Origin of the sequence: Paraburkholderia podalyriae, from assembly GCF_014397785.1 — a bacterium.
GTDB classification, from domain to species: Bacteria; Pseudomonadota; Gammaproteobacteria; order Burkholderiales; family Burkholderiaceae; genus Paraburkholderia; species Paraburkholderia podalyriae.
Genome location: NZ_VZQQ01000004.1, coordinates 113,427 through 171,097 on the forward strand (window position 1 = coordinate 113,427; position 57,671 = coordinate 171,097).

A 57,671-nucleotide genomic window follows, 5' to 3' on the forward strand; every position below is an offset into this window, starting at 1 on the left:
GCCGATCCATCTGACGCATATCCAGTTTCACAGCTATGGCACCGACGGTTCACGCAAGTTTTCGTCGGGCGCGCGGCAGATTGCCGAGGCCGTAAACGCGCGGCCGAACGTGTCGATCGACGTCGGCCAGATCATCTTCGGACAGACCGTCACGGCCTCCGGTGACACGATGATGCAATTCCGCAACGCGCCGCTCGCGCGGCCGCACAAGTGGGTCGTGGGCGATATCGAGTGCGACGCGGGCTGCGGCGTGCTGCCGTTCCGTTATCGCGAACAGAGCTATGTGAACGCGCTGCAATGGATCATCGGCCTCGAGATTTTTCTGCTCGTCGACGACCCGTGGCGCGTCGCGATGACCACCGACCATCCGAACGGCGGCCCGTTTACCAGCTACCCGCATCTGATTCGCCTGCTGATGGACAAGCCGTTTCGCGATGAGCAGTTGGCGAAGCTGCATCCCGAAGCGCAGGTCGCCAGTGCGCTGCCGGAGCTCAAGCGCGAATTCTCGCTGTACGAGATCGCGATCATCACGCGCGCCGGTCCCGCGCGGCTGCTCGGCCTACGCGATCGCGGCCATCTCGGCGCGGGCGCGGCGGCGGATATCGCCGTCTATCGCGACGAGCCGGACCGCGAGCGGATGTTCACGTCGCCGGCCTATGTGTTCAAGGACGGCCAGCTGGTCGCGCGTGACGGCACGCTGGTCGCGACGCCGACGGGCGGCATCCATTTCGTCGCGCCGCAGTACGATCGCGGCATCGAGAAGACGCTGCGCGCGTATAGCGACGCGCATCTCGCGAGCAACTTCGCCCACGCCGCGATCAGCGACGACGAAGCCTGCCGCTGCTGCCGCGGCGGACGGCTATTGCCCGTCGAATGTCTAACCTGACGCGTCCACGATGAACGCTCCCGCCCCGCTCGACATCAACGGCACCGCGATCGACGCGACCTTCGCCGAAGCCTTTCCGATGAAGGCGACCCGGCTCGTCATCACCGCGCACACGCCGACATGGGCGATGCACGCGGCGAACTCGCTGGCGGGCTTCGCGACCTCGGTGATCGGCTGCGGCTGCGAGGCGGGCATCGAGCGTGCGCTCGCGCCCGATGCAACGCCCGACGGCCGGCCCGGCGTCGCGGTGCTGTTGTTCGCGGTGTCGTCGAAGGAGCTCGCGAAGCAGATCGGGCGGCGCGTCGGCCAATGCGTGCTCACCTGCCCAAGCACGGCCGTCTACGGCGGCATCGATCCGGCCACGAGCCGCGCGCCGCTGTCCGACCCGGCGCCGCTCGGCAGCGGACTGCGCTTTTTCGGCGACGGCTGGCAGATCGCGAAGATGATCGACGCAGGGAACGGACCCACGCGTTACTGGCGTGTGCCGGTGATGGACGGCGAGTTCGTCTGCGAAGACACGGCGGCGACGGTCAAGGCCGTCGGCGGCGGCAACCTGCTGCTGCTCGGGCGCGACCTGGGCGCCGCGCTCGCCGCCGCCGAAGCCGCGGTCGCGGCGATGCGCCGGTTGCCGAACGTGATCATGCCGTTTCCCGGCGGCATCGTCCGGTCGGGCTCGAAGATCGGCTCGAAGTACGCGGGCGCGACCGCGTCGACCAACGACGCGTTCTGCCCGAGCCTGATCGGCCTCGCGCGGCGCAGCGAGTTGAGCGCGGAGGTGGGCTGCGTGCTGGAGATCGTCATCGACGGTCTGACCGACGCCGACGTCGGCGCGGCGATGACGGCCGGGATCGGCGCGGCCGCCGGGCTCGGCCGCGCGGCCGGCGTACTGCGCATTTCGGCGGGCAACTACGGCGGCAAGCTCGGGCCGTACCACTTTCATTTGCACGAACTGGCGGCGGGCCTCGACGGGAGCCGCGCATGAGCACGACCACGTTGCGCGTGAAGACACCGCCCGGCTTTCGCGTCGATGCCGCTGCGCTGTCACCCGCGGCGCTGGCCAGCATCAGCGTGGCCGAAATCGAGCGCATCGTGCTGCCGGGCGGCAACGAGCGCTGTGTGGTCGGCGACGTATTCGAGGTTTCGCGCGATGACGCGCCCGGGTCCGGTGACGAGATGACCACGCTGCTGATCGACGGCGCCGCGCGCTGGCTCGACCGGCTCGGCGCGCGAATGGACGGCGGACGGCTCGTCGCGCGCGGCTCCGTGGGCGATTACAGCGGCTTCAGCCTGAGCGGCGGCTTACTCGAAATCGAAGGCGACGCGGGGCACTTCACCGGCTGCGAAATGCGCGGCGGGCGTCTCACGGTGCACGGCGACTGCGGCGACTTCGCCGCCGGCGCGCTGACGGGCGATATGGAAGGCATGAGCGGCGGCACGCTGACGATCCACGGCAACGCGGGCGCGCGGCTCGCCGACCGGATGCGCCGCGGCCTCGTGCTGGTCGGCGGCAACGCGAGCGACTTCGCGGCGGCGCGACTGGTGGCGGGGACCGTCGGCGTGGCGGGAAAAGTGGGCGCGCATTACGCCTATGCAATGAGGCGTGGCACCCTGCTGCTCGCGCAACGGCCCGAGCCACTGCCGCCCCCTACTTTCACCGGCGGCGGACACGGTTTCGACGTATTCTGGTCATTGCTCATACGCAGTCTCGCCGCCGAAATCGCGCCGTTTTCGCTGTGGCGCGCGGACCGTCTGCCGGTCCGCTTCACGGGCGACCTCGCGGTCGACGGCCGCGGCGAAATACTGATCGTCGGCTGACTCAGCGCTATGTCAGCCAGGACTGAAACGATGTTCGGCCATCAACAGACATCCCGCAACGATGTTGCATGGAGACAGGGGCATGACGACAGCGGATTCTGCCAACGCGAAGCCTGATATCGACGCCGACGCAGCCGCCAGTGCGGGCGGCCCGCGCTATGCCGGGCTGCTGATCGCGTTGCATTGGCTGATCGCGCTCGGCATCGTCGGGCTGCTCGCGCTCGGGCTTTATATGGTCGGATTGCCGAAGGGCTTGCCTGTCAAGGCGACGCTGATCAATCTGCACAAGTCGCTCGGACTGACGGTTTTCCTGCTGGTGCTTTTGCGCATCGTCGCGCGGCTGGTCCTTCACCGGCCTCCGCTGCCGCCGATGCCACCGTGGCAACGCGCCGCCGCGCGCACTACGCAGGGTCTTTTATATGTCGGCATGGTGGCGATGCCGCTTGCCGGGTATCTCGGCTCGTCGTTCAACACCTACGGCACGCGCTTCTGGGGCATCCTGCTGCCGAAGTGGGGCTGGGACGACGCGCATCTGCGCGCGCTGTTCTTCGGCCTTCACCACGCCATCGGCTTCGCGCTGATCGCGCTGATCGTGCTGCACGTGGCGGGCGCGTTCAAGCATCAGTGGATCGATCGCGACAACCTGCTTGCGAGGATGCTGCCATGACGACACGCAGCGCATTGCACCGCATGCAAGCAGCCACTGCGCTCGAAGCGCATACACTGCGCACGCGCGACGGTCATCGCGTGTGGTATGCACTCGCCGGCGCGCGCGACGGCGTGCCGGTCGCGGTGCTGCACGGCGGCCCGGGCAGCGGTAGTCAGCCCGGCGTGCTGCGGCTCTTCGATCTGCAGCGCTTTCGCGTCGTGCTGATCGACCAGCGCGGCACCGGTGCATCGACGCCGCACGGCAGCGTGCGCCACAACCGCACCGACTATCTGATCGCCGATCTCGAAGCGATTCGCGCGCGGCTCGGCTTCGCGCGCTGGGGCGTGCTCGGCGGATCGTGGGGCGCGGCGCTCGCGCTCGCGTATGCGGGCCAGTGTCCGCAGTCGGTGGCGGGCGTCGTGCTGCGCGGCCTGTTTCTGACGTCCGCGCGCGAAGTACGCGGTTTGTTCATCACTTCGCGCAAGCGTGCGCCGCGCGCATGGTCGAGACTGCGTGCCGCTGCCTGCTGTGAGCAACCCGCGACGCTGGCCGCGCGTTGCGCCACCCACTTGCAATATGGCGCGAACGAAGCGCGGCAACGCGCGCTCGCGCTAGCCTGGCGCGGCTATGAAAACGCGGTGCTCGCGAGCGCATCGCCGGGTGGCGCCGCACAACAACGTGCGAACCCGCGAAACACGCGCGACTCGCACCGCCACGCCCGCAAGCTGATCGGCAAATACCGGATTCAGGCGCACTACTTCGCGCATCGCTGCTGGCTCGGCGAAACGCGTTTGCTGTCGTTCGCGCGCCGCGCGGCCGCGGCCGGCGTGCCGATCGCGGCCGTGCATGGCTCGCGCGATCCGGTGTGTCCGCGCGGCAATCCGCGGCGCCTGTCGCGCGCGGTTCCGTCCACGCGCGTCGAGTATGTGAGCGAGGCGGGTCATCTGGCGAGCGACCCCGCGCTGCACGCGCGCGTCGCGCACGTGCTCGCAGCGATGTTCATTCCCACCGTCGATGAGGGGCGCAGCAGCCTGCGTCGCGCGGCATGAAGATCAAGGTGCTCGGCTCGTCGGCGGGTGGCGGCTTTCCGCAGTGGAACTGCAATTGCGGCAATTGCGACGGCGTGCGTCGCGGCACGGTGAAGGCGACGCGCCGCACGCAATCGTCGATCGCGCTCAGCGCGAACGGCGAGGACTGGCTGCTCGTCAACGCGTCGCCCGATCTGCTCGCGCAGATTGCCGCGCTTGCCGAGCTGCAGCCGGCTCGGCGCGCGCGCGACAGCGGGATTGCCGCGGTGCTCGTGATCGACGCGCAGATCGACCATGTGACCGGCCTCTTGATGCTGCGCGAACGCGACACGCCGCTGCCGCTGTATGCGACCGATGCGGTCTGGCAAGACCTGCGCTCCGGCTTTCCGGTCGCGCCGATCCTGTCGCACTACTGCGGTGTCGAGCATCGCCGTATCGCGCTCGACGGCGCGCCGCTCGCGCTCGACGCGCTGCCCGGCATCCGCATCGACGCGTTGCCGCTATCGAGCAAGGCGCCGCCGTACTCGCCGCATCGCGACGCGCCGCAGCGCGGCGACAACATCGGGCTCACGCTGACGAACCTGCAATCGGGCCGGCGCGTGTTCTACGCGCCGGGGCTCGGCGCGATCGAGCCGCACGTGCTGGCGGCGATGCGCGAGGCCGATCTGCTGCTCGTCGACGGCACGCTATGGACTGACGACGAAATGATCCGCCTCGGCCTGTCGAAGAAGACGGCGGCGGATATGGGCCATCTACCGCAGAGCGGCGCGGGCGGCATGATCGAAACACTCGATTCGCTCGGCGCGAAGCGCAAGGTGCTGATCCATATCAACAACACGAATCCGATCCTGATCGAAGACGGCCCCGAGCGGCGCATGCTAGGCGAGCACGGTATCGAGGTCGCGTACGACGGAATGAGCTTCGAGCTTTGAAGTGCGCGGTGAAGAGTACAGAGACAGATGCGGTAACGAGGCGCGGCTGTGAACGACGACAAAACCGGAGACGGCATGAACGCGAAAGACCTTCAGCACACGATACCGACACGCGACGCGACTACACCCCAAACGCAAGGCACCGACCTGCCTGCCTGGAGCCGTGAAGAATTCGAGGCGCAGTTGCGCGCGAAGGGTACCGCCTATCACATCCACCACCCGTTCAACGTGAAGATGAATAGCGGCGGCTGCTCGCGCGAGCAGATTCGCGGCTGGGTCGCGAACCGCTTCTACTATCAGATCAACATTCCGCTGAAGGATGCGGCCGTGCTGTCGAACTGCCCGGACCGCGAGACGCGCCGGCGCTGGGTGCTGCGCATTCTCGATCACGACGGCTACGACGGCGCGGAAGGCGGCATCGAAACCTGGGCACGTCTCGCGGACGCGGTCGGCTTGACGCGCGACGAACTGTGGTCGCTCGAACACGTGACGCCGGGCGTGCGCTTCGCCGTCGACGCGTATGTGAATTTCGCGCGTCGCGCGCCGTGGCAGGAAGCGGTGTGCTCGTCGCTGACCGAGATGTTCGCGCCGCAGGTGCATCGCGACCGGCTCGCGAGCTGGCCCGAGCACTATCCGTGGATCGAACCCGAGGGCCTCGCGTATTTCCGTTCGCGCATCTCACTCGCGCAGCGCGATGTGCAGCACGGACTCGAGGTCACGCTTGCCCATTTCACGCGACGCGATCAGCAGGAACGGGCGCTCGACATCCTGCAGTTCAAGCTCGACATTCTGTGGACCATGCTCGACGCGATCGAGAAGGCGTTTCCGCAATGAACGACTCGACACGCGCCGACCCCGCCACGCCGCTCGCGATTGCGAAGCCATTCCGCCTGCAATGGGAGCCCGCGCAGAACGCGCACGTGCTGCTGTACCCCGAGGGCATGGTGAAGCTCAATCAAAGCGCTGGGGAAATCCTCAAGCGCTGCGACGGCACACGCGACATCGATACGCTGATCGCCGAACTCGAACGCGCGTTCAACACGACCGGCATCGGCAGCGAGGTGCGGGCCTTCATCGCCGACGCGCATGGGCGCGGCTGGCTGGAGTAGCGCGATGACCGATCTCTCCCAACCAGGTTCCCAACCAGGCTCGCAAGCCGGCGCGCAGCCGCAGACCAGCGTGGCGAGCGCGGTGCCGCCGCCGCTGTGGCTGCTCGCGGAGCTGACCTATCGCTGTCCGCTGCACTGCGCGTTCTGCTACAACCCGCTCGACTACACCGACCACAGCCGCGAACTGACCACCCGGCAATGGCTCGACGTGCTGCGCGAGGCGCGCGCGCTCGGCGCGGTGCAGCTCGGCTTTTCGGGCGGCGAGCCGCTGGTGCGCGACGACGTCGAAGTGCTCGTCGAAGAAGCGCACAGACTCGGCTTCTACACGAACCTGATCACGTCGGGCGTCGGTCTCACCGATCAGCGCCTCGGCGATCTGAAGGCCGCCGGGCTCGATCACATCCAGCTATCGTTCCAGGATTCGACGCAGCAGTTGAACGACTTCCTGAGCAGCACGCGCACGTTCGAACTGAAACAACGCGTCGCCGTCGCGCTCAAACAGCACGGCTTTCCGATGGTGATGAACTGCGTGCTGCATCGCTACAACCTGCCGCACGTCGACAAGATCATCGACATGGCACTGGCTCTCGGCGCCGAATATCTGGAGCTTGCGAACACGCAATACTACGGCTGGGCGCGCGCGAACCAGGCGCAACTGATGCCGACGCGCGAGCAGCTCGAAGAAGCCGAGGCGGTGGTCGCGCGCTATCGCCGCACGCATGGCGAGCGCTGCAAGATCTTCTTCGTCGTGCCCGACTACTTCGAGCGGCGTCCGAAGCGCTGCATGAACGGCTGGGGCGCGGTGTTTCTCGGCGTCGCGCCCGACGGCGCCGCGCTGCCGTGCCACGCGGCGCGCGGCCTGCCCGGCCTGACGCTGCCGAACGTGAAGGACATGCCGTTGCGCGACATCTGGTACGACAGCGACGCGTTCAACCGCTTTCGCGGCTTGCACTGGATGAAGGAGCCGTGCCGCAGCTGCGACGAAAAGGAACGCGACCTCGGCGGCTGCCGCTGCCAGGCCTTCCTGCTCACCGGCGACGCGGCCAACGCCGACCCCGTCTGCGACAAATCGCCGTTTCACGAAAGCGTGATCAAGATCGTTCAGCGCGCGGCATCGGCATCGGAAACCGAGGCGAGCGCAGCGGCCCGCGAACAGACGATCCTGTTCCGCAATGACGCGAACTCGCGCAAGTTCGCGGCGGCGGCCCGCGAGCCTGACCCCTGCGGCGATGACCGGGCCTCACCCGGAACCCCATCATGAGTGCCGACACCATCTCCGTTCTACTCGTCGACGACCATGCGGTCGTGCGCGAAGGCTACCGGCGTCTGCTCGAACTGAACGCCGACGTCGAGGTATGCGGCGAAGCGGGCGACGCCGCGCAGGCCTACCAGCGTTTTTGCGCGCTGCGGCCCGACGCGGTCGTGATGGACGTATCGCTGCCGGGCGCAAGCGGCATCGAGGCGATGCGGCGGATGCTCGCGCGCGAGCCGGACGCGCGCGTGCTGATCTTCAGCGCGCATGAGGAATCGATCTTCGTGCGGCGCGCGCTCGATGCCGGCGCGCTCGGCTACGTGACCAAGGCGAGCGCGCCCGACGTGCTGGTCGAAGCGGTGCGCTCGATTGCGCGGCGCGCCGGCTATCTGAGCCCGGACATCTCGCAGGCGCTCGCGCTTCGCACCGCGTTCAACGAAGGGCCGCCGGGGCGTCAGTTGTCGGCGCGCGAGTTCGAGGTGCTGCGGCTGCTGGTGCAAGGCTATACGCTGCCGAGCATCGCCGAAAAGCTGGGCCTGAGTCAGAAGACGGTGGCCAACCACCAGTCGGTGATCCGGCAGAAGTTCGGCGCCGACAACGGCGTGCAGCTCGCACAGATGGCAAGCCGCCTCGGACTTCAGTTCACGGGCTCGGCCAGTCCCGCGTGAGCGGGCACCCGCGCGCAGAACAGAAACCCGCCTTGCGGCTCGCTCGCGACGTGAAACTCGCCGCCGAGCGCCTCGACGCGTTCACGCATGCCGATCAGCCCGAGCCCGCTGCGCGGCTTCGTCAGATCGGTGCCGGGGCCGTCGTCGGCCATCGTCACGACGATCTCGTCGATCTGCGTGCCGTTGTGTTCGCGTGGTGCGCGCACCATGAACAGTTCGACGCGCGCGCGGCGCGCGAACTTCGACACGTTCGTCAGTCCTTCCTGCACCAGCCGATACAGCGTGATCGTCAGCGCATCGCTGAGGCCGCTGAAATCGCCTTCGACCGTCACCGAGAACGACGCGTCGGGCAAGCGCTCGCGCCAGCCGTCGACGCAATGTTCGAGTGCGCTCGGCAGGCCGAATTCGTCGAGACCGATCGGCCGCAGCCGGCGGATCATGCCGCCGATCTCGCGATACACATGCGTCGCGCTCTGCATCAGCCCAAGCGCGATGCGATGAATCTCCGGCTCGCGCTCGCCCGATAGATCGCGGATGCGCGCCGCGTCGAGCGAGATCGCGTTCAGGTATTGGCCCAGCTCGTCGTGCAGCTCGCGCGCCATATGGCGGCGCTCCTGTTCCTGCGCCTGCAGCGCCTGACTAGCGAGGCGCCGGTTGTCGGCGAGCAGCCGTTCGGCCTGTTCCTCCAGCATGCGGCGCTGGCGCACTTCGCGGCGCGCATCGCGATAGCGGCGCCGCGCGAACCACGCCAGCGCGATCGACAGCACGAATAGCGTGCCCGGCAACTCGTCGAGCTGGAAGCGCTCCATGCCGCGCGTGAACCGGTAGGCTTTCTCGCTGACATCGAACGCGGCGCCGAGTACCGCCGCGAGCACGGTCACGCCGACGACCCAGCCGACATCGCGCCAGATCGGCGACGGCGGCGGGCGGCCAGCGGAAGAGGAATGGATCGGTTCGCTTGACATGACGCTTGCATTCTACTCAGCGCCGGCACGCGCAGCGGGTTTTGCGCGGGTTTTGGGAACGCTTCCCTGGCAGATCGGGAAAAGCTCCCGCGCGGCTTACAGACGCGTATGCGAAGCTTTGCAGCAACCTCAAACAATTAGCGACACGCGCACCGATCAAGCCGGCGGGAGACAACAACGATGAGCATGCGATCACAAGCACGCCGCAAACGCCGGCTTCAGCGGCGCGTCGGCATTACGTTTTGCGTCGGCATTACGTTTTGCGTCGGCGGTGCGCTCGCGGGTCTGTCCACGAGCGTATGGGCGCAGACCGAGCCGCCGGTCGCGGCGTCGGCGCCAGGCTCCGCGTCTTCCGCCGCAGCAGGGAACGACGCCAACAGCAACACGACACCCGCCACGACGCTCGCGCCGATCGTCGTCGTAGGCACCACGCCGCTGCTCGGCATCGGCACGCCGCTCACGCAGGTGCCGGCCAACGTGCAGACGGTCCACGCGGCCGATATCGAACGGCAGCACCGCCAGACGCTCAGCGATTTCCTCGCGGCGAATCTGCCGAGCGTCACCCTCTCCGATGCGCAGGGCAACCCGTATCAGATGAACCTGTTCTATCGCGGCTTTACCGCGTCGCCGCTGCTGGGCACACCGCAGGGCTTGTCGGTTTTCGTCGACGGCGTGCGCGTGAACGAGCCGTTCGGCGACGTCGTGAACTGGGATCTGCTGCCGCAACAGGCGATCGACACGATGCAGCTGATTCCCGGCTCGAACCCGGCTTTCGGCTTCAACACGCTCGGCGGCGCGCTGTCGATCACGACGAAAAACGGCAAGGACAACCCGGTCGGCGAGGCCGAAATCCAGGGCGGCTCGTGGGGACGCAAGGCCGCACAGATCGAACAAGGCGGCACGATCGGCCAGAACCTCGACTACTACTTCACCGCCAACGCCGCGAACGACAACGGCTGGGCCGAGCAGAACGAGAGCCGCATTCGCCAGGTGTTCGGCAAGCTGCGCTATACCGATGCCGACACGACACTGTCGTTGTCGGCCGGCGGCGCGGACAACGATCTGCACGGCGCGCAAACCATTCCGCGCTCGTTCCTCAATAACCCGAGGCAACCGTACACGTATCCGGACCAGAATCAGAACAGCGCCGGCTACCTGACGCTGTCGGGCGATCATGACTTCAACGACAACGTCGAGCTGAGCGGTAACGCGTACTACCGGCACTTTCGCAATGCCAACACCAGCAGCAACGTCAACAACGACTACGGCAAGATCAACGCAGACGGCAGCGTCGACACGTTGCAGGCGACCAACCTGCAGTCCACCGTGACGACCGACAGCTACGGCGCGAGTCTGCAACTGACGCTGCTCGGCAAGCTCGGCGGCATGCAGAACCAGTTCATCGCGGGCATGGCCGTCGATGCCGCCGATTCGCGCTTCACGCAGTCGTCGCAGGACGCGGCGTTCACCGATTCGCGCGCGACGGTCGGCATCGGCAATTTCGCGCAGCAAACCGACGCGAACACGCACAACACGAACTACGGCATCTACCTGACGGACACGCTGTCGCTGACACCGCAGTGGTCGCTGACGCTGTCGGGCCGCTACAACTGGGCCGATGCGACGATCGGCGACGAAACCGGCACGCAGCCGCAGCTCGACGGCCACCATACGTTCTCGCGCTTCAATCCGGCGGTCGGCATCAACTGGAATCCGACGCCGGCGCTCACCGCGTACGCGACCTACAACGAGGGCATGCGCTCGCCGACCGCGATCGAACTGGCCTGCGCCGATCCGAACGCACCGTGTTCGCTGCCGAACAACTTCATCTCCGATCCGTCGTTGCAGCCGGTCATTTCGAAGACTTATGAAGTCGGCGCGCGCGGCAGGATCGGCGGCAACACGACATGGAGCGCGGCTGCCTACAGCACGACGCTCGACAACGACATCGAGTTCATCAGCAGCAACGGCGCGGGCAGTTCGCGGGGCTTTTTCCAGAACGTCCGGCGCACGCGCCGGCAAGGCGTCGAACTGGCTGCGCAGACCCGGTATGGTCCATTCACCGTGACCGGCAGCTATAGCTATGTCGACGCGACTTATCAGTCGACGTGGCTCGAGAGCAGCCCCAGCAACTCGAGCGCCGACGCGAACGGCAACATCACCGTGCGGCCCGGCGATCACATTCCCGGCATTCCGGCGACGACCGTCAAGCTGCGGCTCGATTACGCGGCCACCGCGAAATGGCGAATCGGCACGAACCTGACGTGGCGCGGCAGCATCTACGCGCAGGGCGACGAGAACAACCAGGACGTGAACGGCAAGATCTCCGGCTATCTGCTGATCGATATGGACACCACGTACCAGCTGACGAAACAGTTGCAGGTGTTCGCATCGGTGTCGAACCTGCTCGACAAGCGCTACGCGAGCTTCGGCGCGCTCGGGGAGAACTTCTTTACCGGGCCCGGCAATACGTTCAACGGCGGCACGGCGGTCAACGAGCAGTTCGTCGGGCCGGGGGCGCCGAGGGGGTTTTGGGTGGGGATGAGGTATGCGTGGAAGTAGTGGCGCTTGGCGGGGCGGATCATATTGAAGCGCGGCGGCCGGGCGCCGCCCTGTTTCACTTCGTGGAAGCTGTCATGAGCACGCCGAACCGTCACGACATTATCCAGCCTGATTCGTTGGTCGAGACCATTGCGCGCATTCGTGTCAAGCGGGGTTGCGCCCGTTAGTGATTAGCACTCTATCGAGGCGGGCGAGAACGGTGATGCAACCCACACCCCGGTTTCATCCTGTTTCTGTTGTTCCATTTGACCGCTTCTGATTCTCCTGAAAACACCCGACGAATTAACCATCTGAAGGAGTCTCGGTCAACAGCTTTAATTTAAGATAGATCCGTTTTGACAAGCATTGACAATAAACGTTAAAAAAAGTGGCAGACTTGTAACTCCTGGCTTTACCACGACGAAACACTAACCGGTTCTGTCAGCATTCCAATGAAGGCGGCTTGATTGCCGCCTTTTTCAATTGCGCAGCGAGAAGCAGACGTTTATTCGTTTGCATATTGGGTCCGCACATATTGGCGCCTTGCGTCCATCAGACAATTCCTGTTTTTGATTTCTGTTGTTGCTTCGCACTGCATTGACAATTTTTAACTTACCCGAGCGGTGGAATGAGGTATTTTTCGGCAGGTTAAAAAAAATACGCTTCGCAGAATGAATAAGAACATGTTCAGGCTGGTTTTCAGCCGGTGCCGGAGTATGCTCGTCGCTGTTGCGGAAACCGCCATTGCCCACGGCAACGCAAGTCAGGGCGAGACCCATTCATCGGCCTCACGGCGCCCGATCACACTGTTCGCCATGCGTCACGCAGCTTTCACCGCGCTGGTGCTGTGCGGTCTCGCCCCTGTTCTCGCTGATGCGCAGATCGTGCCCTCGGGCGCGCACGCGCCGAATGTCATCCAGACGCGCAATGGCCTGCCGCAGGTCGATATCAACAAGGCGTCGAATGCGGGTGTTTCGGTTAATACGTATTCGCAGTTCGATGTGCAGAAAAACGGCGCGATCCTGAACAACTCGCCCGTTATCACGAACACGCAACTCGCGGGACAGGTGAGTGGTAACCCGAATCTTTCGCCAGGCCAGTCCGCGCGGATCATTCTCAACCAGGTCAACAGCAATTCGCCCAGCCAGTTGCGCGGCTATCTCGAAGTGGCGGGCAACAGGGCCGAAGTCGTCGTGGCAAACGGTTCCGGGATCGTGGTCGATGGCGGCGGCTTCATCAATACCACGCGCGGCATTCTCACCACCGGTACGCCGATGCTCGACGCGGGCGGCAACCTGAGCGGTTTTAACGTAACTGGCGGCATGATTACCGTCCAGGGCGCGGGCCTGGACGCGACCAATATTGATCAGGTCGACCTGATCTCCCGCGCGGTGGAGGCTAACGCGGCCATCCGTGCCAACGGCCTGAATGTTATCGCCGGCGCGAATCAGGTCAGTCACGATACGCTTGCGGCCACCCCTATTGCGGGCGATGGTCCCGCGCCGGGCGTGTCTATCGACGTGAGCCAGCTTGGCGGCATGTACGCCAACCGTATCCTGCTGGTGGGCACCGAGAACGGTGTCGGCGTATCGAATGCGGGCGTCATCGCCGCCCAGGCGGGCGACCTGACGCTCACGACGCAGGGCAGGCTGGTTCTCACCGGCAAGACAACCGCGAGCGGCAATCTTGCGGTGTCAGCGGCGGGCGATGTGGACAACAGCGGCTCAACCTACGCGCAGCAGAACCTGACCATCAGTGCGGGGAACGTCACGTCAACCGGCACCCTCGGTGCGGGCATCAATGCGGATGGCAGCGTTGGCCAGAGCGGCGATCTCAACCTGAGCGCGGCAGATACCCTTTCCGCGACCGGCCAGAACATCGCGGGTGGCAATGCCACGCTTAAGGGCAACAACGTAACGCTTACGGGCAGCCAGAGCGCTGCTAACGGCGCGCTCACTATTTCCGCCGCGCAGACGCTTGACACCAGTGCGGCGACGCTCAACGCGACGCAGCTATCGCTGGCGGCAGCGAACCTCACCAACCACGGCGGCACCCTCACGCAGACCGGCACCGGGCCGACAACCGTCAATGTGTCCGGTACGTTCGACAACACGAACGGATCGCTGGCGACAAACAGTTCCAGCCTCACGCTCACGCCCGCTGCGCTCATCAACGACGGCGGCAGGATCACGGATTCCGGGACCGGCACCCTGTACGTTGCCACCGGTTCGCTGTCGAACAACACGGGCACCATCGCCACGAATGGCTCACTGGACGTCCACGGGGGTGTGGTATCGAACCGGGGCGGGACGCTGGCGGGGCAATCGTCCGTGACGTTTCAGGTGGCCTCGCTCGATAACCGCGCAGGCGGCTATGTCGGCGCACGCGACGTATCGATAAGCGGCACGGGCACACTGAACAACGAGGGCGGCACGGTGCAGGCCGACGACGTGCTTGACGTGTCAGCGCAGAGCGTTGTGAACGATGGCGGCACGATTGCGAACGGCGGCACCGGGGCTACGACGGTGAGCGCGAGCGGTGCACTCACGAACACCGGCAACGGACTGATCGGCGGCAACGGTGACGTGTCCGTCGCGGGAGGCAGCGTCAACAATGCGGGCGGCACGCTCACCGCGTCCGGCGCGACAACTGTCCAGTCCGGCAGCACGCTCGACAATTCAGCGGGTCTGATCCAGGGCAACGGCAGTGTATCGGCCGCGGCATCCGGCGCGCTCGTCAATACCGGCGGCCAGATCGAATCGGACGGCGCGGGTACGACATTGCAGGTGTCGGGCGCATCGGTGGACAACACGAATGGCCGTATCGCAAATGTCGGCACAGGCGCGACGACCATTAGCGCGGCAACCATCACGAACGCCAACACGGGCGGCTTGAGCGGCGCTGGTACGATTGGCGGCAACGGTGACGTGACTGTGAACGCGCAGACGCTGTCGAACACGGACGGCGCACAAATTGTGTCAGGTCACGACCTGACGCTTGACGCGACGCAGTCGGTGAGTAACACGGGCGGCACACTCTCGGGTGCGAATAACCTCACGCTCGACCAGGCAGGCGCGACGGTCGTGAACCAGAATGGTTCGATCCACGCCAACGGTGCGCTCGGTCTGAACGTGGCGACGCTCGACAACACGTCGGGACGGATCGGCAATGACAACGGTAGCGGTGGCAGCGTTGCCATCACGGCTGGCACGCTGGCCAACAAGGGCGGCGCAATCGGTAGCGACCAAGACCTGAGCGTCGCGACGAATCAGCTGACCGGTGACGGCCGCATCGTGGCGGGCCGCGACGGCGCAGTAACCATCAATGGCGACTACACGTTCGACACCGCCAACCTGATCCAGGCGAATCACGATCTGAGCTTCACCACACCAGGCAGCTTCACGAACCAGGGGACGCTCGCCGCGGTCAACGCGCTGACGGTCAATGCGGCGAACGTGGACAACCAGGCGGGCGCGGACCTCAATTCGGCCAGCACCACCGTCAACGCGGCGAACGCGATCACCAATGAAGGCCGCATCGAAGGCGACACCGTTACGACGAATAGCGCCACTCTGGCCAACACCGCCACCATCATTGGCAATACCGTCACGGCGAACGCCAGCCAGTCCATTGTGAACACCGGCCCCGCCGCCATCATGGCCGCCGCTTCGCAACTGAACCTGTACTCGCCCGGCGATATCTCGAACACGCGCGGCGCGAACCTGTTCAGCCTGGACGATATCAACATCGCCGCCAACGCGACGCGCGACGGTAACGGTCTGCTCGCGAACCGTAGTGATTCAGTCACCAACGACCAGTCCACCATCGAGGCGCAAGGCAACATCGAAGTCGCGACGCAGACGCTGACGAACTCGCGGCCCGCGCCCACGGTTAAGACGGTGACAACCGATGTCGAGACTAAACACCAGACCAAGCGCGACAAGTACATCATCTGTCCGACCGGTGGTTCGATTCCGGCCTGCTCCAATCCCACCTGGAGCGATGACTACAAGAATCCGCTCGACGCAACGTTCAGCGCCTCGCAGATCGTGTCGCAGACCTCGGGGCCGAATGCGACCGACAACGTGCTGGTCGTCAACGTCAACGGCCAGCAACAGACGATCTGGTACAACACACTGACGAAGAACGCTGACGGTTCAGTCACCGTCAACTACTGGGACGACTACGACCCGAACATCAACTACCTGCCGTCGACCGAATACCCGACGTTCAGCGGTGGACATAATGGTTATCAGGTCGTCGAGGTCGCGAGAGACACGACGACCACCACGCAGCAGGACCAGGTAACCGGTCCGCAGGCCCAGCAGGCGCAACTGCTGGCGGGCGGCAACCTGACGCTGGCGAACGTCGGCACGCTCAACAACAGCTATAGTGCGATCGCAGCGGGCGGCTCGATCCAGGTCGGCGCCAGCCAGCAGGACGGCGAGATTGCCAACGGCAGCGGCAATTACGGCGGCACGCTGGTGAACAATACCGGACAGACGCTGTACCAGTACCAGCGCCAGGACATCGTTTCCACCTATGCGTGGAACGTGGACACCAGCCAGGACCGGCAGACGGTGACGGAACCGTCAATCGTCCTGACGCCTGTGGCGATCGGTGGCACGGGCGGCACGATCATCGCGAATAACGCGGTCCAGATCAGCGGCACCGACATCAACAATACGAATGTTGCAGCGGCGAATTCGGCCACGGGCGCGACAGGCGGCACGCTCGGCGCGAATCAGGCGCTGACGGGCCAGCAGGCCAAGGCCCCACAGACGGTCGCGAGCAGCACCGGCGCGCTGAACGTCACGTTGCCAAAGAGTGGTCTTTACACGTATCAGACCGCGCCCGGCGCATCGTATCTGGTGGTGACCGACCCTCGCCTGACCAGCTACACCAGCTTCATTTCCAGCGACTACATGCTGCAGCAGCTCGGCCTGAACCCGCAGACCGTGGAGAAGCGCCTGGGCGACGGCATGTACGAAGAGCAGCTTGTACGCGAGCAGATCACCCAACTGACGGGCCGCGTCTACCTTCAGGGCTACACGAACAACCTGGACGAATATCAGGCGCTGATGACGAACGGCGTGAACGTGGCGCAGCAGTTCGGGCTCGAACCGGGCATTGCGCTGACGGCTGCGCAGATGGACGCGCTGACGAGCGATATCGTGTGGCTGGTCAACCAGACCGTCACGCTGCCCAATGGCAGCACGCAGCAGGTACTCGCGCCCGTTGTCTACCTCGCGCAGACCCATGCGAACGACCTGCAACCGACCGGCGCGCTGATTTCCGCCGAAGACGTCGAGATTCATGCGACCGGCAGCGCCACGAACAGCGGCGTGATCAAAGGCGGTACGCAGACGGTCGTCAGCGCCACCGATATCCTGAACCGTGGCGGCACCATCGGCAGCAGCGGGACGAACGGCACCACGGTCGTGGCCGCGACGAACGATGTGGTCAATGCGTCCGGGATGATTAGCGGCAACCGCGTTGCGGTGCTGGCGGGCAACAACATCATCAATACGACGCTGGTCGACACGGTGGGCGCCAGCAACGCGACCAGCGACAGCAGGATGAACACCACGCTGCTTGGCGCACAAGGCACGATTGCCTCGACCGGCGACATGGTGATTGCAGCGGGCAATGACCTGACCATGCACGGCGCGAATATCACCGCAGGCGGTGACGCGCAGATCACGGCGGGACATGACATCACGGTTGACGCGGTGCAGTCCACAACGTCGCAGTCCGGGATGCAGAACCCGCAGCATCATTGGGATGCGAGCAGCACGGTCAACGAGACGGGGGCGATCACGGCAGGCGGCAGTCTTGCGATGCAGAGCGGCAACGACACGACGCTCAGGGGCGCGACCGTTGCGGCGGGCGCCGACATGGCGGTGGTCGCAGGCGGCAACCTGACGGCTACCACGGTCACGAACACTGCCACTTTCAACAACGTTGCAACGGACGGTCCCTCCCGCAAGGAGGTTGACCATACGTACGATCAGCAGGCGGTCGGCACGACGTTTACTGCAGGCGGCAATGCGACGCTTGGCGCGGTCAGCACGGACACCAGCAAGGGCAATGTGACGCTGACCGGATCGACACTCGCGGCGGGTACGGGGGCAGCGACGATTGCGGCAAGCGGCGACGTCACGCTGAACGAAGCCCGCGAGGAACATGACAGCTACGTGGCGACCGAATCGAAGCGCGGTAGCGCATTTCACGGCTCGACCACGGACACGACACAGAACACGCAGGCAAATATCGGCGTGGCAAGTATAGTGGCAGGCGATACCGTCAACATCAGCGCGGGCAAGGACCTGACCGTGAAAGGCTCGACGGTGGCAGGCACGAACGACGTGAATCTCGGAGCGGCTGGCAACGTCAACATTACGACCTCGCAGGATACGCAGACTACGTCCACGTACTACCAGAAACATGAGTCGGGATTCGGTACGAGCGGCGGCGTCGGTATCTCGGTCGGCAGCAAGACGCAGACCGATACCACCAACACGTCGCAGGTGACGAACACGGGCAGCACAGTTGGCTCGCTCGCGGGCAATCTGAGCATCGCCGCGGGCAATGATCTGCATGTGACAGGCAGTGATCTCATTGCTGCGAAGAACGTCACCGGTACGGGCGCGAACGTGATCATCGACGCCGCCACCGACACCACGCACTATGACGAGTCGCATGCGGTCAAACAGAGCGGGTTCACTCTTGCCGTGAAAGCGCCGGTAATCGATGCCATATCGAATGCGGTTGACCAGACACATGCCGCCAGCAACAGCAAGGATGATCGGGCGGCGGCATTGCACGGCATGGCGGCAGCGAGCGCGGCGCGGGACGCGAATATGGCCGCCGGCGGCCTGGCCAGCGATCTTGCGACGGGCACCACGCCTCAGATGAAGGTCGAACTCAGTTTCGGCTCCAGTAGCTCGACAAGCACCTACGCGGAGGACTCCACCACAACCGTAGGGTCGAACGTGACGGCTGGCGGAACAGCGGCGTTTGTCGCAACGGGTAACGCCACGCCCGGCAGCGGCAACGTGACCATCGCCGGTTCGAACGTGAATGCCAGCGACGTGATTCTCGCGGCGCAGAATCAGGTGAATCTCGTCAATACGACCGACACCGATTCGACGCGCAGCACGAACCAGTCGAGCAGCGGCAGCGTCGGCATATCCTATGGCAGCAGCGGTTTCGGCGTCGATGCCGCCATGTCGAAGGCGCACGGCGACGGCAATACCGATGCGGCCACGCAGAACAACACGCATGTGACGGCCGCTAATACGGCGACAATCATTTCGGGCGGCGATACGAACATCATCGGGTCCAACGTGAGCGGCCAGCAGGTGAATGCCAGCGTTGGCGGTAATCTCAATATCGCAAGCGTACAGGACACGATGACGAGCGCCGCGCATCAGGAAAGTACTGGCGGCGGATTCAGCATCAGCCAGGGCGGCGGGAGTGCGAGCTTCAGTCACACCGACGCGAACGCGAGCGGCAGCTATGCGGGTGTCAATGAACAGGCTGGAATCTCGGCCGGTGACGGCGGATTCAACATCAGTGTCGTGGGTAACACCGACCTCAAGGGCGGCCTGATCGCCAGCGAGGCCGATCCGTCGAAAAACACGCTTTCGACGGGTACGCTGACGTTCTCTGACGTTCAGAATTCATCCAGTTATGACGCACATTCCAGCGGAATCGGCGGGGGCATCACGGCGGGCGATGGTGGCGCGAACTACAGCACGCACGGCAGCACGTCAGGCATCAACGGGGGCGGCGTCGCGCCGATGCTAAGCCAGAACGACAGCGGCAGCGACAGCGCGACGACGAAAAGCGCGATCAGCGCGGGAACGATCATCACGACCGATGCGGCGAAGCAGACCCAGGACATTGCAGGTTTGAACCGGGACACATCGAACACGAACGGCACGGTAGCAAAGCTGCCGGACGTCAATGCTCTGCTTGACCGACAGTCCGACATGATGGCGGCGGCGAGCGCAGCGGGCGAAGCCGTTTCCCGGCGGATTGGCGACTATGCGAAAACGAAGTATGACGAGGCAGCCGCCGCAGGCGATCAGGCAAGCATGGACGCGTGGAAGGAAGGCGGCACAGATCGCGCGATGATGCAGGCGGCGGGCGCGGCCCTTGTGACCGGCCTGGCAGGTGGCAATGCCATCGGTGGCGCTGCCGGCGCTGCGATTGCGTCGATTGCGGCCGGACAGTTGAACAACCTGAGCGATGCAATTGCCGGTTCGAATCCGACTGGCAATGCCTCAATGAACATAGCCCTCGGGAACATCGTGGCCAATGCGATTGCCACGGGCGCAGGCGCGGCGGTGGGCGGCAACGCAGGTGCAGTCTCAGGGTACAACGTGGACCGGTTTAATCGGCAACTGCACCCTGAAGAAAAGACCCTCGCGAAGCAACTCGCGGATAAGAGCGGCGGCAAGTACACTGAAGCACAGATCGAAGACCAGATGCGAATCATGGGGGTGACGGCAAATGGTACCTACGAAACGGGCACAGCTACCACGTTAATAGGACAAGTCCCCACTGATTCGGGAGCTCAGTGGATCGGGGCTCCCGCAACGAGTGACGGACAGACGGTTCTCACGCAGAAGACTGCGCAAGCAGATTCGCAATTGCAGTCGTACATTCTTGCGAACTACAACTCTGCGTCGCCGGGTGGCGTGCCGAGTCAGTACACGTATGATCTTTCATCGGGCGGCGGCGCGTTGAACGTGACTGGACCTTTTACCAAATTCGATCAGAGCGATGTGGCGTTCATGCGTAACACGACGGCAGATGCGGCTGGAATGATCTCGACCAACGCGGGGCGCGTTGGGGCAGCAGCAGCGGCAGCGGGTGCGATTCCCTCACCTTACGCTCCTCTCTTTAATGCCGCAGCGTTTGGTTCAACGGTGACCGGTTGGCTCGCAGACGGGATTACACAAGTAGCGCGCCCCGACCCTGGCTCATACGTTACTGGGGGGATAGTTGATTTGACCTTGGGCGGAATATCGAACAAATATCCTTTGGCGGGTCCTGGCTTAACTGAGCTAGGAACTTGGTTAAAGGGGACTGGCGGTGTTACGGATGCCGCATCGAAACTGAACAGTGCCGTTGGGGCAAAAAAATGAAAATCATTGAAAACGGAAATTTCTCGTCGTGGTTCAGAATACTGTTATGGGCTGCTGGCATTACGATTAGCGTTGCGTCGTACAGACTTCTTTCTGGCATGTCCATGTTCGTCGGTGTGACGGTCGGAATGATTGTACTCGCGACCGGAACCTACGCAGAGAGAGCGAATTTATTGCGTTTGAAACCCTTTGACAACAGCTACAAGAAAGCACGCGATAGCTACAAGACGAAGGACGACAAACAGGACGAATGAATCGTTAAGGCAGCCGCCGCAGCCGATCAGGCTGGCATGGACGCGTGGAAGGAAGGCGGCACAGATCGCGCGATGATGCAGGCGGCGGGCGCGGCCCTTGTGACCGGCCTGGCAGGCGGCAATGCCACCGGTGGCGCTGCCGGCGCTGCGATTGCGTCGATTGCAGCCGGACAGTTGAACAACCTGAGCGATGCGATTGCCGGTTGGAATCCGACCAGCAATGCGGCAATGAATGAAGCCCTCGGGAACATCGTGGCCAATGCGATTGCCACGGGCGCAGGCGCAGCGGTGGGCGGAAATGCAGGTGCAGTCTCGGGGTACAACGTGGACCTTTTTAATCGGCAGTTGCATCCGGATGAGAAGAAGGCGATTGCGGATAAGGCCAACGGCGACGCGGCGGAAGAGAAAAAGCTGACGCAGGCGGCGTGCTACGTAGTGAAATGCTGAGCCGAGTATCCCCAGGGAAGCGACCAGTACAACGCGAATTACGTGAGTCAGCTTGAGGCGTCGCAGCTTGGGCCGGAGATTGATTGGGCGAATCGTCAGCAGGGGGCGCGATTGTTTGTCTACACGCCGACACAGAAAATTGGTGATGCGCTTCAGAGTGACCCGCTGGGCGTGACAAAGGATGCGGCCAAGATCGTAACGGGCGGTTTGTTTGACGGTCAAGACGGGTGCAGGTATTTGTGCGACGAAGGGCGTAGGGTGCGCAACAAGCGGAGGCTGGATGGTCGCGTTCGATTTGAGTGACATGGCCGAAGGAGTGGATGGTTTGTATAACCGCTATAACGGGATCAGTTCACCGGGTACAAATCCATTGCGGTATGGATTCAAGCTGGTGTCGCCGACGTGGGGAAATGTCGCATATGATGGCGCTAATTTTGTGTTCTCAATTGCCGCGCTGAATGCGCCCGTTCCGCTCAAGATGGGCATTGCTGATGGTCTGAACCGTCCGAGTTCGATGTTTGATGTGACGGTGCCGCAGATCTGTAACAATAAACTGATTCCATTTGTTAACCAGGCGCTTCCACATGGTACGAATCAGGGAATACTACTGTTTGGCGTAGGCACAAAGGGCGTGACGGTTATCAATGACATCCGGCATGCCGGAGACCAGAAATGCATTGGAGAAGACTCTACGCAACTATCCAAATTGCCGCTGTGGTTGGTGGAATTGCAATTGGGGGAGCTGGATGCTGGGCTTTTGTTATTGCTGGATTTTGCCGTATGGCCTTCCAGCTTGATGAAAACAAGGCCATGGCGTTAATTTGTCTCCCTCTCTTCATTGGGCTAATGATTTGGTTTATTCGGTTACTACCGAAGCATCTTCGCAAGGCCGGAATGTCGAGTGACGATCCCGAAACATTCGGTCCGTGGTTCAAGCGGGACGGTGAGGCCTGAGATATTGGGCGCGCATTCGTGGCGCGCTCAAAGAATAAGATTCGAAATAGCTATGAAAATCAGAAAGAGGCTGGCGCTTCTTCCGCTCACAGCCTTTGTCTGTCTCGCGACTCAGGCACAGCAGGTACCGACGCCAGCGGATACCACGGCAGCGGCACGCGCCAACGCAGAACAGAACCAGCAGGTGCACCTGTAGCGCGCGGTGCACAGGAACGCAAGACCAGGGTGTACGCGCGTCCGGCATGCGCTCAACTGCACCGCAGAATAGGACGGGTTGTTTGTGCAAAAGAATACCGATTTTCCGCTGATTGTAGACCTGGACGGAACGCTGACACTGACCGACACGCTGGCTGAGTCCGTCATCAAGGTCGTGAAGCAGAATCCATTGAATCTCATCCGTTTGCCAATATGGCTGTTGAAAGGACGTTTGGCATTCAAGCGAGAGATTGCCGCCCGCTCCACTATTGCAGCCGAGCACCTGCCGTATCGCAAAGCGTTAGTCGACTATCTGATTGCCGAAAAAAAGCGTGGCCGTAAGATCGTTCTCGCCACTGCCGCGCACAGTTCGATTGCGGAACGCGTGTCCGCGCATCTGGAACTCTTCGACGCGGTGCTGGCCACGGAGGGCGACACCAACCTGAGAGGACGGACGAAGCTTGAGAAAGCGCGCCTATGCGTCGGCGAGCGGTTCGTCTACGCCGGCGACAGTCGTGCTGACCTGCCGGTATGGCTCGGTTCCCAGGCGGCCGTTCTGGCTGGCGTTTCGCCACGTCTTGCCAATCTGGTTCGCACGAATGTCCCTGTTGAGCGGGAGTTCCCAAACAGCAAAGCCGACCTTTCGCTCTGGCTGAAGGCGCTGCGCGTTCACCAGTGGCTCAAGAACCTGTTGCTTTTTGTACCCTTGCTGACGGCATTTTCCTTCTTTGATACAGGCAAGCTGGTGACGCTCGCGCTAGCATTTGTCTCGATGTCGCTGGGCGCATCAGCGACCTACATCGCGAACGATCTCTGGGATCTGGATAGCGACCGACGGCATCCCCGCAAGCGGCAGCGGCCCTTCGCGAGCGGGGCATTATCGATATCGAGCGGCATCCTGTGTGCGGTTGCGCTACTCGTCACGTCGCTCGCGCTAGCGTTATCAACATCGGCAGCGTTTGCGGTGATGCTCTTGTTCTACCTGATCTTGACCACCGCCTACAGCCTGTTTCTAAAAACGCGCGTGATGATCGACGTCATCGCGCTCTCACTGCTGTATACGCTGCGAATCTTCGCGGGATCGGTGGCGGTAAACATCAGCACGAGTCACTGGCTACTCGCGTTTTCCGTCTTCACATTCCTGAGTCTCGCGCTCGTCAAGCGCTGCACCGAACTGGTGTCCCTGCGCATGAGCGCCGACGCCGTCACGGTGGGGCGCGACTATCGTGTTGCGGATCTTGAAGTGCTGTGGCCGCTGGGTATCGGCTCGTCCTTCTCGGCAGTGATTGTCTTCGGCCTTTTTATCAACGCGCCGGAGACGATCGACCGGTATGCGGTACCCGGACTGCTGTGGTTTGTCGCAATCGGCCTGATCGCCCTGTTCGCGCGCCTGTGGATCAAGACCGTGCGGGGCGTAATGGATGACGACCCGTTAGTCCATCTGATCAAAGATCACGGCAGCCTCTTTAACATTCTGATCATGGTCGCCACCATGATGACGGCCCACTTTGTGCAGCTTTGACAGGTCCCTGCAAAATGAATTTGAAAAACAGAAACAGGATGCTGGCGTTCTGCCGGTTCTCGATCGTATTCGTCCTGCTGCTCGTGTGCGCAGGAAACATCACGAACAGCGTATTGCTGAAGTTCGGATTTCGCGACGATCACAAGCTGGACGGCTATGCGCAAAGCCTCACGCTGGTCAGCATGGTCGAGGGGACGGCTCCGCGGCCGTACGTCTACCGCTCCACGTTTGCCAAAGCGGCGAAGTACATGGCCGGGCAATTGAACCCTGCGCTCCGGCAGAAACTGTTCAAGTCCATCAGTCGCTATGATTCGCTGCACCATAGCTACTTCAGCGGCGTCCCGGACACGTACTGGACGCCGATGGTCGCCATCACGTACCACATCGTCTATTTCTTCGTGGTGCTGTCGATGGCGCTTGCGCTATTACTGATCTACAAGCTGGCGCGGATGCGTGGCCTGTCGTTCGGGCAGGCACTCGGGTTTCTGGCTGGCTTCAGCTTCATCTACCCACTTACGTTCCAGGCGGGCGCGTACTACTACGACTTCATCGAAATACTGGGCGTGTTCAGCGCATGCTATTTCATGCTAAAGCGCTGGATGATCCCCTGCACGCTGGCGATTGCGTTTTTCTCGTTCAACAAGGAAACGTTCTTTCTTGTGCCACTTGCGTTGTTCTTCCTGCACCAGCGGGACGTCCCGATGCGCAGCCGGTTCAGCTGGCTGGCGCTCCAGTTGGTATGCTGTTTCGTCAGCCGGGATTTCCTCATGAACGGCTACGAAGCGAACAGCGGCGGTTTCATCGAGTTTCACGCGAAGGAAAACCTGCTGTTCTGGCTTAACCCGGCTTCATACGTTCGTTTCTATAACCTGGTTGCCAAGGGCATCCTGACCCCGAGCCTTCAGAATCCGCTGATCCTTGTGCCCACGATTGTGTTCTTTCGCCGTGCGTGGCAGGAGACCAGTATGAGCGACAGACGATACTTCCTTGCCGCGTTCCTGCCGCTCCTCGTTCTGTTCGTGCTCTTCGGCTATACCGACGAGATCCGCAACCTTTCCCTTGCTTTCCCCGCGATCGTGCTCCTCGCATTGAATGGCGCGAGCCGTTTCGGGCAGATCTTCTCGAACGCAGAAAGCGATCAGACGCACGTTGAGACGCGCGTGCGTTCCAACGTGGCAGGCTAGTCATGTCGTTGATCGCGTTGATTGCCAGCGGTATGTTGAGCGGACTGGCAAGTGTTCTGCTGCGGCTCGCCGCACTTCGGGCGGCGACACCGTCAGTAGGTGAATGGGTGCCGCTTCTGCTCCGCGTGGCCGCAATAGGTTCTTACGGAGTCGGATTTGTTCTCTATGCGCTTGCGCTTCGCAAGGCCAGTCTGGGCGTCGCCTATCCGTTGATGGTCGCTGTCTCGATCCTGGTCGTACTGGCGTTCACGGCGCTGCATGAGCAGATGTTAAAGCCGACTCAGCTGGTCGGCGCGGTAGTGATTCTTGGTGGTGTGTGGTTAGTTACAAGGCCGGCATGACAAAACAACAATCTCTGCAGGTCAGCAGGGCGGCGCTGTCTGTCCTTCCGTTGGCGGCAGCGCTCTTTGCGCTAGGTAGTTCGACTTCACTCGCGCAGCAGGCGCCGACTCCGGCAGATACAGCCGCAGCGGCACGCGCCAATGCCGAACAGAACCAGCAGCTCCAGCAGCAACGCGACGCGCAGCAGCGTGAGAAGACCGTCAACGCGCCTTCGGTACGCTCGAGCGCGCCGAAGGCCAGCGTCTGGCCGGAACTGCCTGCTGAAACGCCATGCTTTCGCATCGAATGGTTTTTGCTCGACGTACCTGCCACGTTACCTGATGCCGTGCGCAAACAGGGTGCATCCGCGTTGCCGCTCGACCGCTTCGCGTTCGCCCGCGAATGGCTCGACCATTACCGGGGGCAATGCGTCGGCAAGGCAGGACTCGACACGCTCACGAAAGGATTGCAGCAGGCTATCCTGAGTCGCGGCTACATCACGACACGCGTGCTGCTGCCCGAGCAGGACCTGTCAACCGGCACGCTGAAGTTTGCACTGGTGCCCGGTGTCGTGCGTGCAATCCGCTTCGCCGACCCCGCCACGCGCGGCACGTGGAAAACGGCTTTCCCGGCGCGCGGTGGCGATATGCTGAACCTGCGCGACCTCGAACAGGGACTCGAACAGATGAAGCGCGTCAGCAGCCAGGACGTGGACATGAAAATCGAACCCACTGACGTACCGGGCGAAAGCGATGTGGTCGTGACGGTAAAGCGCGCGAAGCCCTGGACGGTGGTCGCGTCGGTGGACAACTCTGGCAGCCGCGCCACCGGCAAGCTGCAAGGCAACCTGAGCCTTGGCATCGACAACCCGCTCGGGCTAAACGACATTTTCAACGTCGGTGTGAGTCAGGACCTCGAATTCGGTGACAAAGGTCTCGGTTCGCACGGCTGGAACGGCTTCTATTCGGTTCCGTGGGGCTACTGGACCGGCACGCTATCGGCCTACACGAACACGTACTACCAGCAGATTGCGGGCGCGAACCAGACATTCGTGTCGAGCGGCAACTCGCAGACCGTTGACTTCAAACTTCAGCGGGTATTGATGCGCAGCCAGAACAACGTACTTGGCGCGCAGTTCCGCCTGACAAAGCGCTTCGGTGAAAGCTTCATTGAAGACACCGATATCCCGCAGCAGCGGCGCAACAACACGTTCATCGAGGCGGGGCTTACCGATCGCCACTACTTCGGCGCGTCGCAGTTCGATGGCAGTCTCGCGTACCGTCAGGGCGTGGGCGGACTCGGGGCGACACCAGACTTCTACGAGAATGGCCCGACTTACCGCTTCCGCATGGCCATCCTCGACGCGAACCTGTCGGTGCCGTTCAGGATCGCAACCCAGCCGCTGCGCTACGTGACGAGCGTGCACGGCCAGTTCACGAACAACACGCTGAACTATATCGATGACCTGACCATCGGCAGCCGCTACACGGTGCGCGGCTTCGACGGCGAAACGATGCTCGCGGCCGAACGCGGTTTCTTCTGGCGCAACGAGTTGCAGCTACCGGTTGGATCGACCGGACAGTCACTTTACGCAGGCATCGACTACGGGCACGTGTTCGGCCCGAACGCCGCATATCTCGCCGGTACACAGCTGGCAGGTGCGGTGATCGGTGTGCGCGGTAGTGCATCAGCAAAGGCTGGCGCGCTCGCCTATGACCTGTTCGCCGGGACGCCGATCTACAAGCCGTCAGATTTTCCCACTGCGCGCGTGACGCTCGGTTTCCAGTTGACCGCTCAATTCTGATATTCACCCTGCCGACGCTATCCGGGTTTTCGGCGTTTCAACAAAGAGGAAAGCAAAATGAAGTTATCGAAAACGAATGGCCTTGGAGCCGTTGCTGTTGCCGTTGTGGTGGCGCTGGGCGGATGTGCAACCGAGTCGTCGCGCTCGCTGCCGGTGCCCCCCGTCGCCAGTGCGCAGAAGCCAGCAGTGGGCCAACCCATCGGCATTTCAGTCGGCAAGTTCGACAACCGGTCGAGCTATATGCGCGGCATCTTCTCGGACGGCGTTGACCGTCTCGGTGGGCAGTCCAAAACCATCCTGATCACGGCGCTCCAGCAGACTGGGCGCTTCAATGTGCTCGATCGCGACAACCTCGACGAAATCCGCCAGGAAGCAGGCTTCCTCAAAAAAGCACAATCGATCAAGGGGGCGCGCTTCGTCATCACCGGGGACGTAACGGAGTTCGGTCGCAAGGAGGTTGGCGACCGGCAGCTATTTGGCATCGTCGGCCGTGGCAAGAGTCAGGTGGCCTACGCAAAGGTCAGCCTGAACGTCGTCGACACGACGACATCGGAAGTCGTGGCGTCGAGCCAGGGGGCAGGTGAATTCAGCCTTTCGAACCGTGAAGTCATCGGCTTCGGTGGTACCGCCGGCTACGACTCGACACTGAACGGCAAGGTGCTCGATCTGGCGATCCAGGAGGCCGTCAATCACCTGGTCGAGCAGGTCGATGCAGGCACGCTCAAGGCCGCACAGTAAGTGCGCCGGGCCATTGCGGCCATCCACTTTCAACCGTAGCTGCAATAAACATAATGACGCGATTCACGATGAATCATAGCCGCATGATGCGGGGAATCTGTCTGCCAGTAATGGCAACAGCCATGCTCCTCACGGGATGCGCGGCGAACCGCCCCCAGCCGCTTTACCAGTGGACCGGCTACCAGCCAGCCGTGTACGACTATCTCAAGGGAGAAAAGGCTCCGCAGGAGCAGATCGATGCGCTGGAAAAGGCCCTCCAGGACATCAGCGGCAAGGGGCACATGCCGCCCCCGGGATTTCATGCGCAACTGGGCATGCTGTACGCGAGTGTCGGGAACGACACCCAGGCCATGCAGGAGTTCGAGTCCGAGAAGCAGCTGTTTCCGGAGTCCTCGACCTACATGGACTTCCTGATGAAGAAACCGAAACAGCCCTGAGCGAGCCGCCATGTCCAAGATCCTTTCCTTCAAACTCTGGTTTGCGCTATCGACTGTTGCACTGCTGTCCGCGTGCGCGCAACCTGTGAAGCACGCCGACTATACGGCATTCAAGAACAGCCGGCCGCGCTCGATCCTGGTGCTGCCGCCGACCAATGAAACGGCGGACGTTCAGGCGACCAACAGCATGCTCTCGCAGATGACGATGCCGCTCGCCGAATCCGGCTACTACGTGGTACCGGTAGCGGTGATGGACGAAACGTTCAAACAGAACGGCCTGACGATGGCGGCCGAGATCGAGGCGACCTCACCCGCGAAGCTGCGCGAAATCTTCGGTGCCGACACGGCCCTGTATTCAAAGATCACACAGTACGGCTCCGTGTACCACATCGTCGACAGTGCAACAGTCGTAACGGCGTCCGCCAGGCTGGTCGATCTCAAGACCGGTGACGTGCTATGGCAGGGCAGTGCGAGCGCCAACAGCAATGAGGGCAACAACAATGCTGGCGGTGGCCTGATCGGCATGCTGGTCATGGCAGCGATCAAGCAGATTGCGAATTCGCTGACGGACAGGGGGCACGATATTGCCGGAGTGACGAGCTATCGGCTTCTGCATGCCGGGCCGCCGAACGGGCTGCTTTACGGGCCACGGTCACCTCAATACGGCACTGATTGAACATTCCTCGATCAGCAGGGACTGGCTGTGGCGGCAGATGGCTCGTACGGTACTGGGTTGTCGACGGCACCGCATTTGTATTCCTGACGCAAAAGCCGCCGGTCCCTATGGAGGAGCTCTTCAATCGAGGGTTTTATGGTGCGTCTGGCTTACCCGGATCAGAAGGTTCGTCAGCGGGGACGAGGCGTTGCCGGGATGATTCCGTTCCGGGGCAGACCTCGCGCTTTCGCGAAGCGGAGACCGTGCTGGACAGCAGTATCTTCGCTGCCGCACAGGGGCATGGCTGGCAGGTGTCGGCGGAGCAAACCGTCACTGTCGGACAGGTCGCGTCGCGTTACGACGAGGTGCTTGGCAGTGTGCCGAAATATCGTTATAGCGAATCGGGGGACCAGCTGTGCCGGTTTCACCATTCGGCTGCGACATCGCCGTTGGCGGGTAGTCAGTTGATGCGTAGAAAGTAGGACTTGGTCGGACAGACGATGTCAGAGCGTCGGTCCCAATACGGCCAACGGCGGACCACACGACCTGATCTATGTCGGTGACCGCATGTGGTTAGCAGGGAGCGTAACGTCCTCCGTGGGCTCAAATAGCATGGTAGCGTTTGGTTGTTGCTGCGGAAGGAACCATTGAGGTTGAAGTGCCGGGAACGTCGTCGTTCTATTGGCCCACACCCTGATGTGCTGCCGCTATGGCAGCATCACGCTCTTTTTTGGCTGCTGCCTTTTTCTCATCGAAAACTTTTTGTGCAGCGGCTACGTGCTTGTTATAGACACGATTGGCTGCGGCCACCTGTTGGTGCATCCTCACGATTTCGTCGGGATGCCCTGCGGCCGCCGGCGCACTGGTTGCGGAATTGTCTTGAGCCCAAACGGACGCGTTTGAAAGCACTGCAACGAAAATGGCCGAAGTGGTAACCACAAGAAATTTCATGATGAACTCCCGGGGATATTGCGAATATGTCGCCGTCCAAACGTCGACGGATTTTTCAGTCTACTCGGCCAGGCGGGTGAGACCAATGGGACCAAAGTCCGATAGCCGCCCCGGAATTCCGTATTCCCACCGCGCTGGAGCCCGGCCCCATTGAAACCATATGCGCAGTGAGCGGCCGACAACGCTCACGTCAAAGGCTATGCGCAGCCCCTCTCGCGGCATGGTCCTTGCGCGGCTGTGCAAACGCCTGGTCGGAAGATTGAGGCGGGACTTGTCAGCCTGCGGACTGGCAGCGGCCTAACCTGCCATTAGCGACAGTTCCGAAGCCACAGACGTGGAATATCGGTGGCGGTGAAGGATGACGCAAAGGAGAAAAATCGGTGCCGGCAAGAACGATTAGCAAGGGCAAACACATCTACCGTATTGAACCGATCGGACTGGCTGAAGGCGGGTACACATTTGAGATCGTCCATATTGACCATACTGGAGACGCGATCAAAGAAGTGCGGCACGAACCGGGAATCGCTTACGCGACAGAAGAGGCCGCCATGGACAATGGACTTCATGTGGCGGCAGAAATGGCTGAACAGCAGGACGACTGAACGATCGCCTGGTTTCCAAACCCCCTCGCATTTGTTCTCGGCACAAAGGGATATGCACAGAGCAACCAGGCTCACATTGCTTCGCCCCTACTGCACCGCGGCTACCGCCGCCCGGAGCGCAAGCAGATAGCTTTGCGAACCAAAACCACTGATCTGGCCCGTCACAATATCCGCGAAAACCGACTTGTGCCGAAACGGCTCACGCGCGTGAATGTTCGACATATGCAGCTCGATCACGGGGCAAGTCAGAATGGCCAGCGCATCGCGAAGGCCATAGCTGTAATGCGTCCATGCACCGGCGTTGATCAGCACAGCATCGACACCGTCTTCGAAGGCGCGATGGACACGTTCACACATCGCCGCTTCGCTGTTGGTCTGAAATGACTCCACCCGCACCTTCAGTTCCACGGCGAGATCTTGAAGACGAGCATCGATCTGTTCGAGCGTAATGGTCCCGTACTGTTTGGGATCACGCTTGCCGAACATATTGTGATTAATGCCATGCAACATCAGGATATTCTTCATACGCTCTCCAGATCGCGCTTAATCGAGCGGAACCGTCAGCCGATCGATCACCGCTTGCGTTTCGGGCCGTACACCGCGCCACCATAGAAAGGCCTCCGCGGCCTGCTCCACCAGCATGCCAACGCCATCGGCCACACCGGCGACACCCGCATTGCGCGCCAGTCGCAAGAACGGCGTGAGATGCTTGCCATAAGCGAGTTCATAGGCAGTTCCACGCGGACTGAAAACACTGGGCGGCACAGGCGGTAAATCGCCCGTGAGGCTCGCGGAGGTCGCGTTGACCACCAGATCGAAGCGCCCCATCCGGTCGAGTTCGCCGTAAGCACACGCTGTTATCGGCCCATGCTGGGTCAATTGCGACGCCAGCGCTCGCGCCTTCGCGACATGGCGATTCGCCATCACCAGTTCAGCGGGACGCGCACCCAGAAACGGCAGCAACGCGCCGCGCGCCGCGCCACCCGCACCGAGCAGCAGCACACGCTTGCCCTCGAGCGGCGCGTGCAGGTTCACTTCGATATCGCGCAGCAGACCGATACCGTCGAAGTTCTCGGCGAAAACCCGGCCCCCTTCGAACTTGAATGCGTTCGCCGCGCCCGCGAGGGTTGCGCGCTCGCTGCGCTCATCGGCCATCGCGAATGCGGCAAGTTTGAACGGCGCGGTGATGTTCATACCCTTGCCGCCCGAAGTGATGAATTCGCGCACCGTTGCCGCGAATGCGTCATCAGGCTCGCGCGGCCCCTCGATCGCCGTGTAGTGCATCGCCTGCTGGGTGGCTTCGGCGAAAAGACCATGAATCAGCGGCGATTTCGTATGGCCGATAGGATGGCCGATCACTGCATAGGTATCGTTCATCGTTGCCTCATTTGTCGAACAGCACGCCGTCCGTTTGCATCGCATCGATCTCGGCCGACGTGAAACCGAGCGATTGCGCGACTTCGGCGTTGTGCTGGCCTAGATCGGGCGCGACCTCGCGTAGCGTGGTGTCGCACGCAGAAAACCGGAACGGCAGATTCGGCAGACGCAGCGTGCCGTAGCGCGGATGCTGCTGCTCAACGATCATGCCGCGCGCCCGAATCTGCGGATCGGCAATCACTTCGTCGATGCGTTGCACCTTCGCGCAAGGCACATCGATGCCATCGAGAAGTTCGAGAATCGGCGCCACGGAACGCACCGCGACCCACGGCTCCACCACGGCGAGAATCTCCAGCCGATGCGTGTTGCGTCCGACGCTGCTGTGGAAACGCGCGTCCACGCCGAAGCCGCGCGGGCCACCGTTCGCCTCGATCAGAGCGGCGAAGCGCTTCCAGGCGTCGTCAACCTGGGCCGCTATCACCAGATCGCCGTCGGTCGCGCGAAACACGCCGTAGAGCGTCGAGCCGGGCATGTCGTGTCCTGTTTGCTCAGGCAGCACATCTGCAAGCGTGTAGCTCTGGACCGCGTACTCGTGCATCGACACGAGCGTGTCGTAGAGCGCCATGTCGATGTGCTGCCCGCGCCCGCTCTTCACGCGGCCGAGCAGCGCTGCATTGATCGCCGCGACCGCGTGAATGCCCGTGTACATATCGCCGAGCGAAATGCGCAGAAGCGGCGGACGTTCGCCCGGCGTGCCGACCATTTGCATGATGCCGCTCTTCGCCTCCGCGATCAGGCCGAAACCCGCGCGATGCGCGTCCGGCCCCGTGTGCCCATACGCCGAAATCGAACAGTAGACCAGCCCCGAATTGCGCGCCGAAAGCGCTTCATAGCCCAGCCCGAGCTTGTCGAGCGCACCGGGACGATAGTTCTCCACGAACACGTCCGCCGAATCGCAGAGCCGCTCCATGAAGGCTTTGCCGCGCGGGTCCTTCGTGTTCACGCTGACGCCGCGCTTGCCCATGTTGAGCTGCAGAAAATAGCCGCTGGTGCGATCGTCGAGCACGGTCGCGTGCTGGCGTCCCGCGTCGCCGCTGCCGGGTCGCTCGACCTTGATCACTTCCGCGCCGAGCGCCGCGAGGCAACGCCCCACATACGGACCCGCCAGAAAATGACTGTAATCGACGACGCGAATGCCTTCGAGTGGACGAGGCTGCTTCATCGTGCGGCTCCCGGACGACGCGGCACCATCAGACGATGCTCGCCGCGCTGCACGACTTCGCCATGCTGATTGATGAGTTCCGAAGGCAGAATGACGATGCCCCAGTCGGGACGGCTCTTGCTATGTCGCATCGAACCAACGCGGAATTTCACACGCAACACATCGTCGACCTTGATCGGCAGGACGAAGTCCCAGCTCCAGCCCAGCGACATGCCCGGTAGAAAGCGATAATCGCTCTGCGTTTTCAGGCCATCCGCAATTGAGAGACCGAAGAGGCCATGCGCGACGAGGCAGCCGAAGTGGCTCGCGTTCGCATACTCATCATCGACATGCACAGGCGTGTGATCGCCGGTGAGATCGGCATACGCCAGAATGCGTTCTTTCGTGACGGTGTAGTGCGGGCTCACGCATTCGTCGCCTTCGCGCGCGTCGTCCCAGTATTTTTCAACGATCGTCATTTCACGCCTCCGAGCGCGGATCGATGGCGAGCGCCTGCGCAACGCAGCGCGCGGGTTTCGCCTGAATGAATTCGATGGCGAGGCCATCGGGCAAACGTAGCCAGTTCGTACCTTGCGGCATCGGCTGCACGTCGTAGCGACGAGCAGCGGCGAGCGCAACCTCGACGTCCTCACACATGATGCCGAGATGGCCGAGCCGCCCCTCTGGGCCCTCGAAATCCGGCACATGAATGAACTGCATGCCCCCGAGCGCCCAGTATTGGCGCGGCGCCTCAGGCGTGCCGTCAACCTCTCGCATCGTCATGCCGAACACGTCTTCGAAAAAGCGAATGTGCCAATGGATGTCACGCACGAAGATCGCGAGATGTTCGAGATAGGCTTTCGGCGCGCTCATGCTTGCGCCTCCGCCTTCTGGCGATCGGCCATCGCACGCTCGACGCCCTTGATGCATGCAACGAGCGTCGCGTTGACGGGCGTCGGCACGCCTTGGCGCGCGCCCCAACGCACGACCGAGCCGTTGATGAAGTCGATTTCAGTGACGGAGCCTTTTTCGAGGCTCTGCAGCATCGACGTCTTGAACGCAGCGGGCAAACCTTGGGCGGCAAGGGTCCACGCCCGCTCGGGATCGGTCATCGAAAGCGTCACGCCCGCGGCCTGAGCTGCCGCGATCGCTTCGGCGACGGCCGCCAGCGAAGTCGCCTTAAGCAAGGGTTCGTCGTAAAGCTGGCCATAGGTCAGTGACGTGATGCCGGTCAGCGCGCCCGTCGCGACGTTCACCAGCAGCTTGTCCCACATGGTGCCGACAATGTTGTCGCTGACCTGCGTCGCAAGGCCCGCGTTGTTGAATGCTTCGGCGATACGCTGAACGCGATCCGTCACGCCTCCGTCCAGCTCGCCGATGATGGTGTGCTTGCCCACGACGCCCGATTCGATATGCCCAGCGCCGCGCAGCACGCCGCCCACGTAGGTCTTGCCCGCCAGCACGCGTTCGCGGCCCACGGCGTCGGCAAGAATGTCCTCGTGACCGAGGCCGTTCTGCAGCGACAGCACCACCGTTTCCAGTCCCACGAGCGCCTGCGCACCGCGAATCGCTGCGTCGGTATGGAACGATTTGACGAGCACGATGACGACCTCGGCCGCCCCCACTTCGTCCGGCTCCGTGGTCGCGCGGACCTGCACCTGGCGCGACCCACGCGCGTCGTCGACGCGCAATCCGTGCGTTCGCATCGCATCGACGTGGGCGGGAGCGCGGTCGATCAGCCAGGTCTCGTGGCCGCCTTCGGTGAGCGTCGCGCCGATCGCGCAGCCCAGCGCGCCTGCCCCCAGAATTGCAATTTTCAAGAGCGTCTCCTTAACGTGTGACGTCACGATAAGAGCCACCGACCGATGTCGCAATGCAATGGCTACAATGGCGTCATTGCCTCACGCAATAATGGTGAATTACGATGACCTCGACCGATCTGCCCGACCTCAAGCTTCTCCAACTGTTCGACCTGCTCTACGACACGCGCAGCGTGACGCGCGTGGCAGAGCAACTCGGTCAAAGCCAGCCGACCATCAGCATCTGGCTCGCGCGGCTGCGCGAACATTTGCACGATCCGCTCTTTATTCGCACGCCGGGCGGCATGGCGCCCACGCCGCAAGCCGATGCGCTGATCGGTCCGTGCCGGGAAATCCTGGAATCGTTGCGGCGCTTCGCGGCTTGGGAAATCGCGTTCAATCCGGCCACGGCGCAGCGGCGGTTTCGCATCTGCATGACCGATGCGAGCCATGTGACGCTGCTGCCGCGCCTGCTCGCGCATGTCCGCGCGCAAGCGCCGGGCGTGCGTCTGGAGGCTGCGCGGATCGATGGCAATACGGAGCGGGCGCTCGAATCGGGTGAGGCCGATCTCGCGATTGGATACGTGCCTTGGCTGAGCGGGGGCATCTACCAGCAGCAGCTTTACGAGCAGGATTGGGTGTGCCTCGCGAATCGTCATCATCCGCGTATCCACAAGCGGCTCAGCATCAAGGCGTATCGGAGCGAGGCACACGTCGCGATTACGGCGGGAACAGGCACAGCGCTGCTCGAACAGGCGCTCGTGCGCGAGCGTATCGAACGGCAAGTCGCGCTCGAATTACCCGGCTTTCTGGGACTTGGCGCCATCGTGCAGACCACGGACCTGATCACGACGCTGCCGCGCCACATCGGTGAGACGCTGGCGCACGCCAGCGATCTCGCGGTCCATCTGTGCCCCATTCCCGTCGAGGGTTTCGCCGTGCGGCAGCACTGGCATGCGCGCTACCATCACGAGGCAGGCAATCGCTGGCTGCGTTCGGTAGTCGCCCGGCTGTTTGGCATTTCGGGTGTCAAAGTTGTCGGCTGACGATTTCGGATGTTGGCATCGATGTCGTCTAGTCCGCCATGAGCGGACAATCGCACGCAGACGCCCATCGTCCGCTTCGGGAGCAGCCGCCGGGGGATCGCACTTCGTACATTTGCCCGGCAGTGAAACGTCGCTTTGGTGCCCGCTTTTATCCTGCCCACGTCGCTTTCGCTAACGTTCGTATCGACTCCCATCTTCGTGAGGGCGTGCTTCTCGTGCGACGGGCCGTCGCGAGGCCCGATGTCCCTGCCGGGGCGCGGCGTGCCGGACTTGCGGGCAGTGGCACTCGCAACAGGTCGCCGGGCTATTGCCAAAATATGAACGCCGTTTATAATAGCGAATGGATGGCCGCAGTCTGGCGGCGATCTAACGCTAGTCATATGCGGGTGCTCTGTGATCTTGCAGGTATCCGGCTCGGCTTTAACCTTTACGCCGAAAGTTGTGTGTGGTTACCAGGTGTGGGCCACACTACAGGAGGAGCTCGCCGTGCCACGCGAAGCCGTCACCGCCTGCCGCATCTGCGCCGGCAACTGTTCACTGCGCTTGACCCTGGACGACGCCGGACGCGTCGTTGCTGCGCGCGGCGACCGCGACAATCCGCTCACGCGCGGCTACGCCTGTATCAAGGGCGCGTATCTGCATGAGGCGCATAACAGCGCGGAGCGGCTCTTGCACCCGCTGAAACGGCAACGCGATGGCAGTTTCGTGCAGATGCCGCTTGACGTGATGTTGGCCGAGATCGCGGCGCAACTCCAGACACTGATCGAGCGCCACGGCGCCGATGCGGTCGCAGCCTTTCGCGGCACCATGAACTACTCTAACCTCGCCGCCAATCATATGTTGCCCGCCTTCCTCGCGGCGCTGGGTTCGAATTCGTTTTTTTCTACAATGACCATCGACCAGTCGGCCAAATGGGTGGCATTTGAGCGACTGGGCGGCTGGGCGGCCGGCAAAGATCCGTATGCGCTCGCCGACACGCTATTGTTCGTCGGCACCAATCCGCTGGTGTCGCTATCCACGTTCAACTTTGCATTGCAGAATCCGGTCAAGCAGCTCCACGAAGCGAAGGAGCGCGGCCTGAAGCTGGTGGTGATCGATCCACGAGAGACAGAGACCGCCCGCCATGCCGATGTCTTCCTGCAGGTGCTGCCGGGCGAGGACCCGACCGTCCTGGCTGGCCTGCTGCGCATCATTCTGTGTCGCGGCTGGCACGACGCTGAATTCTGCGCGCGCTACGTCAAGGACCTGCGACGAATGGCGCGCGCGGTCGAGCCGTTCACGCCCGAATACGTCGCCCAGCGCGCCGGCGTAAGCGTCGAAGGGCTCGAAGCCGCCGCTGCGGCCTTCGCGGAACCCGTCCGGGAGGCAGGCGGCCTGCGCCGCAAGCGTGGCTCGGCCGCGTCGGGAACCGGGCCCAACATGGCGCCGCACTCCAATCTGGCCGAGCATCTGGTCGAATGCCTCAACGTCGTGTGTGGCCGCTTCGCTCGCCCCGGCGACCCTGTACCGAATCCCGGCGTGGTCGCCCCACGCTACCAGCGCCGCGCCGAAGTGATTCCGCCGCGCCGTTCCTGGGAGTCCGGCTGGAAGAGCCGTGTCGGCGGCTATGGCATGCTGTTCGGCCAGAAGATGAGCGGCACGCTGGCCCAGGAAATCACTACGCCTGGCGCCGGCCAGATCCGCGCGCTGTTGGTCGACGGCGGCAATCCAGTCGATGCCGTGCCCGATCAGCGCCGCATCGCCGATGCGCTGCGCCAACTGCAACTGCTGGTATGCATCGAGCCATTCATGACTAACACTGCGCGGCTCGCGCACTATGTGATTCCACCGAAGCTGATGTTCGAGCGCGCCGACCTGCATTCGCGCGACTACGAGTCCTACATCATGTTCCAGCCTTACGCACAATACTCGGCCGCCGTGGCGACGCCGCCGGAGGGATCCGAAGTCGTGGACGACTGGTTCGTATTCTGGGATCTGGCGCGGCGCCTGGGCAAGACCATCATATTCGACGACGTTCCGCTCGATATGCGCGCAGCTCCGACCACCGACGAGCTGCTTGCGACTCTGGTTCGCCACGGCTCGATCTCATTTGACGAACTGAAGCTGTACCCACAAGGGAAAGTCTACGAAATCGAACCGATGATCGTGCAGCCCGGCGAGCCAGCGAACACCGCGCGCTTCGATGTGATGCCGGACGACGTCGAGCGCGAACTGGCGGGCGTACTGAACGAAGCGGGGGCGCCGCCGGGGTTCACGCATCGCCTTGCGGTGCGGCGCGTGCGCGACGTGCAGAACACCATGTACCACCACCTGCCCGCGGTCCGCCGACGCATGCCGTTCAATCCGGCCTTTGTGCATCCCGATGACCTGGCTGCTCAAGGATTGACCGAAGGCCAGTGTGTGGCCATTGTTTCGCCGCACGGCCGCATCCGAGCTATCGTCAAAGCGGACCCCGCACTGCGCCGAGGCGTCGTGTCCATTCCGCACGGCTGGGGACCGATGCCCGACGAGGAACCCCAAACTTACGCCGGCGCCAATCCAAACCAGTTGCTCAGCACTACGGTTGGCCTTGATCCGATCAACGCCATGCCGGTAATGAGCGCGATGCCGGTACGCATCGAAGCTGTAGACTGAATCGCAAGAGAGAACCCCCCTTTTCGAATCGAACGGTTTGTTTTCGAGCACGAGGATGCAGCTACCCGGCCGTCCTGCCTTGCCCGAAATCTGGCGAGCGAGCGAACGAAAGACCCTTGGATTACGAAACACCGGCTGAACGAACCTTGCTGTCAAAAGAGTGAATCGGATAACCCACTTCTATCGGAATTACTCCACTGCTCTCGCTTGCCTGTACGCTTGCTTCCATCTTGCGTTCGAGTAACCCGCCTTGCGTGACGTACCGACGCACGGCACTAGCCCTTGTTGAACAGGCTCAGGACACCGGAGATAGATTTCGCTGCCAGAACGAGCAGAGCGCCGGAGACGTTGTAGTCGACGTTGTACATCAGGTCCGTCAAGTAGAACATAGGTAGCGCAATTAGCGGATGGCATATCGTGCGGCTTATCAGGAGTCTCATAGACATCTCACGCAATGTCGATTGCCCGAAGCGGTAGGTCACTGGACGCGAACCGATGGGTGCAAGTGGGATGGCGCAGCGGGCTTCGGATAGCCATGGAAGATTTCGCCACGAGAACGGCTGACGTTGATCCCGTCACGTTCCGTCCTGTACCAACTCTGCCTCTCGCAACCGCTTGCGGTCCTGCCCGCGCGTCGACGTTTTTTGTCCGATCGTCCACGTCTTGCCGATGGTGCGCGTAGCAATTGCCGGGCGTCCAGAAAGATTGCCCTGCACTCCTGCCAAATTGCTCGATGTGTCTGCACGAGACACGCCTCATGAAGCGCCTCAGCAGGCGGGGTGGAATCATCCGTAAGGGATTTGTCATCGATTAGCGCAACGGGTATAACATGTACCCCTCGGCCAAATGACGAATGACCGCCATCGCAGTTCCTTGCCTGGGAAATCGCATTTCACGCGAGCTATTCATGGATGCAGTTTCCGACGTTCTGCGCGCTGTGCGCCTAAGCGGCGCGGTGTTCCTGAACGGAATCTTCACGGCACCGTGGTCCTTGATAGGCCGCACCGATGCGGCGCTCTGTGCGGCCTACCTACCGCGTTCAGAGCGGGTAGTCTCCTATCATCTGATCATAGAAGGGAGTTGCTGGGCGAAGTTGGCAAACGACCCGCATTCAGCTATTCATCTCAATGCCGGAGAACTGCTGGTGATCCCGCAAGGTGAAGCGCATGTGATGGGCAGCGCCATGGATGTTCCGCCTACGCCGTCGGAGTCGCTATTAGCCGGTCTGATGGTGGAAACACCCGGTGAGGTAATGACGCTGTCCCACGGAGGCGGAGGAGCGACGACTCGCATCGTATGTGGCTTTCTAGCCAGCGACGATACGCTGAGCAACCCACTGCTCTCATCGCTGCCGCGACTCTTCAAGATTGATATGCGTCACGATCCGCGCGCGGCATGGCTTGAGTCCTCTCTGAAGTTTGCTGCCGCCGAGGCAGGGGATTCGCGTCCGGGCGGCACGATCGTGCTCGCCAGACTGTCCGAACTCCTGTTTGTCGAGGCGGTGCGTAGCTGTATTGAAGCGCTACCCGCGGACCAGACAGGATGGCTTGCCGGCGTGCGCGACCGCTATGTGGGGCGCGCGCTTTCCTTGCTCCATGCTCAATCGGTTCACCCCTGGACCGTCGATGAGCTTGCGCGCAAGGTGGGGTTATCGCGCTCGGCGTTGGCGCAACGGTTCACCAATCTTCTTGGACAACCGCCAATGCAGTACCTTGCGCGATGGCGCATGCAGATTGCGGCGCACGAACTGCTGATCGGCAGTAAGTCACTCGCGGCAATAGCGGAGCAGATCGGCTACGAGTCCGAGGCGGCATTCAGTCGAGCCTTCAGACGCGAATTTGGAATGCCGCCGGCAAGCTGGCGCCGGAGCAAAGGCAAGTTGGACGGCACTGCCGTATCCAGGCAGGCATCACTAAGCGCAAGTGGTATCGCACCGCCACCGGTTCAGTGACACCGTTCGCCAAGCCCAACGGTGCGTCGATAAACGTCAGCAAACGCCCGAACTGATCGGTGGCTCATTGCGCCAATTGGCCAGATCAATCGCCAGCGTGCCTCTGGCATGCCCGACGCAATGTACATTCACGCACGTCAATGCTGACGCGGCGTTTCAGTCATATCGTCCGGCGGCCCGATCATAGAGCTTCGCATATCCCCATCGTACATTGAGCGTACCGGAATGCCAGATCAGCTATCTGGTTCTGACCGGTTGATGAACACGCACAACTCGACCGCGTGGCGGTCTCTATTGGGAGCAAGGCTATGAAAGCAGTATCTCGACTTTCCGACCGCGATCGTTACGCCCGGTGCATTCGCGCCTCAAAGATGGTCAGTTGGGATATCGACCGTGACGTGATTGGAGGCCGCACTTTCGACACATCCCAGAAGTATCTGCCCGACGGGCTCTCACTGGCGCCGAATTTCTTCACCCTGTCTGGCAGTGAGAAACGGTTTGTCAGTCAGATTCAGGGCCGCACGTATGCAAACGTGTTCGGGCTGGTCGAACGCTTCATCAACGCAAAGGTGCTCGAAGTCGGCCGCGACTACTGGCTCGGCGACCAGGTGGCTCTTGAGGCGCTGGTTCGGTTCAGCGAGGAGGAGCTCAAGCATCAGGCGCTGTTTCGCCGGATCGACAAAATGATCGGTGAAACCCTGCCGGCCGGCTATCGCTTCGACGTCGACCCCGATGCCATTGCCGCTGTGATCCTCGGGAAGAGCACCTGGGCGGTACTGGCGCTGACGTTGCATATCGAGCTTTTCACACAGCTTCACTATCGTCAGAGCATCAATCCAGACGATCAGATATCCGAACTGTTCAAGAACGTATTTCTCTATCACTGGAAGGAGGAGAGCCAGCACGCCATCCTTGATGAACTCGAATGGCAGCGTCACGACGCCACTGTGACGGCCGATGAGCGCGACAAGGCTGTCGACGAACTCATCGAGCTGGTCGCCGCAGTCGACGGCATTCTGCAGGCGCAGGCCGCAGCCGATGCGCGTTATTTCGCGGCGAACTGCGGCCGCGCAGTCGACGAGGTTGAAACGCTGTCGATCGAAGCGAATTTTCTGGAGGCTTACCGGTGGCAATACATCCATTCGGGTGTACGCCATCCCCACTTCGGGGAGGTTCTTCATAGGCTCATCTCCGAAGACCAAGGCATGCGCATCCAGACTGCGCTTGCCACGCTGCAATGAGATTGACCGAAACGGAACAACCCGCGTAGGTAAAGGAGATGCGATATGAATGCGAATGCACCGACCCAGGAACCTATTGTCGTCAACGGCATCAACGTCGACGACCTGTTCGCGCTGATTGAAAGCGTCAGGCGCGATGCCTCGAAAGCCGCCACCAGTTGGCGCATTGCTACGACATGGCAAGGCCAGACCCGGACTCGCGCGGAGGTAGACGGCTTCTCGATCGGAGGACAGAACGTGTCGCGCCGGTTCACGATCGATATCGATGAGCCTTGCGAACTTGGCGGCTCTAATCAGTTTGCCAACCCTCAGGAGCATCTGATCGCGGCGCTGAACGCTTGCATCACGGTGGGTTACGCGGCGCAATGCGCCGTTCGCGGGATTACGCTCCAATCTCTCAAGGTTGAGACTGAGGGTGAAATCGATCTCAGAGGGTTTCTTGGGCTCGACTCCCAGGTGGCAAACGGCTACGAGAGCTTGCGTTTCACCGTTCGTATCAAGGGCAGCGGCACCAGGCAGCAATTCGCCGAGATCCACGACGCTGTGATGGCCACGTCTCCCAACGTCTACAACCTGGCGAATGCGGTCGCCTTGAAATCGACGTTTGTGGTCGAGTGACTTCGAGATGGGGCGCGGCGGTACCCGAATCGTTTCCGCGGCGCTTTTTTTTAACGGACGGACGCGAGAGCACGCACGCCCAACTTCTCAAACCAGGTATTCGCCAACAACGCCGCACGCCGACCGATCGCTTTGGGCAAGGATCGCAGGCCGATCTGAGTAGGCGAAAGGCCGTTGTACGTCGCAAGCAGTCGATTAGTTTTTGCCTGGTCGAAGGGCAGTAGTGGCCCGGCTGCTGCCTGTGGCGATCGGCAGCGTCCGACCGTTTATAGGACCCTGAAACAAGAAGAGGACACCGGCTCTGTCGACCGCTACGACGTACGCCTAAGCAAATCGGTGCAGGCGTTACAGAGATCGGTCTGGGTGAAGGATCAATATGGGATATGCATTCACACCTCAAACAATTTCGTCGGCATAGAATTGATCGATCCAACACCGAGACAAAGAGGTCACTGGCCATGCCTGATCAGCCGACAGCTAGCGCAAGCAATCGCGCGCCTTACCTTGCGCTAGTTGAGGAGCTCATTCGATACGACACGACCAGCAGCCGCTCCAATCTCGGCCTGATCGAAGCAATCCGGGATCGCCTTCGAGCCCGCGACGTCGAAGCGCTTCTCGTCTATGACCGGTCCCGGCAAAAGGCGAATCTGTTCGCGACGTTGCCAGCGATGCACGGCGAGACGAATGGCGGCGTCGTGCTGTCCGGACACACCGATGTCGTTCCCGTAACCGGCCAGAACTGGTCAAGTGATCCCTTCGATCCGGTCATCCGCGGCGATCGAATCTACGGCCGCGGCTCGTGCGACATGAAAGGGTTTATCGCCGTGACGCTCGGCTTGTTACCCGACATCCAGAAGCGCCGGCTGCGCGAGCCGATTCATCTCGCATTTTCTTTCGACGAGGAAGTCGGCTGTCTCGGCGCGCCGTTGCTGCTGGCGGAACTTGCGAAACGCGGCATTCGCCCGGCTGGGTGCATCGTCGGTGAACCGACAAGCATGCGGCCCGTCGTCGCGCACAAAGGCAACAATGCTTACCGATGCTGCGTGAAGGGTCTGGCCGGCCATTCGTCCCGCACGCCGAGCGGCGTCAACGCGATCGAATATGCGGCGCGGCTGATCTGCCGCATCCGCGAGGCCGCCGATCTACTTCGCCGCAACGGCCCGTTCGATCGCGCCTTCGACGTGCCATTTTCGACGGCGCAGACCGGCATGATCTCAGGCGGCATCGCGATCAACACGATTCCCGAGCAGTGCGAGTTCTTCTTTGAGTATCGCAACCTGCCTTCAGAAGATCCAGAACGCTTTTTCGAGCAGATCGCCCGCTATGCCCGCGAGCAACTGGAACCGGAGATGCGCGCGGTGGCCGACGTGGCGTCGATCTCGTTTGAAAAGGTCGGCACGACCCCGGCGCTCGACAGCGCGGAACAAGCCGCCGTCACGCGACTCGTGCGGAGCCTGTGCAACGACTTCGAGACACGCAAGGTGACCTACGGTACCGAGGCCGGCCTGTTCTCGCAGGCTGGAATTCCGACTGTCATCTGCGGTCCTGGCAGCATCGACGATGCCCACAAGGCGGACGAATCCGTCGAGTTGTGGCAACTCGCGGAATGCGACCATTTCCTGCGGCAGGTACTCGAAACGCTCACCGCGCCCTGAAGCACGCCGACGTCATTGGCCATCGAACAGGATCGCCTCCAGATCGTCGTGCTCTTCCTCGGGCTCATGCAACCGGAGCGTGGCTTCGATATGTTCGAGATGCTCGATCATCACTTTTTGCGCCAGCTTCAAGTTACCCGCTTCCAGCGCATCGATCAGGCGCGTATGTTCGTCATGCGGACACGCCTTCGCCGTCGGCGCGTTGTAGAGCAGGATGGTCAGGCAGGTGAGCATCTGCAGGCCGCGCATCGTACGCTCGACGAAGCGATTGCCCGACACCTGCGCGAGCATCACGTGGAATTCGCCTGAAAGTCGTACCGAGGTGCGCCGGTCATCACGCTTACGGGCCTCATCTTCCTGTGCCACATGCGCGCGCAAACGCGCCAGGTCTTTCTTCGTCGCGCAACGGCACACCTTTTCGATGATCGGCAATTCGATCTGACGCCGCGCCTCGAACAACTCGCGCGCCTCCTCCACCGTCGGGCTCGCAACAAACGCGCCGCGATTCGGCACGATCGTGACGACAAGTTCGTGCGCCAGTTGCTGCAACACTGTCCGCACGGTGGTTCGGCTGACGCCAAAAATAGTGGCGAGCCGGTCTTCGGCGAGCTTCGTGCCGGGCTGCAGCCGATGCTCCGAGATCGCATTCATCAAGCGCTCGTAAATCACGTGGCGATGCGCGCCGTCGAAGGAGCCGGCCACTTCGTTTTCGGCCGTCTTCGCCCTCTTCTTATCAGTCGGCATGAAAGGATCCTGGTAATGAGCTGAATCACGACAAGGGCAACGTGCGCGGCTGACTACACCAATTGCACTGCCTCGCCGCAGTGCAAATTATCGCTGATATTGCACACAAGTTATATGCCAGATCGCATTTTTGTTGCAAAAGCAAATTGTACGACTGTGTCCGTCATTCCTTGTTAGATCAAGCTAAAAATGTTTGAACGCATGATGCCCGGTCACTGTGCCCAGCGCAACATGGCGGTGCGAAACCAGCCTTTCTGCCACATTGTGGTGCGTTTTTTGGAAAACAGGACAAGACAAGATTGTGTACAAGAGTTGCGATTTATTTAAAACAATACCCTCAACATCCTGTAAACAAAGCGATGCGCTTGAGCGCATACGAAGCCCCGCTCGCTGGCACGGTCTTCGCTAAACATCGTCAAGCCCTCGCGGGCGGCAAGCCGTCTGCCCGAGCGATTCCCTGACTCCCAGATCCTGTCATGCAAAAACTGCTCTTGGCGCACGGCAGTGCGCTTTCCAATCTCGCGTTGTTCGTTGCGGTCGATACCGGCCTGTTCGAGCGTCATGGCCTACAGGTCGAAGCACCGCCGCTGACACATTTCAGCTCCACCGCTGCATTGCTGAGAAGCGGAGAGGCTGATCTCGGCACCACCGGCTTTACACAGCCGCTGGTCGATCATGCCCGACCCGACCCGCTACGCATTGTCGGTGGCAGCGGCAAGCTCGGCATGGCGCTCGTGGGGCAGCCGGGCCTGTCGATGAGCGATCTGCGCGGCCAGCATGTAGGAACCTTCGCCGACGATCCAATGGAAGTCCTGCTGCACGATGCACTATGGGTGCACGGGATGGATCTCATGCAGGTCGAACGCGTGCTGTACCCATCGCTCGCCGAGGCGGTCGCCGATCTGACCGGCGGCCGCCTCGCGGCGCTGACGTTGATCGAACCGTGGATTTCCCGCCTTCGGCTGCGCGGCTTCGAGGTGCTGTGCGACGGCTTGCACGCTTGGGGCGGCGACTATCCCGACACGTTGCTCGTCGCCCGCCAGAGTTTTCTCGACGCACATCCTGAGATCATCCGCGCGGCCTTACGCGCAATGCTCGATGCGCAGGAAGCGATTACGAACAATCCCCGCGAAGCCCTGCGCGCCAGCGCCTACCGCTACCCCGAATTCGCGCTTGACGAACTGCTGGCCGGCGTCGCCGCGCAGCCGCCGATCATCGATATTCGCCCCCTTCGCGAGTGCATTCTCGCACGTGCCCGGTCGCTGGAAGCGCTCGGACGAATGCAGGTTTCCGCCTCGATTGGACAGATTTTCAGCTTCGATCTGCTGGCACAAACGCTTGCGCAGTCGCCTGCGGAAACTTTCACATCCCCATCTGCCGTTCAATCTCTCTAAGGACCACGCGATGTTCAGGAAATTTGTTCAGCAAGACCCGAATGGTTACCCGTTGACCGAACTCGGCAGTACGCGGCGCGAATTCCTGATGCGCGGTGCGTGTCTGGCCGGCGCCGCGGCGTTGGGCGGTGCCTATCTACCACAGGCCATGGCGGCCGGCCCGCTGACCCTCAAGGCGACGCACGGCACGGGTCTCTGCAATTGTCCGTTCTTTCTCGTCAAGGAACGCAATCTCGCGCAGGGCGTCACGCTCGACTTCGTCACTACCCCGTCCAATGCGGACATCGCGGCGCTCTTCGGCGCGGGCGTGGTGGACGTCTCCGTGGTTCCGTACACCAACTTCATGACGCTCTACGATGCCGGCGCACCGATCAAGATCGTCGCAGGCTCGGGCGTGCAGGGCTGCGTGATCGTCGCGCAGGCGGGCATCACGTCTGCGGCCCAACTGCGCGGCAAGACCATCGGTACATTCCAGGCCGATACGCTCGAAATGCTCCCGTACGATTACCTGAAGAAGGCCGGCATGAGTTTCGCCGACGTCAAGGTGCGCTACTTCGGCACTTCGCCGGAGCTGGCGCAGGCGTTCATCGCCGGGAACGTCGATGCAATGTGCCACATCGAGCCCTACGCGACGCAGGCGTTGAAGGCGAGGCCGGGCTCCGTGCAGCTTTCGAACGGTGTGGATGTATACGGCGCGAACTACTCCGACTGCGTTCTCGCGGTGCGCAGCAAGCTCCTGCACGAAAACCGCGATGCGGTGAAGGCGCTGATCAAGGCGATGATGGTCGCGCAGCATCAGGAAGAACTGGACCGCGCCTCGGCCGTCAAGGACACCGTCGGCAAGTACTTCAAAACGAGCTACGACGCCACGCTCGACGCAGCCGCGAAGCAGCCGGCGATGATCGATCAGCGCAGCAACCAGAATTTCATCCTGCAGCGGGCGCAGAATCTGAAGGACCTGCGCTACATCAAGCGACTTCCTGGCCCTGACATGTTCGACTGGGGGCCGCTCGATGAGGTGATCAAGGAAAACGGCGATCTCTATGGCCAGCTCAAGCTGAAATCCGCATGAAAGCCGATCCGACGACCCTCTTCGCGCACCGGCGCGTGGTGCGCCCGGCAGCAAGTGGCCGGCCACGCTACAACCTCGTCCGGCGACTCGTGCCGCTTGGCTGGGGAGTCGCCTCGCTGGCGTGCTTCATTGCCGCATGGGAACTGGCGTGGGCCGCAGGTTGGGCAGATCCGCTTCTGTTGCCGCCGCCGCACATCTTCCTGCGCAACTTCGCGTCGCAGGCTCAGTACTTCATCCCGACTGACGTGATCGGCGAGACGTCCAACGCGACAGCGCTGAAGTCGCTCGCCATGACTATCGTCGCAACAACGTTGCGGGTGTTAAGCGGCCTGGTGCTGGGCTTCGTCTGCAGCGTGGCGATGGGCGTCGCGATCCGCTACTTCCGCCTGCTCGGCAACCTCACCTTACCGACGATCACGCTGCTGGCTCCCATTTCACCGATCGCGTGGCTCCCGGTCGCGATCTTCCTGTTCGGAATCGGCAATGCGCCCGCTGTATTCATGGTGTTCATCTCGCTTTTTTTTGTCATGACCGTCTCGACGATAAGCCAGATCGACAACGTCAGCCGTACCCACCTTAACGTCGCCGCCGTGATGGGCGCGACGCGCGCGCAGACGTTCCGTCATGTGATTCTGCCGGCCATTTTGCCGTCGCTCTTCATGGTGCTGCGCATGAACCTGTTCGGCGCGTGGATGGTAGTGCTGGTGGCGGAAGCGACCGGCGTCGGCAGCGGGCTCGGTCAGGTCGTCATGCTCGCGCGCAATACCTTCAACTCGAGCCTGTCGTTCTTCACGATGACGCTGATCGGCGTCACCGGCTTCGCCTTCGACGTTGCGCTGCGAATCGTCCAGCGCAAGGTGCTGTTCTGGGTGCCAGGTAACGGTTTGGGGAAATGATATGAGCCAGAATGAATCAGCTTCCATGCAACCGCCGCTCGTCACCTGCAAGGGCGTCGGCAAGACATGGCAGACAGACGGCGCACCGTTCGTTGCCTTGCGTGACGTCGACCTGAATATCGCTCGCCGCGAATTCGTCGTGTTCCTCGGCCCAAGCGGGTGCGGCAAAAGCACTCTGCTCTATCTAATCTCAGGACTGGAACAGGTATCCAGCGGCCGCATCGCGTGCGGCGGTGCCGAGGTGAGCGGACCGGGCACGGACCGTGGACTCGTCTTCCAGGACGCCTCGCTCTTTCCGTGGCTGAGCGTGGGCGAAAACATCACCTTCGGCCTGAAAATGCAGCACATGCCCAAGGAAAACCGGCGGCGTGTCGCAGAGGAAATTCTCGAGCGTGTCGGCTTGTCCGAAGCCATCGACAAACGGCCCGACCAGCTCTCGGGCGGCATGCGCCAGCGTGTTGCCGTGGGGCGTGCACTCGCGCTGAAGCCCGAGATACTGCTGCTCGACGAGCCGTTCGCCGCGCTGGACGTGCAAACGCGTGCGAAGATGCAGGACTTCCTGATCCAGGTCTGGCAACGAAGCAATGTGTCGATGGTCTTCGTCACTCACCACATCGACGAAGCGATTGCGCTCGCCGACCGCATTGTCGTGTTTACGGCACGCCCGGGGCGCATCAAGACCATCATTCCGGTCGATCTTCCTCGTCCGCGGGACACGCGCAGCCTGGCGTTCCACGATCTCAGCGTCCATCTGACCGACCTGATGCGCGATGAAGTCGATCGCGCCTTCGCCGAGCAGGAGCGGGTCCGATGAATCGACTGGTAACCCTGAGCACACTTCGGGCCGCGGCACTGCAATTGCCTCCCTGCACAACCGACCTTGCCGGCAACGAGGACGTGGCATTTGCCGCCGTGCGCGCCGCCGCTGATGACGGCGCCCAGTTGATCGTCTTGCCCGAGTTCTCAATGGTGCCGTACTTCGCGAGCGCGCCGGGCGGGCAATATCGTGACTGGGCGCAGCCCGCCGACGGTCCCCTCGCCGCACGCTGCGCCGCGCTGGCCAGGGAGCGTGGCATCGCCCTGTTCGTACCGTTCTACGAAATCGATCGGGCGAGTGGTCGGTATCACAACGCCGTGCTCGGCTTCGACGCCGACGGCAATCCGCTGCGCGCCGGTCCGGTTGCGCGCAAGCTTCACCTGCCTGTCGGCGACGACCCGCCGCCCGGCTACGATGAAGCCGCGCACTTCACGCCTGGCGACGCACTGCACGTCATGCAGGTAGGCGCATGGCGCATCGGCGTTCTGGTCTGCTACGACCGCCGCTTTCCAGAATGCTGGCGCGCGTTGCGCGCGGCCGGCGCCGATCTCGTCATCGTGCCCGTCGCGGGCAGCGGTGGCGACGATATGGATTTCTTCGTCGGGGAGCTGCGCACGCACGCGCGGGAAAATGGGCTGGCGGTCGTTTGCGCGAACAAGACCGGTGACGAATTCCTCGATGGCGTGCGCATCGACAACTATGGCGAGTCGTGTGTGATTGCCGCCGACGGCGCTGTACTCGCCCGCCGGCCAGGCAACGAAGGACCTGGCATCGTCAGCGCGACGCTCGCGCATGCAGACATCGCGGCGACCCGCGAAAAGCTTTCTTACTTCGACCATCGGCGTGTCGATCTATACGACACACCATCGTTCTGAAACTCTCCTCCGTTCAGGTAAAAGCAAACATGTCCGAAACATTGATTGTCGCTGGCTGGATCGTCAAGGGCGTCGCCGACCGGCACAACGCAGAGGTCATCCGCGACGGCGCGCTGTATCAACGCGACGGCGTAATAGTCGAGATCGGCGATGCGCAGCAGCTGATCGCAAAGTATCCGAACGCGCCGCGCCTCGGCTCGCCCGATACGGTGTTGATGCCTGGCTTCGTCAACAGTCACCATCACGTCGGCCTGACGCCGCTGCAACACGGCTCTCCGGACTACGCGCTGGAACTGTGGTTTGCGAGCCGGATGGGTACGCGCGAGATCGATCTTTACCTCGATACCCTGTACTCCGCCTTCGAAATGATTGCGTCCGGCATTACTACCGTGCAGCACATCCACGGTTGGCGGCCTGGTCCGCTGTCGTCGATACATGAAGCCGCTTCAGGCGTCCTGAAGGCGTATCGGGACATCGGTATGCGCGCGTCGTACAGCTTCGCCGTGCGCGAGCAGAACCTGCTCGTCTACGAAGCCGACGAAGACTTCGTCAAACGCCTGCCGGCCGACATCGGACCTAAGGTCGCTGCGCATCTGAAAGCGCAGCAGGTCCCGCTGGCCGATCATCTGCAGTTGTTCGACATGCTCACGCAGGACAACGAAGGCCAATCGCTGACCCGGATTCAGCTTGCACCTGCCAACCTGCACTGGTGTAGCGATGAGACACTGCTTACCATCAAGGAACGCGCCGACAAAGCCGGCGTACCGATGCATATGCATTTGCTCGAAACCGCCTATCAGAAGGAATACGCGCGCCGCCGGACCGGCAAGACGGCGGTCGCGCATCTGAACGATCTCGGTCTGCTCGGTCCGTCGCTAACCCTCGGCCATGGCGTGTGGCTGACGGAAGCAGACATCGAAATGGTCGCGCATACCGGCACCTGCATCTGCCATAACTGCAGTTCGAATCTCCGTTTGCGCAGTGGCGTGGCACCCTTGAATGCGTTCGCCAGATACGGTGTGACGGTCGGCATGGGGCTCGACGAAGCGGGTATCAACGAAGACCGCGACATGTTGCAGGAGATGCGCCTCGCACTGCGGGTACACCGCACGCCGGGAATGGACGACGACGTGCCGACCTGCCCACAAATACTGAAAATGGCCACTGAGGATGGCGCTCGAACCACCCCGTTCGGCGCACAAATTGGGCGCCTGGAAACCGGACGCCTGGCCGATCTGGTGCTGATGAACTGGAAGACCGCCACGTATCCGTATCAGGACGATAACATTCCGATGCTCGATGCGCTCATGCAGCGCGCCAAGACCAATGCTGTCGATGCCGTGATGATTGCCGGCGAAGTGGTGTACCGGGATGGCCGGTTCACGCGCGTGGATCGCGATGCGATCCTCAACGAGATCGAACAGACTCTCGCGAAGCCGCGCAACGAGGTGAAGCAGGCGGAACGGGAACTGGGCACCGCCGTGTTCCCTCATGTAAAGGCCTTTTACACCGACTATTTTGCTGAAACGCCGCCGCGTCAGCCGTTTTACGCCCCTTCATCACGGAACTGATGGACCGAATGACCACGCAAGCCCTTTTGGAAGCGGTCGACGATCGTTTCGACGCTGAAGTCGAATTTCTGGCCGCCCTCGTTCGCGAGCCCTCTGACAACCCGCCCGGCGATTGTGCGGGTCACGCCGATCTGGCCGCCCGCGCGCTAGAAGCGCTCGGCTTTGAAGTCGAGCGACACGTCGTGCCGGCAGACGCTGTCGTTCAGGCTGGCATGATCAGTGTGACCAACCTGGTCGTTCGGCATCGCTTCGGCGACGGCCCGACGATTGCACTGAACGCACACGGCGATGTCGTGCCGCCCGGCGAGGGCTGGTCGAGCGATCCTTACGGCGCCGAGATCCGGGACGGCTATATGATCGGACGCGGTGCGGCAGTCTCGAAGTCCGACTTCGCCACGTACGCTTTCGCACTGCGCGCGTTGATCGAGACGGCTGCCCCGCTGCGAGGCACGGTCGAACTGCATTTGACCTACGACGAGGAAAGCGGCGGCTTGCTGGGTCCCGGCTGGCTGCTTGCGAACGGCATCGTAAAGCCCGACTTCGCGATCTGCGCCGGCTTCTCGTATGCGATCACGACCGCTCACAACGGTTGCGTGCATCTCGAAGTCAGCGTGCGCGGCAAGTCCGCGCACGCCGCTCGCCCCGACACCGGACACGACGCGCTTGAGGCGGCCACGGCGGTGTTGCAGGCGCTCTATGCGCATCGCGCGGAACTGGCCACGATTCGCTCCGCGACCACCGGAATCGAACATCCGACACTCGTAGTGGGGCTGATCGAAGGCGGCATCAATACCAACGTCGTGCCCGACCTGGTGACCCTGCGGCTCGATCGGCGCGTGACGCCGGAGGAAGACGCGGCTGCCGCGCGAACGCGCGTGGAGGAAGTCGTGCGGCACGCTGTCGCCGGGCTGCCCGGCATCAGCGTCGAATTCCGCGAGGTGCTGATCGCCTCACCGATGAGGCAGTTGCCCGGCGCGGAGCAGCTCGTCGCCGCATTGCAGGCGGCGGCTCGCGTCACGATCCAGACGGAGATTACGGCGGAAGGTGTGCCGCTCTATACCGATGCCCGCCTGTACTGCGAAGCCGGTGTGCCGACCGTGATCTACGGAGCCGGACCTCGCACACTCCTTGAGGCAAACGGACACCGGGCGGACGAGCGAGTGGCGATAGAAGATCTGAGGCGGGCTACGAAGACCGTCGCTCTGGCGCTCAGCGGCTTACTGAAGCCGAGGTGGGAACATTCGCAGAAACCGGCCGAAGGGCCGGAACGGGTCGCATGCTGCCGGTCCACGCCAGGCTGAAACCGGCGAACATGCGTCGTTAGATGGGGCGTGTACTGCGTTGCTCGCGCGACCATTCTCGCGCGCGATGCGGCCAGGGATCTATATGAAGCTTGCGCCTCCGTTGACGGGGATCGTTTGGCCCGTGATGAATGCGTTGCCGACGACCATCCGCACGACCTCCGCGACCTCGCTCGCTTCGCCCAAGCGCCCGACGGGCAGCCTTTCTGCGACGTTGGACGCCTTAAGCGGTCCAGCCATTTCGGTGTCGATCGGTCCCGGTGCAACGGCGTTGACGGTGATCCCTTCGCGGGCGAGCCGTGCCGCATAGCCGCGCGTCAAGCCTTCGAGGCCGGCTTTCGATGCGTTGTAGTGAACGCCGACCAGGCCGGGGCCGCGGGCGGCGGCCGACGACACGTTGACGATGCGGCCCCAGCGCCTCGCGCGCATGCCGGGCAGCACTGCCTGCGTGCAGAGAAACGCCGATTTCAGATTGACGGCGAGCGTTCGATCGAACTCCGCTTCCGCGAGATCGTCGATGTCGACGATCGTCGCGGTGCCCGCGTTGTTCACGAGCACGTCGATGAGGCCGAGGCGGTTTTCCACCTCGACAATCATCGCTTCGACGTCGTCTCCGACCGATACGTCGGCGCATACTGCGATCGCGCGGCCTCCGGCGCGTTCGATTTCCGCGACGACGTCGGCCGCGTCGTTCTCGCGTTGCCGATAGTTGACGGCGACCGCCGCGCCGGCTGCGGCAAGCGCGATCGAAATGGCGCGTCCGATTCCGCGCGAGCCGCCGGTCACCAAGGCGACACGATCGTTTAAGTTGAGCGAATGAGCTGGCATCGTGGAACTCCTCAGTTGCGGGGGGCAGAACCGGTTGTGGCCTCGTCTGCGAAGCGTGGTGTCGCTGAGCGAGGCGTTGCCGGAAAGCATCCTAGTTTGCCCCCTTCAAAGCGTCTTCGCCGGAAAGTCGCCCTGCTGCTTTCATCGATCTTTCGGCCGTTCTGGCTTCAATGCCGCCGTTGCAGCTAGACTGGGCCGAAGGGCGGCTCAGGGTCCGACTGCTGCCCGACGCGCAAGGGCGAGGAATCAAACCGCGCGGTGCACGAATCCGGTGTCGCTGGCGCTCGACGACCGGACGGTCCACGAGGCGATGGACAATGCGATGCGCGTTCGCGGCCGACGGAACGTCTTGACCAGGCTCGTGCAACGAGCCAGCCTTCAGCAGCCTCGGGTACTGGTCGTCGAAGATATTCACTGGTCGGACGCGTCGACGCTTCGGGACCTCGCCGGACTATCCGTGACGGTGGCCGGGTGTCCGGCCATGCTGGTGATGACAGCGCGGACGTTGGGCAATTCGCTCGACCAGTCCTGGCGCGCAGCAACCGACGCGCCGTGCTCGCTCGTCGAACTGGGTCCACTGAGCGCTGGCGAGGCGCATGAGATGGCCGAATCGTTTGCTGGTGCAGAGGCGGATCTGGCGGAGCGCTGCATCGAACGGGCCGCGGGCAACCCGCTGTTTCTCGAGCAACTGCTCAGCAACGCGGAGGAGATTGCGGGAACTGGCGTGCCGGGTTCGGTGCGAAGTCTCGTGCAAGCGCGGCTGGATCGACTTGATCCCACGGACAAAACTGTCCTGCAGGCGGCTTCGGTGCTGGGCCAGCTCTTTGAGAAGGAAACGCTCGACTATCTTGTCGATGGCACCGGCGCTGCCTTGGAACCCCTTGTGCTGGATCGCCTGTTGCGGCGCCAGGGCAGCGGATTCATGTTCCATCACGCACTGATTCGCGACGGCGTCTATGACGGGCTTCTGAAAAGCCGGCGCCGTGAGCTGCATCGTCGCGCCGCACAGTGGTACGGCGAGCGTGAGCCCGTCCTGCGGGCCGAGCATCTCGATCGCGCGGCGGACTGCGAGGCGGCGCGTGCCTATTGCGACGCGGCGCGCTCGCAAGCGTCCGGATACCGCTATGAATCCGCGCTCCAGCTCGTCGAACGCGGGCTCGAACTCGCGGATGCGCGGACAGACCACGTCGCACTCGACTGCCTCCGGGGCAACATCCTGCATGACGTCGGTGACATGACGTCTGCACTCGAAGCATTCGAAAACGCCCTCGAGGTTGCTGCTAACGACGCCGAACGTTGCCGGGCATGGATGGGGCGTGCCACCGTGAAGCGGGTCATAGACGATCTCGACGGTGCATGGGCCGATCTCGACTGCGCCGCCGCAGCCGCCACCGCCGAAGACCTCCTGCACGAGGAAGCGCGCATTCACTTCCTGCGCGGCAATCTGTGTTTTCCACGCGGCGACATCGACGGCTGCATACGCGAACACGGGCGCAGCCTTGCTCTCGCGCGCGAAGTGCGCGACGCCGAACAGGAGGCGGCTGCGCTGGGCGGGCTCGGAGACGGAGAGTACATGCGCGGCCGGATGATCAGCGCACACGACGCCTTCAGTCGCTGCATCGAACTCTGCCAGCGCCACGGGTTTGGACGAATCGAGGTGGCCAACCTTCCAATGCGCGCAATAACGACCTGGTTTGCAGGCGAGGCGAAGGCCGGACTCGATGCCGCTCTCGCCAGCGTCACGGCGGCTGAGAAGGCCGGCCACGTACGTGCGGCCGCTGTTGCCCACCACGCTGTCTGGCACTGCCTGCACGACCTCGCGGACTGGGATCGTGCCTGGGAGCATGTCGGCCCGGCGCTCCAGTGTGCGCGCGAGCTGAAATCAAGGCGATTCGAAGGCGAAGCGCTCGCGTTTCGCGCGGAATTACATCGTGTCGCCGGCCGCCGCGGCGAAGCGCTCGACGATATCGCGGAGGCGCTGGCAATCAGCCGGGAAATAGGCATGACCTACTTGGGCGCAACCTATCTCGGCGTCCTTGCGCGGGCGACAGATGACGTCGCCGTCTTCGGGAGTGCGCTCGCGGAAGGGGAAGCCTGGCTCGCCGCCGGGGCGGTGAGCCACAATCACTTTCTCTTTCGACGTGACGCGATCGACGCATGCATCGACTGGCGACGCTGGGATGACGCTGCGCACCATGCTGCAGCCCTTGAGGATTACGCACGCCGCGAGCCGTCAGCCTTTTCGGCTTTCTTCGTGGCACGCGCACGCGCGCTTGTCTCATACGGGAAGGGCAATCGGGACCTGGCATCGTTGAACGAACTCCGGCGGCTCAAGCAAGAGGGCGGGAAGTCAGGTTTCCTTTACGCTATCCAGGCGATCGACGCTGCACTCTCACGCGAACGCGAGGCGAAGCACTCCGGCTGAGATCGACGCGAGAGCAGGGATCGACGTCGGCCCGGGTGCCCGGTAGTCAGGCCGCGTCCAGTCAGATAGCGGACCTGTGCTTGTCAGTCGAGCTCATCGCGTTCCCTCACGAAAGCACACAACCAGGAACGGTCGCATGCCTTACGGACGGCGTGCTCAGTACACGCCTGGCACGCCCGGTGGACGATTCTTGAAGCGACGATGCACCCAGTAATATTGCGCTGGGCACTGACTGATCTGCGTTTCAAGAAACTCATTCATTCGGCGCGCGTCGATCGTCTCACTTTCTGAAGGAAAGTCGCTGAGCGGCTCGAAGATGGTCAGCTTATACCCGCGGTAATCGGGCAATACTTCAGTCACGAATGGTACAACCCGCGCATTGGCCAGTCGAGCAAGGCGCGAAACCGAAGTGAGTGTGCAGGCGGGGACGCCAAAAAACGGCACGAAAACGGAGTTGTGTGTGCCGTGATCCATATCAGCAGCCAACATGACTGGTTTGCCTGAACGAAGTAAGCCGACGATCTTTCTGGCGCTTGTCGAACGTTCAATCATCTCGGCGCCAAATCTACCGCGTTGCCGCTTGGCTAGATTGCAAAGGCGCGCGTTCGACATGCGTGTATACAGTGAGGCGGCGGGCAGGCGCGTTGAGTAGAGTATGCAGCCAACCTCGATGCTCACGAAATGGAAGCCCAGAAAGATGGTCGGTGGAGCATTCCTGTCTTCCAGATCGATTCGACTTTCGATGTGGACCAGCTTCCGTATCCTTTGCGCGCTGCCAAACCATTGAATCCCTCGTTCGAAATAGCTTCGAACGACGTGGCGAAAATGGTTTCTGGCAATGTCGTCGTACTCGCACTCGCTCTTGCCGGGAAAACAGAGACGCAGATTGACGAGAACGATATGTTTTCGGGAACTTGGAAGTGCATATAGCATTGCCCCAAGCGCGCTGCCGAACCTTGCGACGAGCGTATAGGGAAGGACTGCGAAGACGCGCAGCAGCACTACAATCAGAACATAGCCTAAATGCGCCAGGAACCTACCCCGCTCGTGAGAATCACTCATCGCGAAACGGAAAAATACGAATACTTACGGACGTCTAACACAATTCGAGATCCTGGTGGCGTAGCATGGCGACGGCGGAGAAGTATCGCACGCACTA

At 62.3% G+C, this 57,671-nt stretch carries 49 protein-coding genes (1 of these 49 only partly in view); 37 read left to right on the forward strand and 12 right to left on the reverse strand.

All coding sequences use genetic code 11. The features are described 5' to 3' along the window. The 10 genes from F6X42_RS05995 to F6X42_RS06040 all read left to right on the forward strand — a co-directional run. Positions 1-886, forward strand: partial view of a formylmethanofuran dehydrogenase subunit A gene (locus F6X42_RS05995; RefSeq protein WP_187633321.1) — the 3' portion only. Its footprint begins 809 nt before the window's first position; only the last 886 of its 1,695 coding nucleotides appear in the window; the start codon falls outside the window, past its left edge; the stop codon is at positions 884-886. A 10-nt stretch (positions 887-896) separates the two neighbouring features. Beyond that, complete coding sequence (gene fhcD / locus F6X42_RS06000; protein WP_187633322.1) at positions 897-1,868, forward strand: formylmethanofuran--tetrahydromethanopterin N-formyltransferase; 972 nt, start codon at positions 897-899, stop codon at positions 1,866-1,868. After that, positions 1,865-2,701, forward strand: a complete 837-nt coding sequence (locus tag F6X42_RS06005; RefSeq protein WP_187633323.1) for a formylmethanofuran dehydrogenase subunit C — start codon at positions 1,865-1,867, stop codon at positions 2,699-2,701. The genes fhcD and F6X42_RS06005 overlap by 4 nt, the downstream gene beginning before the upstream one ends. 82 nt (positions 2,702-2,783) lie before the next feature. Continuing rightward, positions 2,784-3,368 carry a cytochrome b gene (locus F6X42_RS06010; RefSeq protein ID WP_187633324.1) on the forward strand — a complete coding sequence of 195 codons (585 nt, stop codon included), beginning with the start codon at positions 2,784-2,786 and terminating at the stop codon, positions 3,366-3,368. Further along, positions 3,365-4,399 (forward strand): alpha/beta fold hydrolase, encoded by a 1,035-nt coding sequence (locus F6X42_RS06015; protein WP_187633325.1) that lies wholly within the window; start codon positions 3,365-3,367, stop codon positions 4,397-4,399. Before F6X42_RS06010 ends, F6X42_RS06015 begins: the two co-directional genes overlap by 4 nt. After that, complete coding sequence (pqqB, locus tag F6X42_RS06020; protein WP_187633326.1) at positions 4,396-5,310, forward strand: pyrroloquinoline quinone biosynthesis protein PqqB; 915 nt, start codon at positions 4,396-4,398, stop codon at positions 5,308-5,310. The genes F6X42_RS06015 and pqqB overlap by 4 nt, the downstream gene beginning before the upstream one ends. Before the next feature lie 75 nt (positions 5,311-5,385). Next, positions 5,386-6,144, forward strand: a complete 759-nt coding sequence (pqqC, locus tag F6X42_RS06025) for a pyrroloquinoline-quinone synthase PqqC (RefSeq protein WP_187633497.1) — start codon at positions 5,386-5,388, stop codon at positions 6,142-6,144. Further along, positions 6,141-6,419 carry a pyrroloquinoline quinone biosynthesis peptide chaperone PqqD gene (pqqD, locus tag F6X42_RS06030; protein ID WP_187633327.1) on the forward strand — a complete coding sequence of 93 codons (279 nt, stop codon included), beginning with the start codon at positions 6,141-6,143 and terminating at the stop codon, positions 6,417-6,419. The genes pqqC and pqqD overlap by 4 nt, the downstream gene beginning before the upstream one ends. A gap of 4 nt (positions 6,420-6,423) precedes the next feature. Continuing rightward, positions 6,424-7,680 (forward strand): pyrroloquinoline quinone biosynthesis protein PqqE, encoded by a 1,257-nt coding sequence (pqqE, locus tag F6X42_RS06035; RefSeq protein WP_187633328.1) that lies wholly within the window; start codon positions 6,424-6,426, stop codon positions 7,678-7,680. Further along, entirely contained in the window at positions 7,677-8,339 is a 663-nt protein-coding gene (locus F6X42_RS06040) for a response regulator (protein ID WP_187633329.1), read from the forward strand. The genes pqqE and F6X42_RS06040 overlap by 4 nt, the downstream gene beginning before the upstream one ends. Here the strand turns inward: F6X42_RS06040 and F6X42_RS06045 are convergent. After that, positions 8,309-9,304 carry a histidine kinase gene (locus tag F6X42_RS06045; protein ID WP_187633330.1) on the reverse strand — a complete coding sequence of 332 codons (996 nt, stop codon included), beginning with the start codon at positions 9,302-9,304 and terminating at the stop codon, positions 8,309-8,311. The two genes, F6X42_RS06040 and F6X42_RS06045, sit on opposite strands and share 31 nt — an antisense overlap. 186 nt (positions 9,305-9,490) lie before the next feature. Between F6X42_RS06045 and F6X42_RS06050 the strand changes: the two genes are divergently transcribed. Continuing rightward, positions 9,491-11,866: a TonB-dependent receptor gene (locus F6X42_RS06050; protein WP_376776329.1), complete on the forward strand. Its 2,376-nt coding sequence runs from the start codon at positions 9,491-9,493 to the stop codon at positions 11,864-11,866. A 458-nt stretch (positions 11,867-12,324) separates the two neighbouring features. Here F6X42_RS06050 and F6X42_RS06055 read toward each other — a convergent pair whose 3' ends face one another. Further along, the gene (locus F6X42_RS06055; protein WP_187633503.1) at positions 12,325-12,624 is read right to left on the reverse strand and encodes a hypothetical protein; all 300 of its coding nucleotides are present in this window, start codon (positions 12,622-12,624) and stop codon (positions 12,325-12,327) included. On the opposite strand from F6X42_RS06055, the gene F6X42_RS06060 reads away from it, so the two are divergent. The 11 genes from F6X42_RS06060 to F6X42_RS06110 all read left to right on the forward strand — a co-directional run bounded on the left by F6X42_RS06060 (position 12,517) and on the right by F6X42_RS06110 (position 29,535). Beyond that, positions 12,517-21,003 (forward strand): hemagglutinin repeat-containing protein, encoded by an 8,487-nt coding sequence (locus F6X42_RS06060; protein ID WP_187633332.1) that lies wholly within the window; start codon positions 12,517-12,519, stop codon positions 21,001-21,003. The two genes, F6X42_RS06055 and F6X42_RS06060, sit on opposite strands and share 108 nt — an antisense overlap. Beyond that, positions 21,000-21,257 carry a hypothetical protein gene (locus tag F6X42_RS06065; protein ID WP_187633504.1) on the forward strand — a complete coding sequence of 86 codons (258 nt, stop codon included), beginning with the start codon at positions 21,000-21,002 and terminating at the stop codon, positions 21,255-21,257. The genes F6X42_RS06060 and F6X42_RS06065 overlap by 4 nt, the downstream gene beginning before the upstream one ends. Positions 21,258-21,293: 36 nt before the next feature. Beyond that, complete coding sequence (locus tag F6X42_RS06070; protein WP_187633333.1) at positions 21,294-21,704, forward strand: hypothetical protein; 411 nt, start codon at positions 21,294-21,296, stop codon at positions 21,702-21,704. Between the two features lie 280 nt (positions 21,705-21,984). Further along, entirely contained in the window at positions 21,985-22,524 is a 540-nt protein-coding gene (locus F6X42_RS06075; RefSeq protein WP_187633334.1) for a hypothetical protein, read from the forward strand. A 414-nt stretch (positions 22,525-22,938) separates the two neighbouring features. Continuing rightward, a complete protein-coding gene (locus tag F6X42_RS06080) occupies positions 22,939-24,375 on the forward strand; it encodes a UbiA family prenyltransferase (protein ID WP_187633335.1) in 1,437 nt (478 codons plus the stop codon). 14 nt (positions 24,376-24,389) lie between these two features. Continuing rightward, positions 24,390-25,559, forward strand: a complete 1,170-nt coding sequence (locus tag F6X42_RS06085; RefSeq protein WP_187633336.1) for a hypothetical protein — start codon at positions 24,390-24,392, stop codon at positions 25,557-25,559. A 2-nt stretch (positions 25,560-25,561) separates the two neighbouring features. Continuing rightward, a complete protein-coding gene (locus F6X42_RS06090) occupies positions 25,562-25,900 on the forward strand; it encodes an EamA family transporter (protein WP_187633337.1) in 339 nt (112 codons plus the stop codon). Next, on the forward strand, positions 25,897-27,684 hold the full coding sequence (locus F6X42_RS06095; protein ID WP_187633338.1) for a ShlB/FhaC/HecB family hemolysin secretion/activation protein: 1,788 nt from the start codon (positions 25,897-25,899) through the stop codon (positions 27,682-27,684). Before F6X42_RS06090 ends, F6X42_RS06095 begins: the two co-directional genes overlap by 4 nt. Before the next feature lie 57 nt (positions 27,685-27,741). Continuing rightward, positions 27,742-28,422, forward strand: coding sequence for a CsgG/HfaB family protein (locus F6X42_RS06100; protein WP_187633339.1), 681 nt, complete (start codon positions 27,742-27,744; stop codon positions 28,420-28,422). Between the two features lie 83 nt (positions 28,423-28,505). Then, on the forward strand, positions 28,506-28,859 hold the full coding sequence (locus F6X42_RS06105; RefSeq protein WP_184061995.1) for a DUF4810 domain-containing protein: 354 nt from the start codon (positions 28,506-28,508) through the stop codon (positions 28,857-28,859). Positions 28,860-28,869: 10 nt separating this feature from the next. Then, positions 28,870-29,535 carry a DUF799 domain-containing protein gene (locus tag F6X42_RS06110; RefSeq protein WP_187633340.1) on the forward strand — a complete coding sequence of 222 codons (666 nt, stop codon included), beginning with the start codon at positions 28,870-28,872 and terminating at the stop codon, positions 29,533-29,535. A gap of 657 nt (positions 29,536-30,192) precedes the next feature. Here F6X42_RS06110 and F6X42_RS06115 read toward each other — a convergent pair. Next, on the reverse strand, positions 30,193-30,465 hold the full coding sequence (locus F6X42_RS06115; RefSeq protein WP_187633341.1) for a hypothetical protein: 273 nt from the start codon (positions 30,463-30,465) through the stop codon (positions 30,193-30,195). 380 nt (positions 30,466-30,845) lie between these two features. Here F6X42_RS06115 and F6X42_RS06120 point away from each other — a divergent pair, with 380 nt between their 5' ends. Further along, positions 30,846-31,067: a hypothetical protein gene (locus tag F6X42_RS06120; RefSeq protein WP_187633342.1), complete on the forward strand. Its 222-nt coding sequence runs from the start codon at positions 30,846-30,848 to the stop codon at positions 31,065-31,067. A gap of 87 nt (positions 31,068-31,154) precedes the next feature. On the opposite strand, the gene aroQ is transcribed toward F6X42_RS06120, so the two are convergent. From aroQ to F6X42_RS06150, 6 genes are read right to left on the reverse strand one after another with little or no spacing between them, the layout of a single operon-like run. Continuing rightward, complete coding sequence (gene aroQ / locus F6X42_RS06125) at positions 31,155-31,592, reverse strand: type II 3-dehydroquinate dehydratase (RefSeq protein WP_187633343.1); 438 nt, start codon at positions 31,590-31,592, stop codon at positions 31,155-31,157. Positions 31,593-31,610: 18 nt separating this feature from the next. Further along, positions 31,611-32,444 (reverse strand): shikimate dehydrogenase, encoded by an 834-nt coding sequence (gene aroE, locus F6X42_RS06130; RefSeq protein WP_187633344.1) that lies wholly within the window; start codon positions 32,442-32,444, stop codon positions 31,611-31,613. A 7-nt stretch (positions 32,445-32,451) separates the two neighbouring features. Next, complete coding sequence (locus F6X42_RS06135; protein ID WP_187633345.1) at positions 32,452-33,666, reverse strand: CaiB/BaiF CoA transferase family protein; 1,215 nt, start codon at positions 33,664-33,666, stop codon at positions 32,452-32,454. Continuing rightward, positions 33,663-34,124 (reverse strand): MaoC family dehydratase, encoded by a 462-nt coding sequence (locus tag F6X42_RS06140; RefSeq protein WP_187633346.1) that lies wholly within the window; start codon positions 34,122-34,124, stop codon positions 33,663-33,665. The genes F6X42_RS06135 and F6X42_RS06140 overlap by 4 nt, the downstream gene beginning before the upstream one ends. 1 nt (position 34,125) lies before the next feature. After that, on the reverse strand, positions 34,126-34,518 hold the full coding sequence (locus tag F6X42_RS06145; RefSeq protein ID WP_187633347.1) for a VOC family protein: 393 nt from the start codon (positions 34,516-34,518) through the stop codon (positions 34,126-34,128). Further along, entirely contained in the window at positions 34,515-35,465 is a 951-nt protein-coding gene (locus F6X42_RS06150) for a ketopantoate reductase family protein (RefSeq protein WP_187633348.1), read from the reverse strand. Before F6X42_RS06150 ends, F6X42_RS06145 begins: the two co-directional genes overlap by 4 nt. Before the next feature lie 104 nt (positions 35,466-35,569). On the opposite strand from F6X42_RS06150, the gene F6X42_RS06155 reads away from it, so the two are divergent. The 6 genes from F6X42_RS06155 (at position 35,570) to argE (ending at position 44,589) form a co-directional block, all read left to right on the forward strand. After that, positions 35,570-36,490: a LysR family transcriptional regulator gene (locus tag F6X42_RS06155; protein ID WP_187633349.1), complete on the forward strand. Its 921-nt coding sequence runs from the start codon at positions 35,570-35,572 to the stop codon at positions 36,488-36,490. A 486-nt stretch (positions 36,491-36,976) separates the two neighbouring features. Beyond that, complete coding sequence (locus tag F6X42_RS06160; protein WP_187633350.1) at positions 36,977-39,124, forward strand: molybdopterin-containing oxidoreductase family protein; 2,148 nt, start codon at positions 36,977-36,979, stop codon at positions 39,122-39,124. Positions 39,125-40,031: 907 nt separating this feature from the next. After that, positions 40,032-41,075, forward strand: a complete 1,044-nt coding sequence (locus F6X42_RS06165) for an AraC family transcriptional regulator (protein WP_187633351.1) — start codon at positions 40,032-40,034, stop codon at positions 41,073-41,075. Positions 41,076-41,383: 308 nt separating this feature from the next. Further along, a complete protein-coding gene (locus tag F6X42_RS06170) occupies positions 41,384-42,316 on the forward strand; it encodes a hypothetical protein (protein WP_187633352.1) in 933 nt (310 codons plus the stop codon). A gap of 45 nt (positions 42,317-42,361) precedes the next feature. Next, positions 42,362-42,934: an OsmC family protein gene (locus F6X42_RS06175; RefSeq protein ID WP_187633353.1), complete on the forward strand. Its 573-nt coding sequence runs from the start codon at positions 42,362-42,364 to the stop codon at positions 42,932-42,934. 458 nt (positions 42,935-43,392) lie between these two features. Further along, positions 43,393-44,589: an acetylornithine deacetylase gene (gene argE, locus F6X42_RS06180; RefSeq protein WP_187633354.1), complete on the forward strand. Its 1,197-nt coding sequence runs from the start codon at positions 43,393-43,395 to the stop codon at positions 44,587-44,589. Between the two features lie 12 nt (positions 44,590-44,601). On the opposite strand, the gene F6X42_RS06185 is transcribed toward argE, so the two are convergent. Continuing rightward, positions 44,602-45,333, reverse strand: a complete 732-nt coding sequence (locus tag F6X42_RS06185; RefSeq protein WP_133663808.1) for a GntR family transcriptional regulator — start codon at positions 45,331-45,333, stop codon at positions 44,602-44,604. 476 nt (positions 45,334-45,809) lie between these two features. Between F6X42_RS06185 and F6X42_RS06190 the strand changes: the two genes are divergently transcribed. From F6X42_RS06190 to F6X42_RS06220, 7 genes are read left to right on the forward strand one after another with little or no spacing between them, the layout of a single operon-like run. After that, a complete protein-coding gene (locus F6X42_RS06190; protein ID WP_187633355.1) occupies positions 45,810-46,727 on the forward strand; it encodes an ABC transporter substrate-binding protein in 918 nt (305 codons plus the stop codon). A gap of 10 nt (positions 46,728-46,737) precedes the next feature. After that, positions 46,738-47,799: an ABC transporter substrate-binding protein gene (locus F6X42_RS06195; RefSeq protein WP_222945495.1), complete on the forward strand. Its 1,062-nt coding sequence runs from the start codon at positions 46,738-46,740 to the stop codon at positions 47,797-47,799. Further along, positions 47,796-48,695, forward strand: a complete 900-nt coding sequence (locus tag F6X42_RS06200; RefSeq protein WP_187633356.1) for an ABC transporter permease — start codon at positions 47,796-47,798, stop codon at positions 48,693-48,695. Before F6X42_RS06195 ends, F6X42_RS06200 begins: the two co-directional genes overlap by 4 nt. 25 nt (positions 48,696-48,720) lie before the next feature. Further along, complete coding sequence (locus F6X42_RS06205) at positions 48,721-49,509, forward strand: ABC transporter ATP-binding protein (protein ID WP_187633357.1); 789 nt, start codon at positions 48,721-48,723, stop codon at positions 49,507-49,509. Then, positions 49,506-50,387 (forward strand): carbon-nitrogen hydrolase family protein, encoded by an 882-nt coding sequence (locus F6X42_RS06210; protein ID WP_187633358.1) that lies wholly within the window; start codon positions 49,506-49,508, stop codon positions 50,385-50,387. The genes F6X42_RS06205 and F6X42_RS06210 overlap by 4 nt, the downstream gene beginning before the upstream one ends. Before the next feature lie 29 nt (positions 50,388-50,416). Next, positions 50,417-51,958, forward strand: a complete 1,542-nt coding sequence (locus F6X42_RS06215; RefSeq protein ID WP_187633359.1) for an amidohydrolase family protein — start codon at positions 50,417-50,419, stop codon at positions 51,956-51,958. Then, positions 51,958-53,259 carry an ArgE/DapE family deacylase gene (locus F6X42_RS06220; protein ID WP_187633360.1) on the forward strand — a complete coding sequence of 434 codons (1,302 nt, stop codon included), beginning with the start codon at positions 51,958-51,960 and terminating at the stop codon, positions 53,257-53,259. Before F6X42_RS06215 ends, F6X42_RS06220 begins: the two co-directional genes overlap by 1 nt. Before the next feature lie 81 nt (positions 53,260-53,340). On the opposite strand, the gene F6X42_RS06225 is transcribed toward F6X42_RS06220, so the two are convergent. Then, entirely contained in the window at positions 53,341-54,087 is a 747-nt protein-coding gene (locus tag F6X42_RS06225; RefSeq protein ID WP_187633361.1) for an SDR family NAD(P)-dependent oxidoreductase, read from the reverse strand. A gap of 271 nt (positions 54,088-54,358) precedes the next feature. Between F6X42_RS06225 and F6X42_RS06230 the strand changes: the two genes are divergently transcribed. Further along, positions 54,359-56,512 (forward strand): ATP-binding protein, encoded by a 2,154-nt coding sequence (locus tag F6X42_RS06230; protein WP_312892503.1) that lies wholly within the window; start codon positions 54,359-54,361, stop codon positions 56,510-56,512. A gap of 156 nt (positions 56,513-56,668) precedes the next feature. On the opposite strand, the gene F6X42_RS06235 is transcribed toward F6X42_RS06230, so the two are convergent. After that, on the reverse strand, positions 56,669-57,574 hold the full coding sequence (locus F6X42_RS06235) for a lipid A biosynthesis lauroyl acyltransferase (RefSeq protein ID WP_187633362.1): 906 nt from the start codon (positions 57,572-57,574) through the stop codon (positions 56,669-56,671). Positions 57,575-57,671: the final 97 nt, after the last annotated feature.

Coding starts and splice junctions, on each gene's coding strand:
- fhcD (WP_187633322.1), top strand. CDS start 897: ATGAACGCTCCCGCCCCGCTCGACATCAACGGCACCGCGATCGACGCG.
- F6X42_RS06005 (WP_187633323.1), top strand. CDS start 1,865: ATGAGCACGACCACGTTGCGCGTGAAGACACCGCCCGGCTTTCGCGTC.
- F6X42_RS06010 (WP_187633324.1), top strand. CDS start 2,784: ATGACGACAGCGGATTCTGCCAACGCGAAGCCTGATATCGACGCCGAC.
- F6X42_RS06015 (WP_187633325.1), top strand. CDS start 3,365: ATGACGACACGCAGCGCATTGCACCGCATGCAAGCAGCCACTGCGCTC.
- pqqB (WP_187633326.1), top strand. CDS start 4,396: ATGAAGATCAAGGTGCTCGGCTCGTCGGCGGGTGGCGGCTTTCCGCAG.
- pqqC (WP_187633497.1), top strand. CDS start 5,386: ATGAACGCGAAAGACCTTCAGCACACGATACCGACACGCGACGCGACT.
- pqqD (WP_187633327.1), top strand. CDS start 6,141: ATGAACGACTCGACACGCGCCGACCCCGCCACGCCGCTCGCGATTGCG.
- pqqE (WP_187633328.1), top strand. CDS start 6,424: ATGACCGATCTCTCCCAACCAGGTTCCCAACCAGGCTCGCAAGCCGGC.
- F6X42_RS06040 (WP_187633329.1), top strand. CDS start 7,677: ATGAGTGCCGACACCATCTCCGTTCTACTCGTCGACGACCATGCGGTC.
- F6X42_RS06045 (WP_187633330.1), bottom strand. CDS start 9,304: ATGTCAAGCGAACCGATCCATTCCTCTTCCGCTGGCCGCCCGCCGCCG.
- F6X42_RS06050 (WP_376776329.1), top strand. CDS start 9,491: ATGCGATCACAAGCACGCCGCAAACGCCGGCTTCAGCGGCGCGTCGGC.
- F6X42_RS06060 (WP_187633332.1), top strand. CDS start 12,517: ATGAATAAGAACATGTTCAGGCTGGTTTTCAGCCGGTGCCGGAGTATG.
- F6X42_RS06055 (WP_187633503.1), bottom strand. CDS start 12,624: ATGGGTCTCGCCCTGACTTGCGTTGCCGTGGGCAATGGCGGTTTCCGC.
- F6X42_RS06065 (WP_187633504.1), top strand. CDS start 21,000: ATGAAAATCATTGAAAACGGAAATTTCTCGTCGTGGTTCAGAATACTG.
- F6X42_RS06070 (WP_187633333.1), top strand. CDS start 21,294: ATGGACGCGTGGAAGGAAGGCGGCACAGATCGCGCGATGATGCAGGCG.
- F6X42_RS06075 (WP_187633334.1), top strand. CDS start 21,985: ATGGTCGCGTTCGATTTGAGTGACATGGCCGAAGGAGTGGATGGTTTG.
- F6X42_RS06085 (WP_187633336.1), top strand. CDS start 24,390: ATGAATTTGAAAAACAGAAACAGGATGCTGGCGTTCTGCCGGTTCTCG.
- F6X42_RS06090 (WP_187633337.1), top strand. CDS start 25,562: ATGTCGTTGATCGCGTTGATTGCCAGCGGTATGTTGAGCGGACTGGCA.
- F6X42_RS06095 (WP_187633338.1), top strand. CDS start 25,897: ATGACAAAACAACAATCTCTGCAGGTCAGCAGGGCGGCGCTGTCTGTC.
- F6X42_RS06100 (WP_187633339.1), top strand. CDS start 27,742: ATGAAGTTATCGAAAACGAATGGCCTTGGAGCCGTTGCTGTTGCCGTT.
- F6X42_RS06105 (WP_184061995.1), top strand. CDS start 28,506: ATGATGCGGGGAATCTGTCTGCCAGTAATGGCAACAGCCATGCTCCTC.
- F6X42_RS06110 (WP_187633340.1), top strand. CDS start 28,870: ATGTCCAAGATCCTTTCCTTCAAACTCTGGTTTGCGCTATCGACTGTT.
- F6X42_RS06115 (WP_187633341.1), bottom strand. CDS start 30,465: ATGAAATTTCTTGTGGTTACCACTTCGGCCATTTTCGTTGCAGTGCTT.
- aroQ (WP_187633343.1), bottom strand. CDS start 31,592: ATGAAGAATATCCTGATGTTGCATGGCATTAATCACAATATGTTCGGC.
- aroE (WP_187633344.1), bottom strand. CDS start 32,444: ATGAACGATACCTATGCAGTGATCGGCCATCCTATCGGCCATACGAAA.
- F6X42_RS06135 (WP_187633345.1), bottom strand. CDS start 33,666: ATGAAGCAGCCTCGTCCACTCGAAGGCATTCGCGTCGTCGATTACAGT.
- F6X42_RS06140 (WP_187633346.1), bottom strand. CDS start 34,124: ATGACGATCGTTGAAAAATACTGGGACGACGCGCGCGAAGGCGACGAA.
- F6X42_RS06145 (WP_187633347.1), bottom strand. CDS start 34,518: ATGAGCGCGCCGAAAGCCTATCTCGAACATCTCGCGATCTTCGTGCGT.
- F6X42_RS06155 (WP_187633349.1), top strand. CDS start 35,570: ATGACCTCGACCGATCTGCCCGACCTCAAGCTTCTCCAACTGTTCGAC.
- F6X42_RS06165 (WP_187633351.1), top strand. CDS start 40,032: ATGGATGCAGTTTCCGACGTTCTGCGCGCTGTGCGCCTAAGCGGCGCG.
- F6X42_RS06170 (WP_187633352.1), top strand. CDS start 41,384: ATGAAAGCAGTATCTCGACTTTCCGACCGCGATCGTTACGCCCGGTGC.
- F6X42_RS06175 (WP_187633353.1), top strand. CDS start 42,362: ATGAATGCGAATGCACCGACCCAGGAACCTATTGTCGTCAACGGCATC.
- argE (WP_187633354.1), top strand. CDS start 43,393: ATGCCTGATCAGCCGACAGCTAGCGCAAGCAATCGCGCGCCTTACCTT.
- F6X42_RS06185 (WP_133663808.1), bottom strand. CDS start 45,333: ATGCCGACTGATAAGAAGAGGGCGAAGACGGCCGAAAACGAAGTGGCC.
- F6X42_RS06190 (WP_187633355.1), top strand. CDS start 45,810: ATGCAAAAACTGCTCTTGGCGCACGGCAGTGCGCTTTCCAATCTCGCG.
- F6X42_RS06195 (WP_222945495.1), top strand. CDS start 46,738: ATGTTCAGGAAATTTGTTCAGCAAGACCCGAATGGTTACCCGTTGACC.
- F6X42_RS06200 (WP_187633356.1), top strand. CDS start 47,796: ATGAAAGCCGATCCGACGACCCTCTTCGCGCACCGGCGCGTGGTGCGC.
- F6X42_RS06205 (WP_187633357.1), top strand. CDS start 48,721: ATGCAACCGCCGCTCGTCACCTGCAAGGGCGTCGGCAAGACATGGCAG.
- F6X42_RS06210 (WP_187633358.1), top strand. CDS start 49,506: ATGAATCGACTGGTAACCCTGAGCACACTTCGGGCCGCGGCACTGCAA.
- F6X42_RS06215 (WP_187633359.1), top strand. CDS start 50,417: ATGTCCGAAACATTGATTGTCGCTGGCTGGATCGTCAAGGGCGTCGCC.
- F6X42_RS06220 (WP_187633360.1), top strand. CDS start 51,958: ATGGACCGAATGACCACGCAAGCCCTTTTGGAAGCGGTCGACGATCGT.
- F6X42_RS06225 (WP_187633361.1), bottom strand. CDS start 54,087: ATGCCAGCTCATTCGCTCAACTTAAACGATCGTGTCGCCTTGGTGACC.
- F6X42_RS06235 (WP_187633362.1), bottom strand. CDS start 57,574: ATGAGTGATTCTCACGAGCGGGGTAGGTTCCTGGCGCATTTAGGCTAT.